This window comes from Bradyrhizobium sp. 4 (assembly GCF_023100905.1).
Lineage (GTDB): Bacteria > Pseudomonadota > Alphaproteobacteria > Rhizobiales > Xanthobacteraceae > Bradyrhizobium.
Window position 1 is genome coordinate 3,478,786 of record NZ_CP064686.1, and the last position, 57,671, is coordinate 3,536,456.

General features: G+C 64.5%; 50 protein-coding genes (2 of these 50 only partly in view). 26 read left to right on the plus strand and 24 right to left on the minus strand.

Annotated elements, in window-relative coordinates:
- The 5 genes from pdxA to lptF form a co-directional block, all read right to left on the minus strand.
- Positions 1-677 carry the 5' portion of a 4-hydroxythreonine-4-phosphate dehydrogenase PdxA gene (gene pdxA, locus IVB45_RS15980; RefSeq protein ID WP_247286399.1) on the minus strand. It extends 343 nt beyond the left edge of the window, so only the first 677 of its 1,020 coding nucleotides appear in the window; it begins with the start codon at positions 675-677; its stop codon lies beyond the left edge, outside the window.
- Entirely contained in the window at positions 677-1,603 is a 927-nt protein-coding gene (locus IVB45_RS15985) for a SurA N-terminal domain-containing protein (RefSeq protein WP_027569679.1), read from the minus strand. Before IVB45_RS15985 ends, pdxA begins: the two co-directional genes overlap by 1 nt.
- 69 nt (positions 1,604-1,672) lie before the next feature.
- The gene (locus IVB45_RS15990; RefSeq protein WP_247360603.1) at positions 1,673-4,162 is read right to left on the minus strand and encodes an LPS-assembly protein LptD; all 2,490 of its coding nucleotides are present in this window, start codon (positions 4,160-4,162) and stop codon (positions 1,673-1,675) included.
- On the minus strand, positions 4,162-5,259 hold the full coding sequence (gene lptG, locus IVB45_RS15995) for an LPS export ABC transporter permease LptG (protein ID WP_027569681.1): 1,098 nt from the start codon (positions 5,257-5,259) through the stop codon (positions 4,162-4,164). Before lptG ends, IVB45_RS15990 begins: the two co-directional genes overlap by 1 nt.
- On the minus strand, positions 5,256-6,425 hold the full coding sequence (lptF, locus tag IVB45_RS16000; protein WP_247360606.1) for an LPS export ABC transporter permease LptF: 1,170 nt from the start codon (positions 6,423-6,425) through the stop codon (positions 5,256-5,258). The genes lptG and lptF overlap by 4 nt, the downstream gene beginning before the upstream one ends.
- 339 nt (positions 6,426-6,764) lie before the next feature.
- Between lptF and IVB45_RS16005 the strand changes: the two genes are divergently transcribed.
- The 7 genes from IVB45_RS16005 to IVB45_RS16035 all read left to right on the plus strand — a co-directional run bounded on the left by IVB45_RS16005 (position 6,765) and on the right by IVB45_RS16035 (position 17,400).
- Complete coding sequence (locus IVB45_RS16005; protein ID WP_247360608.1) at positions 6,765-8,264, plus strand: leucyl aminopeptidase; 1,500 nt, start codon at positions 6,765-6,767, stop codon at positions 8,262-8,264.
- A 6-nt stretch (positions 8,265-8,270) separates the two neighbouring features.
- On the plus strand, positions 8,271-8,723 hold the full coding sequence (locus IVB45_RS16010; RefSeq protein ID WP_027517539.1) for a DNA polymerase III subunit chi: 453 nt from the start codon (positions 8,271-8,273) through the stop codon (positions 8,721-8,723).
- Between the two features lie 166 nt (positions 8,724-8,889).
- Complete coding sequence (locus IVB45_RS16015) at positions 8,890-9,381, plus strand: hypothetical protein (RefSeq protein WP_018459090.1); 492 nt, start codon at positions 8,890-8,892, stop codon at positions 9,379-9,381.
- Between the two features lie 438 nt (positions 9,382-9,819).
- Positions 9,820-12,666, plus strand: a complete 2,847-nt coding sequence (locus IVB45_RS16020; protein WP_247360611.1) for a calcium-binding protein — start codon at positions 9,820-9,822, stop codon at positions 12,664-12,666.
- 29 nt (positions 12,667-12,695) lie between these two features.
- Complete coding sequence (locus IVB45_RS16025; RefSeq protein WP_247360613.1) at positions 12,696-14,828, plus strand: type I secretion system permease/ATPase; 2,133 nt, start codon at positions 12,696-12,698, stop codon at positions 14,826-14,828.
- Positions 14,815-16,269 carry an HlyD family type I secretion periplasmic adaptor subunit gene (locus IVB45_RS16030; RefSeq protein WP_247360616.1) on the plus strand — a complete coding sequence of 485 codons (1,455 nt, stop codon included), beginning with the start codon at positions 14,815-14,817 and terminating at the stop codon, positions 16,267-16,269. The genes IVB45_RS16025 and IVB45_RS16030 overlap by 14 nt, the downstream gene beginning before the upstream one ends.
- 165 nt (positions 16,270-16,434) lie before the next feature.
- Complete coding sequence (locus IVB45_RS16035) at positions 16,435-17,400, plus strand: tripartite tricarboxylate transporter substrate-binding protein (RefSeq protein WP_247360618.1); 966 nt, start codon at positions 16,435-16,437, stop codon at positions 17,398-17,400.
- A 160-nt stretch (positions 17,401-17,560) separates the two neighbouring features.
- On the opposite strand, the gene IVB45_RS16040 is transcribed toward IVB45_RS16035, so the two are convergent.
- The 3 genes from IVB45_RS16040 to IVB45_RS16050 form a co-directional block, all read right to left on the minus strand.
- Positions 17,561-19,423 (minus strand): ABC-F family ATP-binding cassette domain-containing protein, encoded by a 1,863-nt coding sequence (locus IVB45_RS16040; protein ID WP_247360620.1) that lies wholly within the window; start codon positions 19,421-19,423, stop codon positions 17,561-17,563.
- Positions 19,424-19,494: 71 nt separating this feature from the next.
- The gene (locus tag IVB45_RS16045) at positions 19,495-19,668 is read right to left on the minus strand and encodes a hypothetical protein (RefSeq protein WP_247360622.1); all 174 of its coding nucleotides are present in this window, start codon (positions 19,666-19,668) and stop codon (positions 19,495-19,497) included.
- Positions 19,669-19,885: 217 nt separating this feature from the next.
- A complete protein-coding gene (locus tag IVB45_RS16050) occupies positions 19,886-20,137 on the minus strand; it encodes a sulfur globule protein precursor (RefSeq protein ID WP_247360624.1) in 252 nt (83 codons plus the stop codon).
- A 310-nt stretch (positions 20,138-20,447) separates the two neighbouring features.
- Between IVB45_RS16050 and ndk the strand changes: the two genes are divergently transcribed.
- Both ndk and IVB45_RS16060 read left to right on the plus strand, forming a co-directional pair.
- A complete protein-coding gene (gene ndk, locus IVB45_RS16055) occupies positions 20,448-20,870 on the plus strand; it encodes a nucleoside-diphosphate kinase (RefSeq protein ID WP_007591953.1) in 423 nt (140 codons plus the stop codon).
- Positions 20,871-20,915: 45 nt separating this feature from the next.
- On the plus strand, positions 20,916-21,776 hold the full coding sequence (locus IVB45_RS16060) for a TerC family protein (protein ID WP_027569692.1): 861 nt from the start codon (positions 20,916-20,918) through the stop codon (positions 21,774-21,776).
- A gap of 59 nt (positions 21,777-21,835) precedes the next feature.
- Here IVB45_RS16060 and ppx read toward each other — a convergent pair whose 3' ends face one another.
- From ppx to IVB45_RS16080, 4 genes are all read right to left on the minus strand, one after another.
- Entirely contained in the window at positions 21,836-23,338 is a 1,503-nt protein-coding gene (ppx, locus tag IVB45_RS16065; RefSeq protein ID WP_247360625.1) for an exopolyphosphatase, read from the minus strand.
- 15 nt (positions 23,339-23,353) lie between these two features.
- A complete protein-coding gene (locus tag IVB45_RS16070; RefSeq protein ID WP_247360703.1) occupies positions 23,354-25,546 on the minus strand; it encodes an RNA degradosome polyphosphate kinase in 2,193 nt (730 codons plus the stop codon).
- A 128-nt stretch (positions 25,547-25,674) separates the two neighbouring features.
- On the minus strand, positions 25,675-26,352 hold the full coding sequence (locus IVB45_RS16075; RefSeq protein ID WP_247286374.1) for a DnaA/Hda family protein: 678 nt from the start codon (positions 26,350-26,352) through the stop codon (positions 25,675-25,677).
- A gap of 93 nt (positions 26,353-26,445) precedes the next feature.
- Positions 26,446-26,988, minus strand: coding sequence for a CDP-alcohol phosphatidyltransferase family protein (locus tag IVB45_RS16080; protein ID WP_027569696.1), 543 nt, complete (start codon positions 26,986-26,988; stop codon positions 26,446-26,448).
- A 155-nt stretch (positions 26,989-27,143) separates the two neighbouring features.
- Between IVB45_RS16080 and purM the strand changes: the two genes are divergently transcribed.
- Together purM and purN are read left to right on the plus strand one after the other, a co-directional pair.
- Entirely contained in the window at positions 27,144-28,217 is a 1,074-nt protein-coding gene (gene purM, locus IVB45_RS16085; protein ID WP_027569697.1) for a phosphoribosylformylglycinamidine cyclo-ligase, read from the plus strand.
- Positions 28,217-28,870, plus strand: coding sequence for a phosphoribosylglycinamide formyltransferase (gene purN, locus IVB45_RS16090; protein ID WP_247360627.1), 654 nt, complete (start codon positions 28,217-28,219; stop codon positions 28,868-28,870). Before purM ends, purN begins: the two co-directional genes overlap by 1 nt.
- A 98-nt stretch (positions 28,871-28,968) precedes the next feature.
- Here the strand turns inward: purN and IVB45_RS16095 are convergent, their stop codons facing one another.
- Complete coding sequence (locus IVB45_RS16095) at positions 28,969-29,175, minus strand: cold-shock protein (protein ID WP_007591938.1); 207 nt, start codon at positions 29,173-29,175, stop codon at positions 28,969-28,971.
- Positions 29,176-29,554: 379 nt separating this feature from the next.
- Here IVB45_RS16095 and IVB45_RS16100 point away from each other — a divergent pair, with 379 nt between their 5' ends.
- Positions 29,555-30,694: an autotransporter outer membrane beta-barrel domain-containing protein gene (locus tag IVB45_RS16100; protein WP_247360629.1), complete on the plus strand. Its 1,140-nt coding sequence runs from the start codon at positions 29,555-29,557 to the stop codon at positions 30,692-30,694.
- Between the two features lie 79 nt (positions 30,695-30,773).
- Here the strand turns inward: IVB45_RS16100 and IVB45_RS16105 are convergent, their stop codons facing one another.
- Positions 30,774-31,814, minus strand: coding sequence for a LysR family transcriptional regulator (locus IVB45_RS16105; RefSeq protein ID WP_027517562.1), 1,041 nt, complete (start codon positions 31,812-31,814; stop codon positions 30,774-30,776).
- Between the two features lie 71 nt (positions 31,815-31,885).
- On the opposite strand from IVB45_RS16105, the gene IVB45_RS16110 reads away from it, so the two are divergent.
- From IVB45_RS16110 to IVB45_RS16130, 5 genes are all read left to right on the plus strand, one after another.
- Complete coding sequence (locus IVB45_RS16110; RefSeq protein WP_247286369.1) at positions 31,886-32,503, plus strand: hypothetical protein; 618 nt, start codon at positions 31,886-31,888, stop codon at positions 32,501-32,503.
- Positions 32,490-33,110, plus strand: coding sequence for a GNAT family N-acetyltransferase (locus IVB45_RS16115; protein ID WP_007591919.1), 621 nt, complete (start codon positions 32,490-32,492; stop codon positions 33,108-33,110). The genes IVB45_RS16110 and IVB45_RS16115 overlap by 14 nt, the downstream gene beginning before the upstream one ends.
- A gap of 25 nt (positions 33,111-33,135) precedes the next feature.
- Positions 33,136-33,699: an isochorismatase family protein gene (locus tag IVB45_RS16120; protein WP_247360631.1), complete on the plus strand. Its 564-nt coding sequence runs from the start codon at positions 33,136-33,138 to the stop codon at positions 33,697-33,699.
- 30 nt (positions 33,700-33,729) lie between these two features.
- On the plus strand, positions 33,730-33,900 hold the full coding sequence (locus IVB45_RS16125) for a hypothetical protein (RefSeq protein ID WP_197031195.1): 171 nt from the start codon (positions 33,730-33,732) through the stop codon (positions 33,898-33,900).
- Between the two features lie 158 nt (positions 33,901-34,058).
- Positions 34,059-35,441: an aspartate aminotransferase family protein gene (locus tag IVB45_RS16130; protein WP_027569703.1), complete on the plus strand. Its 1,383-nt coding sequence runs from the start codon at positions 34,059-34,061 to the stop codon at positions 35,439-35,441.
- A gap of 174 nt (positions 35,442-35,615) precedes the next feature.
- On the opposite strand, the gene rnd is transcribed toward IVB45_RS16130, so the two are convergent.
- Together rnd and IVB45_RS16140 are read right to left on the minus strand one after the other, a co-directional pair.
- The gene (rnd, locus tag IVB45_RS16135; RefSeq protein ID WP_007591909.1) at positions 35,616-36,767 is read right to left on the minus strand and encodes a ribonuclease D; all 1,152 of its coding nucleotides are present in this window, start codon (positions 36,765-36,767) and stop codon (positions 35,616-35,618) included.
- Between the two features lie 373 nt (positions 36,768-37,140).
- Positions 37,141-38,040, minus strand: coding sequence for a LysR family transcriptional regulator (locus IVB45_RS16140; RefSeq protein WP_247360633.1), 900 nt, complete (start codon positions 38,038-38,040; stop codon positions 37,141-37,143).
- Between the two features lie 103 nt (positions 38,041-38,143).
- Between IVB45_RS16140 and IVB45_RS16145 the strand changes: the two genes are divergently transcribed.
- Positions 38,144-39,133 (plus strand): zinc-dependent alcohol dehydrogenase family protein, encoded by a 990-nt coding sequence (locus IVB45_RS16145; protein ID WP_247360634.1) that lies wholly within the window; start codon positions 38,144-38,146, stop codon positions 39,131-39,133.
- Positions 39,134-39,219: 86 nt separating this feature from the next.
- Here the strand turns inward: IVB45_RS16145 and IVB45_RS16150 are convergent, their stop codons facing one another.
- Positions 39,220-40,695: a protein adenylyltransferase SelO gene (locus tag IVB45_RS16150; RefSeq protein ID WP_247360636.1), complete on the minus strand. Its 1,476-nt coding sequence runs from the start codon at positions 40,693-40,695 to the stop codon at positions 39,220-39,222.
- Between the two features lie 194 nt (positions 40,696-40,889).
- Here IVB45_RS16150 and aspS point away from each other — a divergent pair, with 194 nt between their 5' ends.
- Complete coding sequence (gene aspS / locus IVB45_RS16155; protein ID WP_247360638.1) at positions 40,890-42,662, plus strand: aspartate--tRNA ligase; 1,773 nt, start codon at positions 40,890-40,892, stop codon at positions 42,660-42,662.
- 143 nt (positions 42,663-42,805) lie between these two features.
- On the opposite strand, the gene IVB45_RS16160 is transcribed toward aspS, so the two are convergent.
- Positions 42,806-44,770 (minus strand): hypothetical protein, encoded by a 1,965-nt coding sequence (locus IVB45_RS16160; protein WP_247360640.1) that lies wholly within the window; start codon positions 44,768-44,770, stop codon positions 42,806-42,808.
- Positions 44,771-45,016: 246 nt separating this feature from the next.
- On the opposite strand from IVB45_RS16160, the gene IVB45_RS16165 reads away from it, so the two are divergent.
- Both IVB45_RS16165 and IVB45_RS16170 read left to right on the plus strand, forming a co-directional pair.
- The gene (locus IVB45_RS16165) at positions 45,017-47,326 is read left to right on the plus strand and encodes an NADP-dependent malic enzyme (RefSeq protein WP_027569709.1); all 2,310 of its coding nucleotides are present in this window, start codon (positions 45,017-45,019) and stop codon (positions 47,324-47,326) included.
- Positions 47,327-47,628: 302 nt separating this feature from the next.
- Positions 47,629-48,081, plus strand: a complete 453-nt coding sequence (locus IVB45_RS16170; RefSeq protein WP_027569710.1) for a DoxX family membrane protein — start codon at positions 47,629-47,631, stop codon at positions 48,079-48,081.
- Between the two features lie 11 nt (positions 48,082-48,092).
- Here the strand turns inward: IVB45_RS16170 and IVB45_RS16175 are convergent, their stop codons facing one another.
- The 4 genes from IVB45_RS16175 to IVB45_RS16190 all read right to left on the minus strand — a co-directional run bounded on the left by IVB45_RS16175 (position 48,093) and on the right by IVB45_RS16190 (position 52,092).
- On the minus strand, positions 48,093-48,644 hold the full coding sequence (locus IVB45_RS16175; RefSeq protein WP_247360641.1) for a dihydrofolate reductase: 552 nt from the start codon (positions 48,642-48,644) through the stop codon (positions 48,093-48,095).
- 7 nt (positions 48,645-48,651) lie between these two features.
- A complete protein-coding gene (locus IVB45_RS16180) occupies positions 48,652-49,677 on the minus strand; it encodes a polysaccharide deacetylase family protein (protein WP_027569712.1) in 1,026 nt (341 codons plus the stop codon).
- Between the two features lie 166 nt (positions 49,678-49,843).
- Positions 49,844-50,413, minus strand: a complete 570-nt coding sequence (locus IVB45_RS16185; protein WP_247360642.1) for a glutathione peroxidase — start codon at positions 50,411-50,413, stop codon at positions 49,844-49,846.
- Between the two features lie 92 nt (positions 50,414-50,505).
- Positions 50,506-52,092: a L,D-transpeptidase family protein gene (locus IVB45_RS16190; RefSeq protein ID WP_247360706.1), complete on the minus strand. Its 1,587-nt coding sequence runs from the start codon at positions 52,090-52,092 to the stop codon at positions 50,506-50,508.
- Between the two features lie 208 nt (positions 52,093-52,300).
- Here IVB45_RS16190 and IVB45_RS16195 point away from each other — a divergent pair, with 208 nt between their 5' ends.
- The 3 genes from IVB45_RS16195 to IVB45_RS16205 all read left to right on the plus strand — a co-directional run bounded on the left by IVB45_RS16195 (position 52,301) and on the right by IVB45_RS16205 (position 54,092).
- Complete coding sequence (locus IVB45_RS16195; protein WP_247360644.1) at positions 52,301-52,849, plus strand: CreA family protein; 549 nt, start codon at positions 52,301-52,303, stop codon at positions 52,847-52,849.
- Positions 52,850-53,530: 681 nt separating this feature from the next.
- The gene (locus tag IVB45_RS16200) at positions 53,531-53,695 is read left to right on the plus strand and encodes a hypothetical protein (protein WP_167552240.1); all 165 of its coding nucleotides are present in this window, start codon (positions 53,531-53,533) and stop codon (positions 53,693-53,695) included.
- Between the two features lie 34 nt (positions 53,696-53,729).
- Entirely contained in the window at positions 53,730-54,092 is a 363-nt protein-coding gene (locus IVB45_RS16205; RefSeq protein ID WP_027569717.1) for a hypothetical protein, read from the plus strand.
- A gap of 3 nt (positions 54,093-54,095) precedes the next feature.
- Here the strand turns inward: IVB45_RS16205 and IVB45_RS16210 are convergent, their stop codons facing one another.
- Positions 54,096-54,344, minus strand: coding sequence for a DUF6719 family protein (locus IVB45_RS16210; protein ID WP_027517580.1), 249 nt, complete (start codon positions 54,342-54,344; stop codon positions 54,096-54,098).
- A 67-nt stretch (positions 54,345-54,411) separates the two neighbouring features.
- Entirely contained in the window at positions 54,412-55,884 is a 1,473-nt protein-coding gene (locus IVB45_RS16215) for a PLP-dependent aminotransferase family protein (RefSeq protein WP_247360646.1), read from the minus strand.
- Positions 55,885-55,958: 74 nt separating this feature from the next.
- On the opposite strand from IVB45_RS16215, the gene IVB45_RS16220 reads away from it, so the two are divergent.
- Positions 55,959-56,684 carry a pyridoxamine 5'-phosphate oxidase family protein gene (locus tag IVB45_RS16220; RefSeq protein WP_027569720.1) on the plus strand — a complete coding sequence of 242 codons (726 nt, stop codon included), beginning with the start codon at positions 55,959-55,961 and terminating at the stop codon, positions 56,682-56,684.
- Positions 56,685-56,738: 54 nt separating this feature from the next.
- On the plus strand, positions 56,739-57,671 hold the 5' portion of the coding sequence (locus IVB45_RS16225) for an ArgE/DapE family deacylase (RefSeq protein WP_247360648.1). The gene runs 345 nt beyond the window's last position; the window shows 933 of its 1,278 coding nt (coding positions 1-933); the start codon lies at positions 56,739-56,741; its stop codon lies off the right edge, out of view.

Below are 57,671 nucleotides of genomic sequence, written 5' to 3' on the forward strand. Positions count from 1 at the left end.
GAGCCGTCCTCGCCGGCGTGCGGATTGAGGCCGGAGATCGCGATGCGCGGAATGGCGATGCCGAAGCGGGATTTGAGTTCGGTCGCGACGATGCGCACGGTCGAGACGATCAGCTCGCTGGTGAGCTGGGCCAGTGCGTCGCGCAAGGAGACGTGGATGGTCACGGGCACCACGGCGAGCCGCGGCGACCACAGCATCATCACCGGCTGCGGCACGCGGCCGTCTTCCGCGGCGAGCTCGGCGAGGAATTCGGTATGGCCGGGATGGCGGAAGCCGGCGCGATAGAGCACGCTCTTGGCGATCGGATTGGTGACGACGGCGCCGGCGCGACCGTCGCGGACATCAGTGACCGCCTGGCGGATCGAGGCGAGCGCGGCCGGCGCGCTCGATGCGTCGGGCTTGCCGGGCTCGGCACTCGCGGGCTCGTCGCCGGTCGCGACCACGGGCAGGGCCTCAGGGAAAGCGGCCCCGGCCTCGCCGGCGCTCACCGAAGCGATCCTGACGTCGGCGCCGAGCGCTTTGGCGCGGCGCGCGATCAGCGCCTCGTCGCCGAGCAGATAGAAGGCGGGCAGGTCCAGTTCGCGGCGCTTGAGCCAGGCTGCGATAGTGATGTCGGGGCCGATGCCGGCAGGTTCTCCCAGCGTCAGGGCGAGAGGCTTGGCAGGCTGCTGGGCCATCAGCGGTTGCGATACTCGATCATCGCCGCCTTGCGGAGGTCCTCGAGATAGGCCTTCTGGGTCTTCTCGTACTTCTCCTGATACATCTTCTCGCGGACCTCGCGCTTCTTCGGCGTGTCGATCATGGTCGGCTTGCGCGAGCACAGCACCACCATTTCGATGCCCGCTTTGGTCGTCTCGGGGGCGGTGAGGTGGCCGATCGGCGTGTCGTCGAGGACCTTGCGTAGCGCCTCGGGCAATTCAGCGGTGGTCTTGGTGACGATGTCGCGGATGGTGGCGTTCGGCGTGGAGCGGAACAACGAATTGGCTTCTTCGCAGCTTCCGACGCGCGAGCGATATTGCTCGGCTTCCTTATGCCGCGTCTCCAGGAACGCCGGCGACGATCCGCGCGGCACGATCAGCACGATCGGCTGCATCTTGTATTCGGTGCCCTCGATCTGCAGCTTGTCGCCGGTCTGGGCCTGCACGGCCTGCGCGACGTCCTTCTCACCGACCAACAGCTTTTCCTTGAAGCGGCCGCGCACCAGGCTGCTCCAGACCATCTCGGCCTTCATGCGGCTCTTCAGGGTTTCGGGGCGGACGCCCTTGACCTCGAGCGACTTGGTGAGCTGGTCCGGCGAGATGCGCATGCGCTGCGCCATGCCATCGTAGGACTGGTTGATGTCGGAGACGCCGGGATCGACCCCGTATTTCTTGCCTTCCTTCATCTTCACCCGGTCGTCGATCAGCTCGTTGATGACCTCCTGACGGGCCGGTGTCTTCTGCGTCGTCAGCTGGTCGAGCTTGGAGCGCTGGTCAATGTCGAAGTCGGTGATGGGATCGCCGTTCACCATCACGACGATGTTCTGCGCGCGCGACGGCGTGCCGGCCAAGAGCAGGGCGGTGAGGAGGAGGAAGAGGCGGAAGACAGGCAATGGGATCGTCATATTTGTCGCTCGCATGTCAGCCGCGGTGAACCTGCGATCGGGAACACGCGGCCGGCACCTTCAAACCAATCACTGGAGACCGCTGCCGGAACTGCTGGTCGTCGCTGTGTTCGCCAGCGTGCGCAGGCCGATCTGGAACATGATCGCGTGGTTCAGCACGGGCGGCGTCGCGCCTGCGGAATAGCTATACGCTGTTACATAGTTCAAGCCGAGCACAAAACAATCGTCGACGTAGCCAGCACCGAGCACATACTGGTTGATCTTGTTGGCCTCCAGGTCCCAGCGCGCCGAGCCCGTGACCACCCAGTTGGCCGCGACCTTGATCGAGCCCGACGTCAGGATGCCCTCGCGGCGGGTCAGATAGCCGAGTTCCGGCTGCGCCGCGTAATTGCCGTACAGCATGCTGACGGACCAGCGGTTGAAGTTGGCGCGGCCTTCCGCCTCGAAGCGCTGGACGTTCCAGGTCTGCTCGTCCATGCGCGAGCGAACGCTGAACGTATAGGTGCTGTTGGGCGAATAGGCGGCGCTCGCCACATAGTCGGAGCGCGGCCTTTGCAGGCCGGAATCCACGCCGGTGTTGATGGAGTCCTGGACCGCGAAGGAGTTCATGCCGAACAGCTGGTAGGACTGGCCGAACAGCGTCTTGATGGCGCCGCCCCTGTCGAACTGCGTGGTGGACTGCACGCCGACATTGGCGCGGCCGCCGCCCTCGACACGGTCGTAGCCGGAGAACTTGTCGACGCTGAACAGGTTCGAGGCGTCGAACACCATGCTCTGCGCGTCCTCGTTCGGGAACTTGCCGGCATAGGTCTCGTTCGGCCGAATGATGATCTGCGCGATCGGCTCGATGGTGGTCGAGCCCCAGGGCTGAACGTTGATGAAGGGATAGCGGTATTCGAGGCCCACGGTGGGCATCAGGCGGAACGCCTGGGTGTCGCCGACAGGAAGATAGTTCGACACGCCCGGCTGGTTGGAGACCGAGGAGTTGATCGCATCGGCGCGGAGAATGGCGAACGGCGTCCAGATTTCACCGAACGGATCGGTGAAGGATTTGCGCCACTGCGCTTCGGCCGTCAGGCGGGTGTAGGTGCCCGGGAAGCCGCGCATCAGGCACTGCGACGGCGTGCGCGCGAGCGGATCGGCCGATGCCGTCGTGCACAGGCTGTTGGTGTTGGCGAGCGTCGTGATCGGATCGAACACCGCGGTGTCACGCGACAGGTTCACGAAATTGGTCTTGTAGCTGAACTCACCGCCGAAGACCGGATAGTTCAGCACGTTCGAATAGTCGATCACGGGGTAGACGACCGGCACCTGGCTCTGGTTGCCCGAGTAGCTCAGCCAGTACATGGTGCGCGCGTCGAAGAAGCTGCGATTGCCGACGCCGGTCAGGTAAAGCTGCGAGAGCGCATCCGTCGGCAGATACAGGAACGAGCCGAGCGGATCGCGATATTGCGACAAGCGATAGTCCGAGAAGAAATAATAGTCGGACATCAGGACGCCGTCCCAACCCCAGACCCATTTGTCGTTCAGCGCAAACTGACCCTTGGTGTCGACGGCGCCGCGGAACTGCTTGTCGCCAGGCTGGCCGGCGAGCGCGCTTCGATCGAGCTGGTCGATGCCGTAGACGCGGATCTGATAGGCGCCGTCCATCAGGCGCTGGCGGAATTCGGCCTGGAACAGCACACCCTGCTTGGACGTGATGCGCGGGCTGAAGGTCGCGTCCATGTCGGGCGCGATCGCCCAGTAGAACGGAACCTCGACGCCGTAGCCGAACGGCGTATTCGACGTGAAGCCCGGCATCAGGAAACCGGTCTTGCGCTTCACGGTCGGGTCGGGCGTCGAGAAATAGGGCATATAGGCGATGGGCACGCCGAAGAATTCGAGCTGCGCCGTCTCGAAATACAGCATCTTCTCCTGCTGGTCGTGGATGATGCGCGCACCCTTGACCTGCCATAGCGGCGGCTTCTTCGGATCGTCCTTGCACGGCGCGCAGGCCGTGTAGACGCCGTTCTCGAACACCGTGTAGTTGCCGCTGGAGCGATCGGAGCGGCTCGCCGCCATGCGGGTCTGGTCGGCCGTATCGACGCGCAGCGAATCGACGAAACCGTCACGGTAGTCGTCGGACAGGTCCAGGATCTCCGCATAGGTGATCTTGCCGTCGGCATCCGTCATGCGGATGTTGCCTTCGGCATGGAGCCGCTTGGTCTTCTGGTCGTAGATGACTTTGTCGGCCTCGACGCTGGTGCCGTTGTAGAACAGCTGGACGTTACCGACCGCGGAGACGCGCGAATTGTTGTAGTCGTAGTCGACCTCGGTCGCCTGAACCAGCATCTGGTTGTCGTTGACGGCCTTCGGCGGCTTCGCACGCGGCGGCAGCGGATTGTAGGTGAAGCTCTGGGCGGAGGCCGGCGCAACGGCGGCAACGTCCACCACGCCACCGAGCGATACCACGGCAGCGACAGCAAGCAGGAACCTGCGAATGGACAAGCCACACCCGTTCGCGCGCACCACTGTGCGCCGCGTCAAACGAGACACGGGCCCTCGGTGGACGGCCGTCACTATCCGTCCTCCTGATACAGCAAGGCCAAAAAGCCGGTGAGGCCGCCCACCACCACGGGCAACCACGCCGCAGCGATCGGATGCATCAACTCAGCCTTGCTCAAATCTTCAGTCACTTTCGACAGAACGTAGAGCAGAAAGCCTGCGCCCACGCCACTCAAAACCATCTTCTGCACGCCGCCCATCCGGAAGAAGCGCAACGACACGGAAGCCGCGAGCATCACCATGGCCGCAAGCAAAAACGGCTGTGCCAGAAGCTTCTGATACTGGAGTCGGTATCCGGCTGTCGCGAAGCCCGAGCTCTCGGACGAGCGGATGTAGCTCGGTAGTTGCCAAAAGGACACAGTCTCGGGTGTGGAAAAGCTGTTGCGGACCTGCGCCTCGGTCAGCGTCGTCGGAATCTCCAGGCTGGCCTGATCGACCGGCGGCGAATCCAGCGAGAAGCGGCGGACGCCCTTGAACAGCCAACGGCCGGCCTCGAGCGTCGCCTCGCGCGCCTCGACCCGCTCCTTGAAGTGCTGCTCTGTGTCAAACCGGAACAGCGTGAGCCCTGTGAGCCGGACGCCCTGCTGCTCGCTGCGCGCTGCGTTGATGATGGTCTGGCCGTCATTGGTGACCTGATTGAGCCAGAAGCCGGAGGCGTCCTGAATGCCGCCGCCGGGTGCCGAGCCGAACAGCTCGGCTTCCATGCGCTTGGAGAGCTCGCGCAGATTTGCCGACATCGGATTGTAGGCGACGGTGGCGATCACGCCGATCAGCAGCGCGCTGCCGAGCGCCGGCGAGATGAATTGCCATGCGGAGACGCCGGCGGCGCGCGCGACCACGAGCTCGAGCCGGCGGGAGAGGGCGAGATAGCAGGTCATGGCACCGATCAGCATGCAGAACGGCGTCAGCTTCTCCAACAGCTGCGGCACGCGAAACAGCGAGGTCTCGGCCACCATGACTGCTGAGGCGGATGCGAGCCCCGAGGTCTTGCGCACCATCTCGATGTAATCGACCAGCACCAGCAACAGGAAAATGCTGGCGAACACGCCGAGCGCCGCGACCACGAAACGGCCGGCGAAATAGCGCCCGAGTGTGTTGGTGAGCATGCTCATGCGGTGGCCGGGCGTCGGAACAGCCGCGCGATGCGCGCGTTCGACCTGTTGATGGCCTCCATGAGGCGCGGCGGCGGCTCGACCACGAGGCCGCCGATGATGATCGCCAGCCCGAGGCCGATGGCACCGATGACCATCGCATATTGGACCAGCACCGCGCCCGGCGATTTCACCGCCATCACCGAGCAGGCGAAGCCGGCCATGCGCAGGCCGAACACGGCGATGATCGACGAACCGATCGAGAAATTGCGGCTCTGGCGCGTGGTGCGAGGCGCCCCCAGAAACGCGAAGGTCAGCACGGCAAAGGCGAAGGGATAGATCGGCGCCAGCAGGCTGTCATGCAGGGCCGAGCGAAACTGGCCGGGAATCTGCTTGTAGACAGGGTCGTCCTCGGACGGCGAGAGCAGCTCCCAGAGATAGCGCTCGCGGATGCCGAGGGTGACGTCGCGGCCCTGGCCCGAAAACTTCGACATGTCGAAGCCGTAGCGGCCGAACGCGACCAGCGCGGGATCGCGCTTGCCGGCCTCGAAGCGCTGGAGATTGCCGGTCTCCAGCACCAGGAACGATCCGTTGTCGTTCTTCACGACTTCGCCGTGCTCGGCGACGATCGAGACCCGCTCGTCCGGATCGCGGCGGTCGTCGATGAAGATGCCGGCGAGGATGCCGCCGGGCTGGCGTTCGCGAATCCGGATCGTCAGGTTCTTGTCGAGCTGGGCGAAGCGGCCGGGCTGCAGGATGTTGGTGAGCACGTCGGCGGTGATCTCGGCGTCCCACTGCTTGATCCGCCGCATGCCGTCGGGAGCGAGATAGGCCGCGATGAAGGCGACCAGCAGCGCCACGACGCAGGTGGCGTAGAAGAACGGATAGAACAGCCGGAACGGCGAGAAGCCGGCGGCATTCATCACGATGATCTCGGAATCGGTCGCGAGCTTGTTCAGCGTATGCGAGATCGCGATCATCAGCGCGATCGGCGAGATGATCAGGACCAGCGCGGGCACGACGAGGCTGGTGATACCGAGGAAGGTCAGGATGGTCTGACCCTGGCTCGTCATCAGGTCGATGCCGCGCAACGCTTGCGTAATCCAGATCACGCCCGTGAGGCTGACCAGGACCAGCGCAAACGACGCGAGCGTCGTGCGGAAGATATACCTATCGATTGACCCCATGCGCTACCGCACGAATCCCACCAAGTCCCCAATGCCGGCCGGAATTCCGGCTGTCCAACCAATCCCCACAAGGGGATCCCCAAGGTCGGTCAACCATCTCATCCGCCGGCCTACTCTCTCAGTACCATCCCTTTGATCCGTCAACAAAATGGCTGCCCCGTGGCACCCTCAATATATGGTTAATATTTCTTTCGTTGTGGCCCCTCGGCCACGGGGGGTGCTTGGCATCTGCCGGGCCGGTGGCCCATAGTGCGGCACGCGCAGTGAATCGCCGTTCAGCTCCGGCCCGTGGCCGGGACCGCCGATCGGTAAAAACGCAATGTTTTTGAGGAGTTAATCATGTCCGATGCCATCAAGGTCGGCTTCGTTCCATTGTCTGCCGCCGTCCGTGGCATTATGGTCGTGTTCTGCGACGACGCTCTGAAGCTCGGCCCGGCGACCGCCAAGGCGCTCGGCGGCGCCACCGAACTCGTGAAGCGGGCGGCGGCCGCCGCCGCCTTCAAGGGCAAAAGCGGTGCTGCGCTCGACATCCTTGCACCCGAGGGCGTGAAGGCCACCCGCCTGATCGTGATCGGCGCCGGCAAGGCGGCCGGCCTGAAGGCCAACGACTTCCTCAAATTCGGCGGCGTGGCGGCGAGCAAGCTTCCGGCCGGGGCGGCGGCCATGACCGTCATGGCGGAACTGCCCAATGGCGCCATGACGAGCGAGCAGGCGGTCGCGATCGCCTCGGGGCTGCGGCTGCGCACCTACAAGTTCGACCGCTACAAGACCAAGAAGAAGGAGGGCGAGGAGGGCGGCACGCGCGCCGACGTCTCGTTTGCGGTCGGCGATGTCGTCGCCGCGAAGAGGGCGTTTGCATCGGCCGCTGCGATCGTGGACGGCGTGGTCATTGCGCGCGACCTGGTCAACGAGCCGCCGAACGTGCTTTTTCCCGAGGAGTTCGCGCGCCGCGCGGGCCTGCTCCGAAAACTCGGCGTCAGGATCGAGGTGCTCGACGTCAAGGCGATGGACAAGCTCGGCATGGGCGCGCTGCTCGGCGTCGGCCAGGGCTCGGCGCGGCCGAGCCGCACCGTGATCATGCGTTGGGACGGCGGCAAGAAGGGTGAGGCGCCGGTTGCCTTCGTCGGCAAGGGCGTCTGCTTCGACACCGGCGGCATTTCGATCAAGCCGGCCGGCAGCATGGAGGACATGAAGGGCGACATGGGTGGCGCTGCCTGCGTCGTCGGCCTGATGCATGCGCTCGCGGCACGCAAGGCCAAGGTCAACGTCGTCGGCGCCATCGGCCTCGTCGAGAATATGCCGGACGGCAACGCGCAGCGCCCGGGCGACATCGTCACCTCGATGTCGGGGCAGACCATCGAGATCATCAACACTGACGCGGAAGGCCGCCTGGTGCTTGCCGACGTGCTCTGGTACGTCGCCAAGAAAACCAAACCGAAATTCATGGTGGATCTGGCGACGTTGACCGGCGCCATCGTGGTCGCGCTCGGCACCGAGCATGCCGGCATGTTCTCCAACAATGACGAGCTTGCCGAGCGGCTGCTGGCGGCCGGCATCGAGAGCGGCGAGAAGGTCTGGCGCCTGCCGCTTGGCCCCGAATACGACAAGCTGATCGATTCCCAGTTCGCCGACATGAAGAACACCGGCGGCCGCCATGGCGGCTCGATCACCGCGGCGCAGTTCCTCCAGCGCTTCGTGGACGGCACGCCCTGGGCGCATCTCGACATCGCCGGTACCGCCATGGGCGCGCCGAAGACCGACATCAACCAGAGCTGGGGAAGCGGTTATGGCGTTCGCTTGCTCGACCGTCTGGTCGCCGACCATTACGAGCGCAAATGACCCGAGATGACTGAAGTCCTTTTCTACCATCTGCAAAACATGACGGTGGAGAACGTGTTGCCGCCGCTTCTCGAGAAATCGCTCGAGCGCGGCTGGCGCGTCGTGGTGCAGTCGACGTCGCCGGAGCGCGCCGATACGCTCGACGCCCATTTGTGGACCTATCGCGACGATTCCTTCCTGCCGCACGCGACATGGCGGGTCAGCGACGCCGCCGATCAGCCGATCGTGCTGGCGGTCGAGGAGGACAATCCGAACGGTGCCAATGTCCGCTTCCTCGTCGACAACGCCGCGCTGCCGCAGGACGCGCAGGGCTATGAGCGCATGGTGCTGCTGTTCGATGGCGACGATCCGGACGCGCTTGCGTTCGCCCGCAGCGCCTGGACGGATTGCAAGGCGCGGGGATTTGATGTCACCTATTGGCAGGCTGACGAGCGGGGCCGATGGCAGAAGCGGAATTAGCCGTCGCTCGCAATTAATGATAATTTGCACTTTTCGGGTGATGATGGCTTTTGTCACCTTCGTGCCGCAAAGTGATGTTGCTACAATTGCTTAGGGCCGATCCTTCACTCGGGGAATTTAGTTTATCGTGCGACATCAAAAGCTTCCCAGCTCGCTCATAATTGCGTTGGCGGCCGTAGCCCCGCTGGTCGCGGGCTGTTCGGGCGGGACCGATCTGTTATCCAGGGATGCTCAGTGGTTCAACACGCCCAGCCGTCTGTTCATCAAAAGCATCTCGATTGAGTCGCCGCCGCTGACCCCCGACAAGCCGGTTGGGGCCGAGGATCTGGTCAGCGCCGACGGGGCTTGTGCCGGCATGGCGCCGCCGCCCGGGCCGGCCGATGCGAATGCGTCGACGACCGCGCCGGCTCCGATGGGCGGCACCGTCGCGCTCGGCCACACCGAATGCGACGTGGTGCGCGGCATTGGCGCGCCCTCGAGCGTCAACCTCTCCGGTGATGCCGCCGGCAGGCGCGTTGCGGTCGTGACCTGGACGACCGGTCCGCGTGCCGGCATCTACACCTTCACGGCCGGCCGCCTGTCCTCGATCGAGGGCACACCGGAAGCTCCGGTCATGCCGAAGGCGACCAAGCCAAAGCCGAAGAAGAAGTCGGCGTAACACGGGTCGGCCTTTTGCCCTGAAGCTGGTTGCGGCTGTCGATGCGATCAGCCGCGCACGCTCGTCCCCATCGTCAAGCGGCTTTGCATCCCTATTGCGATGGCAGAGGCGTGAATCGTGATCTCTCCCGTTCGCGCTCGCCGGCGATATTGTTCGCGAGTTTCGACATCGCGGATGCCGACCTTCGCCCAAAGTGCCTTCATTGCCTCGAGCTGCGTTCTTCCGCGCGCCTTGAAAATCACGGGGGCGTTACGCGTGATCCGTGATCAGGCGGTTCGTGATGAGCAAGCCTTCGCATCCCCTGTCGGAAACTGCCCCGAAGGAAAACTGGAGGAAATCTCCAGAATAATCACGCGCGTCTCAAGCAACGGTTCAAGAATGTCATGTGCGCGAATGCTACGCGTCGAAGGGAGGGGCTAGGTCGGAAGGATCATTTGGATGTCCATTACCTCTGTGTTTTCCCCGGTTACGGGGCAACTCACCATTTTCGGCGACAGCGCGAATAACGGCCTCGTGATAAGTCGCGACAAGTCCGGCCGCATCCTGGTCAATAACGGGCACGTGAAAACAGTTGGTGGCGAACCCACGGTCGACAACACCACCGCGATCGACATCTTCGGTCAAGGCGGTAACGACACGATCACCGTCGACGAATGCCACGGACCGATGCCCGCGGTGCACATCTTCGGCGGCGACGGCAATGACAAGATCACCGGCGGCTCGGGAGCCGACCTTCTGTTTGGTCAGGCCGGCAACGATTTGATCAAGGGCGGCGGCGGCAACGATCTGCTGTTCGGCGGAGCGGGTAACGACGTGCTGGACGGCGGCAGCGGCGACAACCAGCTGTTCGGCGAGGCCGGCGACGATCTCATGATCTGGAATCCCGGCGGCGGCACCAACCTGTTCGAGGGTGGTGAGGGCAACGATACGGCTCAGGTCAACGGAAACAACGGCGCCGAGACGTTCACGATCACGGCGAACGGCACCCGCGTGCGGCTCGACGGGGCGGGCGCGGCGCCGTTCTCGCTCGATATCGGCACGACGGAGAATCTCGTCCTCCACGGTGGCGGCGGCGACGATGCCATCACCGCGGGCAACGGGCTCGGCAGCCTGATCTCGCTGACGCTCGATGGCGGCGCTGGCAACGACAGGATCATCGGCGGTGACGGCAACGACCTCATCATCGGCGGCAGCGGCGACGATATCGTCAATGGCGGACGCGGCAACGACGTCGCCCAGCTCGGGAGTGGCGACGACACTTTCATCTGGAATCCCGGTGACGGCAGCGACACGGTCGAGGGCGGCTCGGGCAGCGACAAGCTGCTTTTCAATGGCGCCAACATCAACGAGACCATCAACATCTCGGCCAATGGCGGCCGGGTGCGCTTCACCCGCGACGTCGCCAACATCACGATGAATCTCAACAGCGTCGAGCAGATCGAATTCGATGCGCGCGGCGGCGCCGATAATATCACGGTCGGCGATCTCACCGGGACCGGCGTCAAGCAGGTGCTGGTTGATCTCGGAGCCGTTCCGGGAGGGACGCAAGGCGACGGCGCAGCTGATACGGTGACCGTCAACGGCAGCAACGGCAATCAGCACATCGAGGTCACAGCCACAGGCACAACGGTCACGGTCACGGGGCTCCCAGAGGTCGTGACAATCGCAAACGCAGAGACCAGCAACGACCGGCTGGTCGTGCAGGCGCTCGGCGGTAACGACGTGATCGATGCATCCACGCTCGGCTCGGCGATCGGGCTGACCATCGACGGTGGGGCGGGCAACGACACCATCACCGGCAGCCAGGGCGCGGACACCCTGATCGGCGGCGACGGCAACGACAAGGTCATCGGCGGCCGCGGAAATGACGTCGCGCTTCTCGGCGCAGGCGACGACATCTTCACGTGGAATCCCGGTGACGGCAGCGACACTGTCGAAGGCGGCACGGGAACCGATACGCTGTTGTTCAACGGCGCCAATGTGGCCGAGACCATGTCGATCTCGGCGAACGGAAGCCGTGCGCTACTCACCCGTGACGTCGGTGCTATCGTCATGGACCTCGCTGGCGTCGAGCACGTGCAGATCGCGGCAGCAGGCGGCGCCGACAACATCACCGTCAACGATCTGAGCGGGACAGGAATCACGCAGGTTGCCATCGACCTCAGTGCCGGCCCCGGCAGCCAGAGCGGCGATGGAGCGGCGGACCGTGTGACCGCGAACGGCACGACCGGTGACGACAACATATCGGTTGTGACCTCCGGCGGATCGATCGTGGTCAACGGCCTCGCTGCGCAGGTGACGATTGCACACGCGGACGCCGGTGATGTGCTCGGCATCAACGGCGGACAAGGCAATGACGTCATCAATGCGTCTTCCATCAAGGCGGGACAGTCGTTCAGCCTCAACATCAACGGCGGTGACGGCAACGACACCATCACCGGCAGTGCCGGCAATGACATTGTGAACGGCGGACGCGGCAACGATTTCGCCAATCTCGGTGCGGGCGACGACACCTTCGTCTGGAATCCCGGCGACGGCAGCGATACCGTCGAAGGCGGCAAGGGCACCGACACGCTGGCATTCAACGGCGCCAATATCAGCGAGAACATCAACATTTCGGCCAATGGCGGCCGCGTGCTGTTCACGCGAGATGTCGCCGCCATTGCGATGGACCTGAACGGGGTCGAGCATGTCGACTTCAATGCTCTCGGCGGTGCCGACAACATTACCGTCGGCGACCTCTCCGGCACCGGCGTCAGCCAGGTCGACCTCGATCTCGGCGCCAATGACGGCGCCGCGGATACCGTGACCATCAACGCAACCGGCGGCAACGACGTCATCACGGTGACCGAGCACGACGGCATCATCACGGTGTCGGGGCTTGGCCAGGACATCAACATCACCGATGCCGGCGTCGGCGACAGGATCGTCATCAACGGCCTCGATGGCGACGATGTCATCACGGCTTCCGGCTTGCACGGCGGCATCCAGCTCGTTGCCAATGGCGGCAACGGCGACGACGTGCTGATCGGCAGCCCCGGCAACGACACGCTGGCGGGTGGTGCCGGTGATGACGTGCTGATCGGCGGGGGCGGCCTCGACATCCTGGACGGCGGCACCGGCAACAACGTCGTCATCCAGGGCGGAGCGTTCGCGGCCGCGATGCTGCTCAACCAGGCTATGGCGGCGAGCTTCGTCCCGGCAGGTGAGGGCAATGGCGAGATGCCGCTGCCCGATCCGCACGCGGCGCAGAGCCAGGTGCTCGCACCGCCCCAGCACGCCTGAAGCTGGCGGCTGCGGCCTGGAGAACGCTCATGACGACCAACGCGGTCTCCGCCGATACGGGGCTCGATGCCTTGCTGACGCTGCTGCATCTGCAAGGCGTTGCGGCCGATCGCGAGCAGCTCAGGCACCGGCTCGGCGCGGCAAGTTTCGGCGCAGCGGATATCGTCCGCTGCGCCAGGTCTCTCGGACTTAAAGCGCGAACCTACCGAACGCAGTGGAGCCGTCTGTCGGACACCCCGCTGCCTGCGATCGCAATGCTGCGGGATGGCGGCTTCATGGTCATCGCAAAGGCCTCCGCCGACAAGGTGCTGGTGCAGTCCCCGGAGGCGCAGCGCCCGGTGCTGATGGATCGCGACGAGCTGTGCGCGATCTGGGACGGCGGCTTGATCCTGATGGTCCGGCGCGCCGGCCTGTCCGACCTCGGCCGGCAGTTCGATATCACCTGGTTCATCGGCGCGATCGGCAAATACCGGCGGCTGCTTGGCGAGGTGCTGGCGGCTTCGTTCTTCCTCCAGCTTTTTGCGCTGGTCTCGCCGCTGTTCTTCCAGGTCGTAATCGACAAGGTGCTGGTGCACCGCTCGCTGTCCACGCTCGACGTCCTCGTCATCGGCCTCGTCGTCGTCTCCCTGTTCGACACCGTACTCGGGATCCTGCGCAATTACCTGTTTGCGCACACGACCAACCGCATCGACGTCGAGCTCGGGGCGCGCCTGTTCCACCATCTGCTGGCGCTGCCGATGGCGTGGTTTCAGGCCCGGCGCGTCGGTGATTCCGTGGCGCGGGTCCGTGAGCTCGAGAACATCCGCAATTTCATCACCAGCTCGTCGCTGACGCTTCTCGTCGACCTGGTCTTCACCTCGGTGTTCCTGGCGGTGATGTTCGCCTATTCGGCGCAGATGAGCTTCATCGTGCTCGCATCGTTCCCGTTCTACATCGCGATCTCGGCCGTGGCGACGCCGCTGTTTCGCCGCAGGCTGGACGAGAAATTCCGCCGTGGCGCCGAGAACCAGGCCTTCCTGGTCGAGAGCGTCAGCGGCATCGAAACGCTGAAGGCGATGGCGGTCGAGCCGCAGATGCAGCGCCGCTGGGAAGAGCAGCTCGCCGGTTATGTCTCGGCGAGCTTCGGTGTCACTAGCCTCGGCAACACGGCAAGCCAGCTGGTGCAGCTCGTCAGTAAGGTCGTCACTGCCGCCGTTCTCTATGTCGGAGCCAGGCTGGTGATCGGTGACGCATTGACGGTCGGCGAGCTCGTGGCCTTCAACATCTTCGCGGGCCGGGTGTCGGCCCCGGTGCTGCGGCTCGCGCAGGTCTGGCAGGATTTTCATCAGGCGCGGCTGTCGATCGCGCGGCTCGGCGACATCCTCAACAGCGCGGCGGAGCCGGCGTACTCCGCCGCCCGCGCGAGCCTGCCGCCGATCCGGGGCAACATCCGCTTCGAGCACGTCTCTTTCCGCTACCGGCCCGATGGGCCGGAGATCCTGCACGATGTCTCATTCGACATTCCTGCCGGACAGACCGTCGGCATTGTCGGATCGTCCGGCTCGGGCAAAAGCACCTTCACCAAGCTGGTGCAGCGGCTCTACGTTCCGCAAGGCGGCCGCGTGCTGGTCGACGGAATGGATCTGATGACGACCGACCCGGCCGGGCTCCGTCGGCAGATCGGAATCGTGCTCCAGGACAACATGCTGTTCAACCGGTCGGTGCGCGACAACATCGCGCTGGCCGATCCAAGCCTGCCGATGGACCGCATCATCGACGCGGCGAAGCTGGCGGGCGCTCATGATTTCATTCTGGAGCTCCCCGAGGGCTACGATACGATGGTGGGCGAGCGCGGCTCGACGCTCTCGGGCGGGCAGCGCCAGCGCATCGCGATCGCCCGTGCGCTGGTAGGCAATCCCCGGATCCTGATCTTCGACGAAGCCACCAGCGCACTCGACTATGAAAGCGAGCGGATCATCCATGACAACATGAAGGAGATCGCGAAAGGCCGCACCGTCCTGATCATCGCGCACCGTTTGTCCACCGTCCGCGGCGCCGATCGCATCTTCACCCTGGAACGCGGCTGTCTGGTCGAGGACGGCACGCATGATGCGCTGATCAAGACCGGCGGCCGCTACGCCGCCCTGCATCGTCTCCAGGGAGGCATTTATGAGGTCGGCTAGCACTGTGCCGGCCGCTCGTCCGGAGCAGACCGTGATCCCGTTCCGGAATGGAAAGGGCCGGCGCGCCGAGGAAGTCGCCTTCCTGCCGGCGGCGCTGGAAATCACGGAAACACCGCCGTCGCCGATCGGCCGCGCCATCGCCCTGGTCCTGATGCTGCTTGTCTGCGCAGCGCTGGCCTGGTCGGCCTGGGGCACGATCGACATCGTGGCGTCCGCAACCGGCAAGGTCGTATCGAGCGGGCGAAGCAAAGTGGTCCAGCCGTTCGAGACCGGTGTGGTGCGCGCGATTCACGTGCAGGACGGGCAATCGGTCAAATCAGGCGACCTGCTGATCGAGCTTGATCCGACCGTGAACGCCGCAGAGCGCGATCGTCTGCACGACGATCTCATGGCCGAACGGCTCAATGTCGCGCGCCTCCGCGCGGCATTGGCGGGCGGCGAAGAGGTGTCCGCCGATCTCGTCGTACCAGAGGACGCCGATCCCATGCTGGTCGCGACGCAACGGCAGCTCCTCGCCAATCAGGTCAGCGAGAACCGGGCCAAGCTCGCGGCGCTGGCGCGTCAGGAAGCGCAGAAGGAGGCCGAACATCAGACGATTGCGGCGACGATTCACAAGCTTGATGCGTTGCTGCCGGTCACCCAGCAGCGTGTCGAGATCCGCAAGACGCTGATGGAGAAGGAGATCGGCTCGAAGCTGACTTACTATGAGACCCTCCAGCTCCAGATCGAGCAGCAGGAGGAGCTTCGCGTCCAGAGCAGCCGCTTGAAGGAGGCCGAGGCGGCCGTCGCCGCGATCCGGGAGACCCGCATCCAGGCCCTGGCGGAGTACAGGAAAAGTCTCTCCGACGAGCTTGCCAAGAGCGAACAGAAAGCCAATGGCGTCGCACGCGATCTGATCAAGGCACAGCAGAGGACGAGGCTTCAGCAACTGACGTCGCCGGTCGACGGCGTCGTGCAGCAGCTCGCGGTCCACACTGTGGGCGGCGTGGTCACGCCCGCACAGTCGCTGCTGGTGATCGTGCCGACCGATGCGCGGCTGGAGATCGAGGCGATGATCTCCAACCGCGATATCGGATTCGTCGAGGCCGGGCAGGGCGCCGCCATCAAGATCGACACTTTCAATTTCACCCGCTACGGCCTTCTCGCGGGCCAGGTCGTGAGCGTCTCGCAGGACGCCATCATCCGCGACCGGCCCCAGGAGCGCGGGAGCGACCGTGCGCTTGGGACGCAACGCGACAGCAGCGAGCCCAGCGGGCAGGAGTTGAGCTACAGCGCCCGCATCTCGCTCGATCGCAGCCAGATGCAGGTGGACGACCGCCTCGTCAATCTGTCCCCGGGGATGGCAGTGACCGTCGAGATCAGGACCGGTTCGCGCACGATCCTGAGCTACCTGCTATCGCCCCTGCAGCGCTACCGGCACGAGATCATGCGGGAGCGCTAGTTCCCGCCTGTTGCCGACGAAGCTTCGCGAGGCGCGCTGAGGGCCGATCAGGCCTTCGGCAGCTACACCATGCCGCGGGCGCTCCGCTCTCGATGAAGTCGTTTTGGTGTGGCCGCGCAGCCCGGAATGCGTACATAGGAGCAAGCAAAAAATTTGGAGGAAAGCATGCGGCTCATTGCCCTCGTATCGGCTCTGGTTCTGCCGTTTGGCGCGGCGCTCGCCCAGGACTATCCGATCAGGCCCGTCACCATGTTGGTGCCGTTCGCCGCCGGCGGACCTACGGACACCATTGCTCGCCTGACCGCGGCAGGCATGGCAAAATCGCTTGGCCAACAGGTCGTCGTCGAGAACGCGCCAGGCGCCGGTGGCACCATCGCCACGACCCGCGCCTCGCGAGCCCAGCCCGACGGATACACGCTGCTGATCCATCATGTCGGCCTCTCGACCGCCGCCACACTGTACCGCAATCTCAGCTATGACACGAAGACGGCCTTTGCGCCGATCGGGCTTGTGACCAATGCGCCGATGACCATCATCGCGCGTCCGGATTTTCCGGCCGACACGCTGAAGGAATTGGTCGCCTACGCCCAACAGCAGGGCGACAAATTGACCTATGCCAATGCCGGACTCGGAGCGGCGTCGCACCTCTGCGGCATGCTGTTCATGACGGCGATCCAGAAGCAGCTGACCGCAGTGCCCTACAAGGGCAACGGCCCCATCATGAACGATCTTCTCGGCAGGCAGATCGATCTCACCTGCGACCAGGCCACGAACACGACCGGCCCGATCATGTCGAAGCAGGTCAAGGCCTATGCGATCACCACCAGGGAGCGGCTGAAGAGCCTGCCCGATCTGCCGACGGCCGACGAGGCCGGCCTCAAAGGCTTCGAACTTGGTGTCTGGCACGGCATCTATTCCCCCAAGGGCACACCGCCGGCGGTCGTTCAGAAGCTGACCGCGGCGCTCCAGTCCGCCCTTAGGGATTCCACGCTGATCGCCCGGTTCAACGACATCAACACGGAGCCGGTCCCGCAGGAGAAGGCGACGCCGGAAGCGCTGGCCGCGATGCTCGCGAGTGAAGTCGACCGCTGGGCTCCGATGATCAAGGCAGCCGGCCAATTCGCGGATTGAGCCGTTTCTGCTCAATTCGTGCCGACATCGCTGCGTGAGCGGGTTTAAGCCACCACGGTAAAGACCAGCCCATTCAACAGCTAATCACCGGGTAGCAAAATACCGGTACTGTGCATGGGGTTGTTTTTGCGATTTTGATGTCGGCCCGGTCGTGGAGGCTTCAACCCGCCGCCTCGTCGAACTGCGTGCTCGCCTCGAGCCACTGCTCCTCGGCGCGCACCAGCGCGTCGGCCGCATTGGCGCGTGCTTTCGACAGTTGCGCGGCCTGCTTGGGGTCGCGGGTGAAGATGTCGGGCAGGGCCAGCGCAGTGTCGATCTTGCTGATGATCGCGCTGACGCGGGCGATCTCGGTTTCGGCTTCCGCGATACGTTTCTTCAGCGAGCCGCGATTGTCCGATCTCGGACGCTGCGGCTTCTCGCTCGCGGCGCTGCGCTCGCGCGGGGCGGGCTCGCCATTGCGCGCGGACAGCACCAGGCGGCGATATTCGTCGAGGTCACCGTCGTAATTGGTCACGGTGCGGTCGGCGACGATCCAGAGTTGATCAGCGCAGGACTCGATCAGATAGCGATCGTGCGAAACCATGATGACGGCGCCGGGGAATTCGTTGATGGCTTCGGCGAGCGCTGCGCGGCTGTCGATGTCGAGATGGTTGGTCGGCTCGTCCAGGATGATCATGTTGGGGCCGAAAAAGGTCGCAAGTCCCAGCAGGAGGCGCGCCTTCTCGCCGCCCGACAATTTTCCAACCTTGGTGTCGGCCGCCTTGCCGGAAAAGCCGATGGCGCCGGCGCGGGCGCGTACTTTCGCTTCGGGCGCCTCGCCCATCAGCTTGCGGACGTGGTCGTAGGTCGAGGCATCCTCGTTCAGTTCGTCGAGCTGGTGCTGCGCGAAATAGGCGATCGACAGCTTGTCCGCGCGCGTCACCTTGCCCGAGAATGGCGCGAGGCGGCCGGCGAGCAGTTTCACAAGGGTCGACTTGCCGTTGCCGTTGGAGCCGAGCAGCGCAATGCGGTCGTCATTGTCGACGCGCAAGGTGACGCGGTTCAGCACGGGCGTATTCGGATCGTAGCCGACCACGACGTTGTCGGCGGCGATGATCGGCGGCGACAGGATTTTCTCCGGCGCGGGAAAGCTGATCTCGCGTACGTCCTGGGTGACCAGCGCCGTGATCGGCTTCAGCCGCTCCAGCATTTTCACGCGTGACTGCGCCTGCCGGGCTTTGGAGGCCTTGGCCTTGAAGCGGTCGACGAAGGCCTGCAGGCGCGCGCGTTCGGCTTCCTGGCGCTTGACCGCTTTGGCATCCAGCATCTCGCGCATGGCGCGCTGCTCCTCGAAGGAGGAGTAGGTGCCTTTGTAAAGCGTGAGCTTACCGCGTTCCAGATGCAGGATCTGGTCGACCGAGCTTTCCAGCAGGTCGCGGTCATGGCTGATCACGATCACGGTGAGCGGATAATGTGCGAGATGATCCTCCAGCCACAGCGTGCCTTCGAGGTCGAGATAGTTGGTGGGCTCGTCGAGCAGCAACAGGTCGGGAGCCGCGAACAACGTTGCGGCGAGCGCAACGCGCATGCGCCAGCCGCCGGAGAATTCGGCGCAGGGGCGGAGCTGGTCGGTGGCGGAGAAGCCGAGGCCGGAAAGGATGGCGGCGGCACGGCTAGGTGCCGAATGCGCGTCGATGTCGACCAGCCGGGTCTGGATCTCGGCGATCCGGTGCGGGTCGGTCGCGCTCTCGGCCTCGGTGAGCAGCGCGTCGCGTTCGAGGTCGGCTTTGAGCACGACCGAAATCAGGCTCTCGGGGCCGTTCGGGGCTTCCTGCGCGAGGCTGCCGACGCGCCAGCGAGGCGGCAGGCTCACCGTGCCGTGCTCGGCGGCGAGCTCGCCGCGGATCACCTTGAACAGGGTCGATTTGCCGGTGCCGTTGCGACCGACCATGCCGACGCGGGATCCTGGCGTGATCTGCACGGAACTCTGGTCAATCAGAAGGCGTCCGGCGAGGCGGATGGAGAGGTCGGTGATGGCAAGCATGCGGCCTTGTCACCGCACCCGCGATCAAACGCAACCCGTTTTTCCGTGTCCACGGGCCAGTGCTCGTCAACTCAGTGCGAATCGCGGTCGCGCTGCTTCAGCTCATTGAGGAGTTGCTCGAGGTGCGTCGGTAGCCTGGCTTCGGGGCGCAGACTCTGCTGGAGCCGTTCGCCCACCGCATCGCGGATCGAGCGGCTGGTGCGCCGCTCGATTTGCTCGCTGTCGTCGGCGAAAAGGCTAACCATCGCAGGGTTCCGTGTTCTCAAAGAAGCGACACGGTATCAAGTCCTTGGCCCCCAAATGGTTTCGCCACTCGCGGCGATTGCGCGGCATTCTAGCAAAAATTGTGTGAAGCCGCGCAATGGCCCCCTCCGAATACAAAACCCCGGCGCTGGGGGACGCCGGGGTTTCGCTTGGAAGGTACCTTGGGGCTCAGGTAGCTTTGGAAAGGTGCTGTCGGGCTCAGTAGCAGCGGTTGATCATCCGCCAGCGGGGTCCCCAGGGGGTCGGGACCAGCCGGCGCACATAGCAGCCGCCATAGCCGTAGGAGACGGGGCCGCCGGCATAGAACCGCGGTCCGCCCCAGCCGTGATGCCAGCCACCGCCGCCGCCATGACCCCAGCCGCCATGCCAATGAGCGGACGCGGAGGTCGGCGCCAGCGCGGCACCAAGCGCGACCACGGCGACCGCGGCGAGCGAAAGTTTCCTCAACATGGTGATCTCCTCAAAACTGCCGGCGCGGGGCTATCGCGTCGATGGAAAGGCCGCCGAAACGGTCCGCCTCGGGCAGAGGCTTTGGTTTCGATGGACCTGAGGTTATCCGAGCGAGGCTGAACCAAACCCTGACGAGGCCTTCAGATTGGGTTCATTTGGGTGAAATCGTCGTAATCCATGTTGGAATTCGGGCACTTGGCCTGCGGCGAAGCGCCCGCGAGTCGGTTTTGGCGGTCGCTTGCCGTATCGCGAACGCGCCGATATAAGCCCGGCAACTCCGAACCACCGTTTTCTCTTCAAGGACAAGATCATGGCCATCGAACGCACCTTCTCGATCATCAAGCCCGACGCCACCGCGCGTAACCTTACCGGTGCGGTTAACGCCGTGATCGAGAAGGCGGGCCTGCGCATCGTCGCGCAGAAGCGCATCCGCATGACCAAGGAACAGGCCGAGACCTTCTATGCGGTCCACAAGGCGCGCCCCTTCTTCGGTGAGCTCGTGGACTTCATGACCTCGGGCCCCGTGGTGGTCCAGGTGCTGGAAGGCGAGGGTGCCGTCTCCAAGTATCGCGACGTGATGGGGGCGACCGATCCGTCCAAGGCGGCTGACGGCACCATCCGCAAGCTCTACGCAAAGTCGATCGGCGAGAACTCCGCGCACGGTTCGGATGCGCCGGAAACCGCCGCGATCGAGATCGCGCAGTTCTTCTCGGGCAACGAGATCGTCGGCTGATCCGTCGGCCGATAAGGTAACGAGACGCGGCGGAAAGGACGTAGTGTGAACTGGCTCTGGCAGATCTTCGATCCCGCTACGATCGGGGCATTCTTCACCCAGTTCCGCGTTGAGATGGCCGAACCGACCTTCTGGGTCGCGGTCGGCAAGATCATCTGGATCAACATCCTCTTGTCCGGCGACAATGCGCTGGTGATCGCGCTCGCCTGCCGCGGCCTCAAGCCGCGGCATCGGCTGTGGGGCATGATCCTCGGTGCCGGCGCGGCGGTGCTGCTGCGGATCATCTTCACGGGCATCGTCGCGAGCCTGATGGAGCTGCCGTACCTCAAGCTGGTCGGCGGTCTTGCGCTGATCGTGATTGCGGCAAAGCTGCTGGTGCCGGAACAGGAGGACGAGGACGGCGTCGAGTCGGCTTCGCATCTGTGGCAGGCCGTGCAGATCGTGGTCGTCGCCGACATCGTCATGAGCCTGGACAACGTCATTGCGGTGGCCGCGGCCGCCAATGGCAGTGCGCCCCTGCTGGTGCTCGGCCTTGCCATCAGCGTGCCCTTGATCGTCGCCGGTGCGGCGCTGATCATGGCGCTGCTCGCAAAGCTCCCGGTCCTGGTGTGGGCCGGCGCGGCGCTGCTCGGCTGGATCGCGGGCGAGGTGATCGCGACCGATCCCGGCATCGCGCCGAGGCTGCACACGCTGTTCGACGGTCCGTTCGGCGCCTCGCTGGACAACATGCTCGGCGCCTTGCGCATCCCGCCGCAATTCGCCCATGGCGGCGGAGGCGGCGAATATCTCTGCGCAGCTCTCGGCGTCGTCGTCGTGCTGGTCGTCGGCTCCATCTGGCGCCGACGCAGCATGAGCGCGGCCGCGCTGGAATCATCCGAGCGCCACGCCAAGGCCTCGGCGGAATAGGCTTATCTTTCGAGCATGATCTTTCCGGAAAAACGCTTCACGTTTTTCCGGATCATGCGCTAGCGCCGCACGATGGAGCCGGCGCGGTTGATCAGCCGGGCGAGCGCGCGGAAGCGGCTGCCGACGCGGTCCGCGACGAGATCGCCGAGGCGGTGCTCGAACACCAGCAACAGCTGGCGGCCCACGCTGCGGAAATGCGTCGCAGGCAACACGCCCGGGCGCGCCGCCGAGATCAGATGCGCGACGCGGAAGGCCGCGCCCAGCAGGCGGGCGCGTTCGAGCTGCGCCGGCGTCAGAAGCTCCTGCATGGCGACCGGCGGCTGGTTCTCCTCGCTGAGCCCCGCATAGCGATAGAACACGGACAACCCGACGAAGGCGCGCTCGGTGTGGGTGATCGCGCCGAAATTGCCGTTGACGACGAGGCTCAGCGTCTGCTCGCCGCGATGGTCGGGATGCACGCGCCAGCCGATGTCGGACAGCAGGCACGCGGCGTGGCGCAGACGGCGGTCCTCCTCGGTCTCGCGCAGCTTCACCACGCGCGCGAGGCGGTCGGTCCAGGCGATCAGCTCGCGCGCGTGCTTTGCCGAACGTGACAGCAGCTGGTTCAGCTCCTCGGCCGCGCAGATCAGTCCGTCCTTGTTGCGTTCGGACTCCGGCAGCTTCTCGTGCAGCAGGCCCTCGCGCACGCCGAAGGTCGAGAACACGATGGTCTTCGGCTTCGCCACCCGAATGATGTGCTCGAGCACCAGTGCGGCATAGGTGAGGAGCGGGCGCCGGGCATCGGCAACGATCTCGATGTCGGCGAGCATGCCGGCGGCCGCAAGCCGGCGGAGACGACGCGAAAAATCGAGCGCCTCGGCCGCCGAAATCGAATAGCCGTGCATCACTTGGAGCGGATAGCCGCTCTGGATGATGTGGATGCGCGCAAGCGCGCGCCAGGTGCCGCCGACGGCGTAGAAGCTGCGGCCGCTCCCTGCCTTGAGCTGTGGCACCCCGTCGAGCGCTTCGCGCACGATGCGGTCGGCGCGTTTCAGGGATTTATGCGCGAGGTCCTGCAGTGCGAGGCCGCCGAGTGGCAGCGTCACGCCGCTGCGCACGGTGTTTTTGCGCACATCGATCAGTTCGAGCGAGCCGCCGCCGAGGTCGCCGACGATGCCGTCGGGATGGTGAATGCCGGAGATCACGCCGAGCGCCGACAGCCGCGCCTCGCGCGGGCCCGACAGGATCTCGATCTTCACCGCGCAGATGCGCTCGGCTTTCGCGATGAAGTCGGCGCCGTTAGAGGCGTCGCGGCAGGCGGCGGTCGCAATCGCAAACACCCGTCCGACCTGCATCACCCGGCACAGCGCACGGAAGCGCTTGAGCGAGGTCAGCGCCTTGTCGACGGCGTCGGGCGCAAGCAAGCCGGTGCTCTGCACCTCGCGGCCGAGCCCGCACAGCGTCTTCTCGTTGAAGATCGGAATGAGGCTCCGCGTCAGTCCCTCGTAGACGACGAGACGGACCGAGTTGGAGCCGATGTCGATGACGGCGACGCTCGAGCCGCGCTTGCGCGGCCGCTTCACGTCGACGATCCCGGATCAGGATTGATGACGTTCATTACGGCGCGTGAGGCGGCGCGGCGAGGATTCCTTGAGCGACTTACCACGGCCAGACAGACTCGGATTTGTCATGAAGTAGTTGTGGACGTTGAAAGGCTCCTCGCCCTTCGCGGTCTTCATACGCGTTGAGGACCCGTCCGGCAACAATTGCCAGCTCTGTTCATTGTCCTTGAGATTCGCGACCATGATCTGTTCGAGAACCTGCTGATGCACCGTGGGATTTTGCAGCGGACACAGCACCTCGACGCGGCGGTCGAGGTTGCGCGGCATCATGTCGGCCGAGGAGATATACACAGCCGCTTTCGCGCTCGGCAGGCCTTGGCCCATGCCGAAACAGTAGATTCGGCCGTGTTCGAGGAATCGTCCGATGATCGACTTGACGCGAATGTTCTCCGACAGTCCGGGAATGCCGGGTCGCAGGCAGCAGATACCGCGCACCACGAGTTCGACCTGCACGCCGGCCTGTGAGGCCTCGTAGAGCGCGTCGATGATGTCGGGGTCGACCAGCGCGTTCATTTTCATCCAGATCGCACCAGGCCGGCCGTGCCGCGCATGCGCGGTCTCGCCCTGGATGTGCTCGATGATGCGCTTGCGCAAGGTCAGCGGCGAGACCGCCATCTTTTCCAGATCGCTCGGCGCGGCATAGCCGGTGATGAAGTTGAACACGCGCGCGGCGTCGCGGCCGATGGTCGGCTCCGAGGTGAAGTAGGAGAGGTCGGTGTAGATGCGCGCGGTCACCGGGTGGTAGTTGCCGGTGCCGGTGTGGACGTAGGTCGTGAGGCTGCCGCCCTCGCGGCGCACCACCATCGAGAGTTTCGCGTGCGTCTTCAGTTCGAGGAAGCCGTAGACGACCTGCACGCCGGCGCGTTCGAGGTCGCGCGCCCAGCGGATGTTGGCTTCCTCGTCGAAGCGGGCCTTCAGCTCGATCAGCGCGGTGACGGATTTGCCGGCTTCGGCGGCTTCCACGAGCGCACGCACGATCGGCGAGTTGCTGGAGGTGCGGTAGAGCGTCTGCTTGATGGCGACGACGTCGGGGTCGCGCGTGGCCTGCTGGAGAAACTGCACCACGACGTCGAAGGATTCGTAGGGGTGATGGACGACGAGGTCCTTCTGTCGGATCGCAGCGAAGATGTCGCCGCCTTGCTCGCGCACGCGCTCGGGATGGCGCGGCACATAAGGGGTGAATTCCAGGTCGGGCCGGTCGAGGCGGGTGAGCTGCGAGAGCTCGTTCATGGCGAGCACGCCGTCGACCAGGAACACCTCGTCGTCGGCGGTCGACAGCGCGTGCTGCACGAAGCTGCGCAGCTGTTCCGGCATCTTGGCGTCGATCTCGAGTCGGATCACGGAGCCGCGGCGACGGCGCTTCAGCGCCGTCTCGAACAGGCGGACGAGATCCTCGGCCTCTTCCTCGATTTCGAGTTCGGAGTCGCGGAGGACGCGGAATGCGCCCTGGCCGTGCAGATTGTAGCCGGGGAACAGGCGGTTGATGAACAGAGCGGTGGCCTGCTCCAGGGAGATCAGCCGGACGACCTTGCCCTCGGCCGGCAGGCGGATGAAGCGGTCGATCTTGCCGGGCATGCGGATCAACGCGTTCATCTGCTTGCCGTCGGCGGCGCGCGTGAGCTGGAGCGCGATGGTGAAGCCGAGGCTCGGAATGAACGGGAAGGGGTGGGCCGGGTCGATCGCGAGCGGCGTCAGCAGCGGGAACACGTTGCTGAGGAAGTAGTCCTCGATCCAGGTTCGTTCCGCCTTGGTGACCTCCTTGCCCTCGACCAGCACGATGCCCTCGCCGGCAAGCGTGCCGCGCAGGTCGCGCCAGATCGCCTGCTGGTCGGACGCAAGCTGCGAGACGGTCCGGTTGATGAGCGCGAGCTGCTCGGACGGGGTCAGACCGTCGGGGCTGCGCTCGGCAATGCCCTCGCGCACCTGGGCCTTGATGCCGGCGACGCGGACCATGAAGAACTCGTCGAGGTTATTCGCTGAAATCGACAGGAATCGCACCCGCTCCAGCATGGGGTGGCTGGGATTGACCGATTCCTCCAGGACGCGGCGGTTGAAGTGCAGCCAAGAGAGCTCGCGATTGATGAACCGCTCGGGGCTCGATGCGATCGCCGGCGGGCCTTCGGCTTCCGGGGCTTTTTCTTTAACTTCAACAGCTTGCGCAGAGTCCATCAGAAGTCGATCCATCCAGTTCGCCCCAATTTGCGACTTACGCGCAAAATCCGCGGGAGCATGTGTTAGAGCGATGACGTTTCGATGACATTGATGTTCCGCCGCCCGGCCGCGTCAAGCCGCCTTGGTCAGACATCCCGGAGCAGCTCGGCTGCCAGGGCCCGGGTGACGGGACGGCCAAGGCGCAGGGCCTCGGTGTCCAGCAGGTCGACAGCCCGTCGGGCGGCGGCCGAGGACCGCTCCAGGCGAGTGGCGAGGTAGCCGACCACGCTCTCGTCCACCGCGAGCTGGCGGTCGGCGCAGAATTTGACGATCAGGCCGCGGAAGAGCTGGTCGTCAGGCGGCAGCAGCGAGATAACAGGGACGGCGCGGAGCCGCGAGCGCAGGTCGGCAAGCTCGATCTCAAGAGAAGCGGGCGCCTCGCGTCCGGTGAAGAGGACGTAGGCGCCGTCCTCGCGCGCCAGATTCATCAGATGGAACAGGGCGCGCTCGTCGAATTCCCTGGCCTTGGGGTCCTCGACCACCAGCGCGCCGGTGGCGAGCGCGGCCGGGACGGCTTCGGCGGTCAGCCCATTGGCCGTGGTCGAGCGGGCGCCTGAAGCCTCGGCCCAGATCGCGGCGAGATGGCTCTTGCCGCTTCCTTCCGGGCCGGCCAGCCACATGATCCGGTTCGGCCATTCCGGCCAGGCGTCGATGAGGGCAAGACCGGCGGCATTAACGGGGCCTTCGAGGAAATTGTCCCGGCTCAGGCTCTCCGCATGCGGAAGCGAAAACGCCAATTGTCGGGGATGAACGCGGCCTGGCACGCTTGCTTTGCTCCATGCCGGCGTGCCGGCTTCGTTTGACGAGATGCGACTTCATCGAGCGGGAGTTGGCCTTTTACGGGGCCGCTTCCCAACTCACTTGGCCTCGATCGTGCTCATGTGCCGCAACCACTCAACGAGATAGAGCGACACGGAGGAGAGCGTGAAGACCGTTACGAGGCCCATCAGGATGATATCATAAGGACCGGCTTTGAAGCCGAAGGCGAGGGCGGCCAGCACCAGCGCTGCGAACGCCACCTGGGCCACAGTGTTTAGCTTGGATACCTTCGAAGGCTTCATCTCCACAGGGCGGTCGAACAGCCACGATATGATCACGGCGGCGACGATCATGATGTCGCGCGAGACCACTAGGATGACGATCCAGCGCGGAATCGCGCCCCAGATGCCCAAGGCCATGTAGATCGAGACCAGCAGCGCCTTGTCGGCGAGCGGGTCGAGCAAGGCGCCGAGCTCGCTCGTCATGTTGAAGCGCTTGGCAAGGAAGCCGTCGACCGCGTCGCTGATGCCGGCGATCAGGAAGACGGCGAACGCCACCTCCATTTGGCTCGACACGATGGCCCAGACGATGATCGGGACCAGCATGATGCGGCCCAAAGTAATGATGTTCGGTATACTCACACGGCGCTTCCCGGCACCCGGCCTGACCTCGAATTCGGCCCTTTGGAGGCTGAACCGGTTGATATCTCTACATAGTATACGGAGACGCGCCATGCGAGCCATTGCGCGTCCCCGGAATTCGACGTAACCAGCCGCAAACCCACTGGAAATCGGGCATGACCGACCGGAAAAACGGCCTCACTTACGCTGATTCAGGCGTCGATATCGACGCGGGCAACCGCCTGGTCGACCTGATCAAGCCAATGGTGCGCGCAACCGCGCGGGCCGGCGCCGACGCCGAAATCGGCGGATTCGGCGGCCTGTTCGACCTCAAGGCGGCCGGTTTCAAGGATCCCATCCTGGTGGCCGCGACCGATGGCGTTGGCACCAAGGTCAAGATCGCGATCGAGACCGGCCTGCATGGCGGGATCGGCATCGACCTCGTCGCCATGAGTGTCAACGACCTCGTGGTGCAGGGCGCCGAGCCGCTGTTCTTCCTGGACTATTTTGCCTGCGGCAAGCTCGATCCGGAGGCGACCGCATCGATCGTCGCCGGTGTCGCCGAAGGCTGCCGCGAATCCGGCTGCGCCCTGATCGGCGGCGAGACGGCCGAGATGCCCGGCCTCTACAAGGACGGCGACTACGACCTCGGCGGCTTTGCCGTCGGCGCCGCGGAGCGGGGCACGCTCTTGCCGCGCAAGGACATCGCCGCCGGCGATGCCGTGATCGGGCTCGCCTCGTCGGGTGTGCACTCCAACGGTTTCTCGCTGGTGCGGAAGATCGTGGAACAATCCGGCCTCGGCTTCGGGGCGCAGGCGCCGTTTGCGCCTGTCATGACGCTCGGCGGCGCGCTGCTGACGCCGACGCGGCTCTATGTCAAATCCTGCCTGCGCGCGATTCGCGAGACCGGCGCGGTGAAGGGGCTTGCCCACATCACCGGCGGCGGCTTCACCGACAACATTCCGCGCGTGCTGCCGAACCATCTCGGTGTCGGTATCGATCTGGCGCGCCTGCCGGTGCTGCCGGTGTTCAAATGGCTGGCAGCCCAAGCCGGCATCGCCGAGCTCGAAATGCTGCGGACCTTCAATTGCGGGATCGGCATGATCGCGATCGTCGAGCCGGACAAGGTCGACGAGGTCGTGGAGGTCTTCACTGACGCCGGTGAGACCGTCGCACAGCTCGGTACCGTGATCCCGGCTGAGGGCGAGCACCGCGTCATCTATAACGGCCACCTCGATCTGGCGCTTTGATGAAACGCCGCGTCGCCATCCTGATCTCCGGTCGCGGCTCCAACATGTCCGCGCTGATCGGGGCCGCTGCTGCTGCGGATTTCCCGGCGGAAATTTCGCTCGTCATCTCGAACAAGGCCGACGCGCAGGGGCTGGAAAGGGCCAAAGCGAGCGGCGTGAAGACGCTGGTGATCGAAAGCAAGCCGTTCGGCAAGGACCGCGCCGGCTTCGAGAAGTTGCTGCAATCAGCGCTCGATCAGCACGGCATCCAGCTGATCTGTCTCGGCGGTTTCATGCGGCTGTTCACGGCCGAATTCACCAAGGCCTGGTACGGGCGGATGCTCAACATCCATCCCTCGCTGCTGCCGTCGTTCCCCGGTCTCGACCCACACGGCCAAGCCTTGCGCGCCGGCGTCAAGCTGTCCGGCGCAACGGTGCACTTCGTGATCCCCGAGACCGACGCCGGCCCAATCGTGATGCAGGGCGCGGTTCCCGTCAGCGACCACGACACGGCGAACACGCTGTCGGAGCGTATCCTCGAAGTCGAGCACCGCATCTATCCCGCAGCGCTGAGCCTGCTCGCGACCGGCAAGGTCCGGATCGAGGGCGATGTGTGCAAGACCGCGGGCAGCGGGCCGTCGGAGAATTTTCTGGTTGCGCCGTTGGTGCGGTGAAGCGCCGTCGCACTGCGAAATACTTCGTCATCACCAACAAAAACCCCCGGCAGAGCCGGGGGCAACGTCATGATCCCTCGCGCAGACCGCGAGAGAAGTCAGGAGACCTTGAGGTTCTCCGCGGATGCCTTGCCGCGGTTCTCCACGAGGTCGTATTCAACCACCTGGTTTTCATTGAGGGTGGAGAGTCCGGCGCGCTCGACGGCGGAGATGTGGACGAAGACGTCCTTGTCACTGCCGTTCGGCTTGATGAACCCATATCCCTTGGTCGGGTTGAACCATTTGACGGTGCCCTTTTGCGGCATCCTCAGTCTCCTCCGCTAGATACAAAAACGACGCGGCCGCTTTTCGCGTGCCACGCCACAAACGGGCTTCCGGTAGTCTGTTCGAGTCTTGAGTCTCAATGTCGCGAAACGCACAGTCGAGCGGCCAATTCCGATTGTGTCCGATATTGCAACATGAAAATCGCCCGTTAGCAAGCCGCGCGCGAATTTCAAGTCCGGGCCGAGTGCCGTCATCTGCAATTTACGACCTGTGGCCGGGGAACCACAATCGAGGGCAATCGCCTTGGCGATGAGGTCTGGACCGATTGACCCTCGGGGGCAGTTCAGCACAAATCGTCACGTGCAGTGTGGCGCGTGTTGCATTTTTGCGCGCCGCCATTTTGCTTTGGGATTCATCGTCATGCGCTGCACATTGCAGCTTTCCGGGACGCGGCGGGTGATTGGCGGAGACCGGGTTCGTCGGACGGCGGCCAAAGTCGCGAGTGCCATCGTGCTTGGCTTGGTGACGACGGCTGCTCCCGTTCTCGCTCAGGTCGCCCCGCCACTGCCACCGCCACCGCCTCCCACGCCGTCGGCCACTTCCACCAATTACGACCAATCGGCCGGCAACAGCGCGCTCAATCTCGGGTCGAACTTCCTGGAGCGGCTCGGCAACCAGGCATCTGGCGGCGTCAACCGGGCGTTCCGAACCAATCCCGGCGGCGGCGGCGCATCGGCCAGCGCGGAAGATCCGCGCTACCGCACCTGGTTCGAGGGCTACGGCATCTCGGTCCGGACCGATGCGCAAGGAGACTTTGTCGGCGACAAGCGGAAGACCTTTGGCGGTGTCGCGGGCTTTGGCGCGCGGCTCGCACCGGGCGTCAATCTCGGCTTCTCCGTCGACCAGAGCCACACCGACATCGACGTTCCGCTCGCGCTCCAGTCCGCGACGCTGGACCTGACTCAACTCGGCTTCAGTGGCTCCGTCGACAAGGGCCCCTGGACCTGGGCTTTCGCGCTGGTGCACGGTTTCGGCAAGGTCCGCTCCAGCCGGGATACCGGCCTCGGCCTTGCGACCGCGGGTTATCGCGCCGCAGTCGACGGCGCGTTGACCGAGATCAGCTATTACTGGACCAAGGACCAGATGCGCATCGTGCCCAAGGGCGCACTGGAATATGTCCGCGCCACCAGCGTCGCGTTCCAGGAGGTTGGCGGCCTCGATCCCCTCAATGTCGGCTCGACGGCGCTCTCTCGCGCGCGCGTCATGATCGGAGCCGAGGTCGGACGCTACTTCATCTTCGACCAGAAGATCCTGGACCTGTCCGCCTACGGCAAGTTCGTGGACAATTTCCATCAGAACCTGGGATCGGTGCAGGTCAGCCTCGGGACCCAGAGCATCGTCGTGCCCGGGATCGGCGAGAGCCGCTACGGCATGGATGCCGGCGCCTCGGCCTCGCTCAGTCTGACCAACACGGCGCGGCTCTACGTCAACTACGACGGCAAGTTCCGCAGCGAGCTGACGTCGCACCAGGGCACGGTCGGCTTCGAATATCGGTGGTGAGGCGAAGCCTGCCCACGTCCGCCCAGAGCCGGATCTGGAAAACTGCGAAGCGGTTTTCCGAAGAGATCATGTTCAAGCTTTAAGTCGGCATCGCCGCGACATAACCCGTCAATCCAAAGCCCTCGCGCGCGGCCGTCATCATTGGCGCCAGCGCGTTCGGATGGATGAACTCGTCGCGGAAACAGGGATGGATCTTGGGATCGAAGATCTTCTTCAGCCAATCGACCACGATCTTGTGGCGCTCGGAGGCGCGGAACTCCTTGTGATAGGTGAGCCAGAGATCGGCGTGGTGGCTGACGCCGAGATCGACGGCAACGAGCGGGGCGCCGAGCGCGATCGAGACCGTCGGCAGGAACCCGATGCCGGCGCCGCGCTCCACCGCATAGAGCACGCCGACCGAGGAATTGGTCTTGATCCCGACGATGCCCTCCAGCGACTTCAGTCCGAGCACGCGGGCGTAGGCGCCGTCGTCGACCTGCGGGGCGCTCTGCTTGATGATGCGGTGGTTCTTCAGCTCGGCCAGGGTCGCGGGCACGCCGTAGAGGTTTTCGTACTCCTTGGAGACGAAGGGATAGATGTGCAGCCGGCCGAGCTTGGCGACGATCAGATCGGGATTGGTCGGCGGCTCGAGCTGGATCGCGATATCGGATTCGAGCCGCGCGACGTCGGCCTGTTCCATCGCGCAGCGCAGATCGACGGTGATCTTGCGATATGTCTTCTGGAAGTCGATCAGTCGCGGCAGGATCCAGAAATTGCCGGGGCCTTCCGTCACCGCGACGCGCACGGTGCCTGACATGTCGTTCGACGATCGCGAAGCACGCCGGAACACGTTGAAGGCATGACGCTCCATATGCGCGACGTCGGCGATCATCGCGCTGCCTTCGTCGCTGAGCGTGAGCCCGCTCTGGTCGCGCAGGAACAGCTTGCAGTCGATGCTCTCTTCGAGCCGGTCGATCCTGCGCATCAGGGTGGTGGAGGTGAGCCCGAGCTCCTCGGCGGCGTTGCGGAAACTTTTATATTTTGCGCAAGCTAAAAACAGTTTCAAATCGTCCCAGGACATATCCAGGGCTTCTTCACGGTGCTGCATCATCGCAGCACCCCGGTGCAATAACTGCTGCATACGCCAGATCCCCAGCCGCTAAGCTCTTGGTCATAGCGGGGCACGAAAGCCGCGAACGATAGAGGGGTGACATGGGTATGGAAAGGGGCTCGTTTGCCGCAAGGCATGATTTCGACGCGCTGCCGCTCAGTCCGGATGTCGACGTCCGCCGCGCCCAATTTTCCGAAATCGCCGCGCTTTCGCAGTTGGCCCACCGGCTGGTGCCGGGCGTTCGGATCGGGGCGGCGGAGCTTGCAAAATATTTCGCCTTCGATCCCGAGAGCATCCTGACTTTCAGCCGGAAGGGCAACCTCGTCGGCGGCATGGCCTTCCTGTTTCTCAACGATCGCGGGCATGATGCGCTGCTGCTCGACGAGATCTGCCTCACCGCGCCCGAGACGCGCCATCTCGCGTCCGCGAAGGAAGACGTTTCCGCCATCTACATCTGGGCGATCGCGGCGACGGGGCGCGGCGTCGCCGGTCTCGGCAAGGCCGCGGCTCATCTGAGGCAGCTAAGGTTTCGCAACGCGGATTGCTATGCGCAGCCGTCAACCGTGGCCGGACGCGACATCATGAAGGCGACAGGATTCGAGCCTGTTCCAAGCTTCCAACCCGACCTCTGGTGCTACGAGCGGCCCTGGCATCGGCAGCCGATGCGCATGCCGGGCGCGATCATTCAAGCAAGGAGTTTTGCAGATGCACGGTACTAGGATTCCTCTCGCGAAGCCCGATTCCCGCGCGATCACCATTCGCCTCGCACGCGATCTCAGCGATCTCATGCTGGTCACCTCGATCCGCTCGGCCGTCTATCTCGCCGAGCAGGATTGCCCGTTCGACGAGGAGTTCGACGGCAACGACATGGTCGCCGCGCATTTCATCGGCTATGTCGGCAACGAGCCTGCGGGCTGTCTGCGGGTGCGGTTCTTCGGCGATTTCGCCAAGGTGGAACGGCTTGCGGTGCGGCACCAATATCGGCGCTCGCGGGTCTCGTTCAAGCTGGTGCAGGCGAGCGTCGACTATGTGAAGCGCAAGGGCTTTCGCAAGATCTACGGCCAGGCGCAGGATCGGCTGGTCGATTTCTGGGCCCATTTCGGCGCCAAGCCGCTCGGCCACAATCGCAAGATCACTTTCTCCGACTTCTCCTACACGGAAATGCTGCTGGAGATCGAACCGGGCCCGGATGCCATTACGCTGGACAGCGATCCGTACGTGATCATCCGACCCGAGGGCGATTGGGACCGGCCGGGCGTGCTCGACGCCTCGGCGGGACGGGCCGTGACGTCGCCGCTGCGGGACGTCGCGCTCGCTGGCCGTTGAAACTGGTGCAGCTGCGCGCAAAAACATGCTGGTTTCCATCACCGACGATCCGCCGATCCTGGTCTGCGCGGATCTCCAGGTCGAATATCTGACCCCCGGACGTCGCCACGTCATCCTCGATGGCGACGCCGCGACAGCGCGCTGCGTGGAACTGTTGACGTTCTGGCGCGACAATCTCTGGCCGGTGATGCATCTGAAGCGCATCGCGCAGGCGGCCTGGTTCAATCCGGCATCCAAGCTGACCGATTGGATCGCGGAGGCGAAGCCGCGGCCGGGAGAAATGACGTTCGAGCATCCGCTGCCGTCGGCCTACAGTTCGGCGCGTTTTGTGGACTACATGTCCAATATCCGCAATGTCCGTTGCGTGCTCGCGGGCTTTTCCCTGGACGAAACTGTCCTGGCCACCGCTATTGACGGGTTTCACCGCAGTCATCGCTTCCAGGTGGTGGCTGACGCGGTGGCCTGCCGGCAGCCGGGGACAGGCGATGCTGCCGCCTACAAGCATGCGGTAGTGAATGTGATCGGGAATTTTGCTACAATCCAGTCCAGCGCCGAACTGATCAGAACCAGCGGCGCCGTTGCGGTGTAGGCGGCCGCGATCGACGGATGGAGTGGGACATTGTCACGGGGAGATCAGCTCGAGGAGCTGGCAAGCGACCTGTCGCGTGCCGCCGAGGCGGCGCGCCGTCTCGGTCTGCCCACGACGGTGTATCTGCTCTCGATGGCGCTGGTGGAGGTGCGGGAGGCCGCTGCCGCCGATGGCGATGGAAATGACGACGGCGCGACGTGACAGCTGCCCGATGTGCGGCTTTGTGCAACGCTGCTGAGCGCTTGCTGCCGACGAATTGACGTTGCAAGTTTTGCGCGGTGGCAATAGCCAAGGAGCTGGATCATCGAGTGATGACGCTGGCCGCGCCGGCGACGTGACGCTTTCAAGGATGCCTGCAAATGTCCATGTTGCCCAATTCCCAAGAGGCCCGGGATGTGGCCTATCAGCTCCATCCCTACACCAACGCGCGCGCCCATCAGCAGGCCGGTCCCCTGGTGATCGAACGCGGCGAGGGCCCTTACGTGTTCGACGCGTCGGGCAAGCGCTATTTCGAGGCGATGGCGGGCCTGTGGAGCGTCGGGCTCGGCTTCAACGAGAAGCGGCTGGTCGAAGCCGCGCACAAGCAGATGCAGGCGCTGCCGTTCTATCACACCTTCTCCGCCAAATCGCACGGGCCCTCGATTGATCTCGCCGAGAAGCTGGTGGCGCTGTCGCCGGTGCCGATGAGCAAGGTCTTCTTCACCAACTCCGGCTCGGAGGCCAACGACACCGTTCTGAAGTTGATTGCCTATCGCTCCAATGCGCTCGGCCAGCCACAGCGCAAGAAGGTGATCAGCCGGATGCGTGCCTATCACGGCGTCACGATTGCGTCCGCCAGCCTCACCGGGCTGCCGAACAACCACCGCTCTTTCGACTTGCCGCTCCCGAACATCCTGCACACGGGCTCGCCGCATTTCTACAAGGACGGCGCGCCCGGGGAGAGCGAGGAAGCCTTCGCGACGCGGCGGGCCGAGGAGCTCGATGCGCTGATCCAGAAGGAAGGCCCGGACACGATCGCGGCGTTCTTCGGCGAGCCGGTGATGGGCGCGGGCGGCGTCATCGTGCCGCCGGCGACCTATTGGGACAAGATCCAGAAGGTATTGAACAAGTACGACATCCTGTTGGTCGCCGACGAGGTCATCTGCGGCTTCGGCCGCACCGGCAAGATGTTCGGCTGCGAAACCTACGGCATCAAGCCCGACGCGATCGTGGTCTCCAAGCAGATAACCTCGAGCTATTTCCCGCTGTCAGCCATCATGATGAACGATCGCATGTTCGAGCCGATCGCCGATGAGAGCAACAAGATCGGCGTGCTCGGCCACGGCTTCACCGCGGGCGGCCATCCGGTCGGGTCGGCGATTGCGCTGGAGAATTTGAAAATCATCGAGGAGCGGGGCCTCGTTGCGCATGCCGCCGAGCTCGGTGGCTACATGCAAGGCAAGCTGCGTGAACTCACCAGCCATCCGCTGGTCGGCGAGGTCCGCGGTGTCGGGATGATCGCCGCGATCGAACTGGTGCTGGACAAGGCACGCAAGACCGCAGCGGCAACGCCGGGCGCCGTCGGCGGCATGGCCAGCCGCATGCTGCAGGAGCGCGGCGTGATCTCGCGCAACATGCTCGACGCCATCGCCATCTGCCCGCCGCTGATCGTCACCAAGGCCCAGATCGACGAGCTGGTTGCGGCGATTTCAGGTGTGCTGGACGACATGAAGCCGGAAGTGGCGAAGCTGACGCCGGCGTAAGGGAAGCGTTTCAACGCGAGCGGAGCGTCTCACCACACTCTCGGTGTCGTCCTGGCGAAAGCCAGGACCCATACCGCGCGATCTAGCGAGACGGGTGATAGTAGTCCCGAACGACGAGTCTTCGCCAAACTCTTGTCTGGAGTAATGGGCACGACGTTGTGGAGGGATGGCGGCCTATTCCGCCCGCTGAACCCCGATCACGCGGCCTTTCTCCACCGCCAGCGCCAGCTCACCGCGCTTCAGTTTCAGTGCGGCCTCGCCGAACAGCTCGCGGCGCCAGCCGCGTAGCGCCGGCACGTCGGCCTCGTCGTCGGCCGCGATCTCCTCGAGATCGTCGACGGTTGCAATCACCTTGCTGGCGACCGCATGGCGCTCCGCGGTCATGCGCAGCAGCACCTTCAACAGCTCGACGATCGCGGCGCCATTGTTGTTGTTGCGCGGCTTTTCCAGCTTCGGCAGCGTGGCGTGATCCCGCGCCAGCCCGCGCTCGACCGCGGCGACGATATCGGCGCCCCATTTGGATTTCTCAAAACCCTTCGGCACCGAGCGCAGGTTTGCGAGCTTCTCGATCGTATTCGGCGCGTGGGTGGCGATGTCGCTGACGGCCTCGTCGCGCAGCACGCGGCCGCGCGGCACGTCGCGGCTCTGCGCCTCCTGCTCGCGCCAGGCGGCGACCTCCATCAGGACTGCGAGGTCCTTGGGCTTGCGCACCCGCGTCTTGAGCCGTTCCCAGGCGCGCTCGGGGTGGAAGTCGTAGGTCTTGGGCGAGGTCAGGACCTCCATCTCGATCGAGACCCATTCGCTGCGCCGGCGCTTCTTGAGGTCGGCATCGAGCGCTGCGAACACGTCGCGCAGATGCGTGACGTCGGACACGGCGTAGTGCATCTGCTCCTTGGTCAGCGGCCGGCGCGACCAGTCGGTGAAGCGATGAGTCTTGTCCGGGCGGTGCCCGGTGACCTTCTCGACCAGCGCGTCGTAGGCGATGCTGTCGCCGTAGCCGAGCACCATGGCCGCGACCTGGGTGTCGAACACGGGGTGCGGGATGATGCCCGCCTGATGCCAGATGATCTCGATGTCCTGGCGGGCGGCGTGGAACACCTTCAGCACGGCCTCATTGGCCATCAGCTCGAAGAACGGCTTGAGGTCGATGCCGGCGGCCAGGGTGTCGATGACGATCGCTTCCTCGGCGCTCGCCATCTGCACCACGCACAGCAGCGGGTAATAGGTGGTCTCGCGCAGGAACTCGGTATCGACGGTAATGACGGGGTGCTTGGCCAGCCGGCTGCAGGCAGCCGCAAGGTCAGCGGTGGTGGTAATCAAATCCATGAACGGCCCATGACAAGTCCATCAGCCGTTCTGCCGAAAGCGCTGTGATGTCAAGGGGCTCGAAGCGAATTCGAGCCTTGCATTTGGGCCGGAATCGCATTTTCCGACGAAAATCCTATTCGTAGCGGACCCGCCGGGAGGGTTTGCGCGCGCAGGGCAGCGCCACCACAACCACGCACATGGCGACCAGCGCCAGCCCCAGGAACTCGAAAACCAACAGATCCACGGCAATATCCCCCAGCAACATTGCTAAACTTGTCCGGGGGGAATTGAGGGTCTGTTAATTCTCGTGGTTACCGGCGGCGGGCTGGGCCGGATGGTGGACGCGGGGTTAACGGGGGCACCATGCGATGCAGCGCCGCGGCATCCGGCGTCACGTCATGAGCTTCGGCAGGACGGCCGCCAAGGCGTCCACGGCGGCGCGAACTTTCGGCGGCATCCGGGGCGAGCGGGGCCAGAGCGCGTGGCAGTCGTAGAGAAATCCCGGCTGACCGCTCAACAGATTGATGAGCGTACCGGCGCGTAGGCGTTCGCGGACCAGCCAGTATGGCAGCCAGGCCAGTCCCATCCCCTGTGTAGCGGCGTCCGCAATCGCGTCGAGATCGTCGAGCCTGAGCCTTCCCGCCGGCATGATTTCGCTCGGAGGCTGGCCTTCGCGGGGAAACAGCCACGGCCGGACGCGTCCGGAGCGGCGATAGATGATCGCTTGGTGTGCGGCGAGATCGTCGAGCGATTTCGGCTTGCCGTTGGCGCGCAGATAGGAGCGCGAACCGCACACCACCATGCGCTGGCTTGCGATGCGCCGCGTCATCAGGCCGGATTGATCGTTTAGATCGCCGGTCCGGATCGCAAGATCATAGCGGGCCTCGATGATGTCAGCGATCGGGTCGCCGAACGAGAGATCGAGCTCCAGATGGGGATATCGTCGCGCGAGCTTCATCAGCAAGGGGGCGATGCAGTGCCGGCCCAGCAGGGCGGGCATGGTCACGCGAAGCCGGCCACGCGGCTCGGACAATTCGTCGGAAGCGACGGCATCGGCGGCCTCGGCTTCGGCGAGCACAGTGCGGCAGCGCTCGTAATAGGCTTGGCCTGTCTCGGTCAGGCTCTGGCGCCGTGTGGTGCGGTTGAGGAGGCGGACGTCCAAGCGTTGTTCGAGGAAGCGAACGTGCTTGCCGACCATTGGCCCCGACATTTCGAGCGCATCGGCGGCAGCGGCGAACGAACCCACGTCAACCGCCTTGACGAAGACGGCCATGCTGGTCAGGCGGTCCATGATTGCAAACTCCTGGTTTCGACTGTTTTGCCGTTTGATCGCTTTATGCGCTGCCGCGCGGTTGGCATAGCTCCATTCAATTCAATTGTTTTGGAGTGTGTTCATGGCGCGCGTCGTTCGCTTCCACAGACATGATGGCCCCGAGGTGCTGCGCATCGAGACCGTTGACGTCGCGCCGCCAGGAAGGTGCGAGGTGCAGATCAGGGTCAAGGCCCTCGGGCTCAATCGCGCGGAAGCGCTCTTGCGAGCGGGGACCTATATCGAGACCGCGACCTTTCCGTCCGGCCTTGGTCTCGAGGCCGCCGGCATCGTCGAGGCGATCGGCGAAGGCGTGAGCGGCTTCTCGCCGGGGGAGGTCGTCAGCATCGTGCCGCCCGTGTCGATGGTGCGATGGCCGGCCTATGGCGAGCTCGTCACGTTTCCGGCGGAGTTCGTTGTGAAGCACCCGCCCGAGCTCGGCTTCGACGCGGCGGCCGCGGTATGGATGCAATATCTGACGGCGTTCGGTGCTCTGGTCGATATTGCTGGGCTAAAGCGAGGGGAGGCAGTCGTTATTACGGCGGCGTCGAGCAGTGTCGGGCTTGCAGCGATTCAGATCGCGAACCGGATTGGTGCGATGCCGATTGCAGTGACGCGAACCTCGATCAAGCGGCAAGCCTTGCGCGATGCTGGCGCCGCCGACGTCATCGCCTCGGTGGAAGAGGACATCGGGTCGCGCCTGGAGGACATTGTCGGCTCAAACGGCGTCCGCGTGGTGTTCGACGCGGTCGGCGGTCCCATATTTGAGCCGCTCACCGCCGCGATGTCGCCGGGTGGCGTTCTCATCGAATATGGCGGCCTGAGCCCCGAGCCGACGCCATTTCCGCTGGTCAACGTCCTGACCAAGAGCCTGACGCTGCGCGGCTATCTCGTGCACGAGATCATCCGCGACCCCACGCGGCTTGCGAAGGCGAAGGCGTTCATCCTCGATGGGCTTTCGGGTGGTGCCTTGCGTCCGATCATCGCCAAAACGTTTCGCTTTGACGAGATCGTCGAGGCGCACCGTTTTCTGGAGTCAAACATGCAGGTCGGAAAAATCGTGGTGTCGATCTGAGCGAACGATCGTCCTGGACAAACGATTTCCGCACCCGCATCACGGATTACGCCTTCGGCTCCTCCACCCTGCGCACCGAGCCTGCCTCACGTCCCGCAGAACGTCTGCAGCACCCGCTGGTCCGGCAGCGGGGGATCGGCGTAGGCGGCGTAGTCCGGCTGGTCATCGAACGGCTTTGCCAGCACCTTCACCAATTCCTCGAAAGGCGCGTAGTTGTCATCGTTGACCGCGGCCTGGATCACGGCCTCGATGCGGTGGTTGCGCGGGATGAAGATCGGGTTGACGGCGTGCATGGCTGCTTGCCGTTCGGCTGCGCTCTGCGGCTCCAGCGCCGTGCGCTCGTGCCAGCGCCTGGCCCACTCGTCGAACGCCGCGGGGTCCATGAATTGCGCGCGTGCATCGTCGGCAGCAGGATCGCCAGCGGCGTCACCGAGTTTGCGGAAGGTGAGGGTGAAGTCGGCCTGGTTCTTGGCCATGGCGTCGAGCAGGTCCTGGATCAGCGCATCGTCGCCGTCGCGCTCCGTGAACAGGCCGATCTTCTTGCGCAGGCCCGCCTGATAGGCGTCGCTGAACGTCTCGGAGAAGGCGCCGAGAATGTCCTGGGCATCGGCGACCGCCTTCTCCTGCTCCTCGCCGAACAACGGCAACAGGCATTCGGCCAGCCGGGTCAGATTCCACAGCGCAATGCGCGGCTGGTTGGCATAGGCGTAGCGGCCCATCTCGTCGATCGAGGAAAACACCTGCGCCGGATTGTAGGCATCCATGAAAGCGCAGGGGCCATAATCGATGGTCTCGCCCGAGATCGAGCTGTTGTCGGTGTTCATCACGCCATGGATGAAACCGACCAGCAGCCAGCGTGCGACGAGATCGGCCTGGCGCGCGACGACGCCACCGAGCAGCGCGTGATAGGGCCGCTCGGCGCCGAGCAGCTCCGGATAGTGCCTCGCGATGACATGGTCGGCGAGCCGGCGAATGGCATCGGTGTCGCGGCGAACGGCGAAGAACTGGAAGGTCCCGACGCGGATGTGGCTCGAGGCGACGCGGGTCAGCACCGCGCCTGGCAGCGCGGTCTCGCGGATGACGTGCTCGCCGGTGACGACGGCAGCGAGTGAGCGCGTGGTCGGAATGCCGAGCGCGAACATCGCTTCGCTGACGATGTATTCGCGCAGCACCGGCCCGAGCGCGGCACGGCCGTCGCCGCGGCGGGAGAACGGAGTGGGACCCGAGCCCTTGAGCTGGATGTCGCGGCGGATGCCGTCCTTGTCGATGACCTCGCCGAGCAGCACCGCCCTTCCGTCGCCCAGCTGCGGTACGAATTGCCCGAACTGGTGGCCGGCATAGGCCATGGCGATCGGATCGGCACCGGCGGGAACCGTCTTGCCCGCCAGGATTTCGGCGCCCTCAGGGGTCTCCAGCACATCTGGATCGAGCCCGAGCTGGACTGCCAGCGGCCTGTTCAGCTTGATGAGCCGGGGCGCCGCCACCGGCGTCGGTGCGACACGGGCGAAAAAGCTGTCCGGCAGCGCCGAATAGGAGTTCTGGAACGGGAAATGGACTGTCATGGCCTCAAGATAGGCGTGGAACGCCGGATGGCAAAGGCTTGAGCCCGGATTGGGCAAAAAGGGGCACTTCCAGCCGAAAACAGGGCGTTCCCTTGGTTGCCGCTTGGGGCCTCGTCGGGTAAACCCTGCCGCAACTTCGGACCGGTCGTTTCAGGCCGTCCGATTCGATCCTCAGACATCATTTTGGGACGACCATGCATCGCTACCGGTCACATACATGCGGCGCGCTCCGCGAGAGCAACATCGGCGAGACGGTCCGCCTTTCAGGCTGGGTCCATCGCGTTCGCGACCATGGCGGCGTGCTGTTCATCGACCTGCGCGACCATTACGGCCTGACCCAGTGCGTGGTCGATCCGGACTCGCCGGCGTTCTCGCAGGCCGAGAAGCTGCGCTCGGAATTCGTGGTCAAGATGGACGGCAAGGTCCGTCGCCGCCCCGAAGGCACCGACAATGACGATTTGCCGACCGGCAAGATCGAGATCTATGTCACCGAGATCGAGGTACTGGGCCCGGCCGGCGACCTGCCGCTGCCGGTGTTCGGCGACCAGGAATATCCCGAGGACATTAGGCTCAAGTACCGCTTCCTCGACCTGCGTCGTGAGAAGCTGCACCAGAACATCATGACGCGCGTCGACATCACCAAGTCGATGCGTCGGCGCATGGAGGGGCAGGGCTTCTTCGAGTTCAACACCCCGATCCTGACCGCATCCTCGCCGGAAGGCGCGCGCGACTTCCTGGTGCCCTCGCGCATCCATCCCGGCAAGTTCTACGCGCTGCCGCAGGCGCCGCAGCAGTACAAGCAGCTGTTGATGATGTCGGGCTTCGATCGCTACTTCCAGATCGCGCCCTGCTTCCGCGACGAGGACCCGCGCGCGGATCGTCTGCCGGGCGAGTTCTACCAGCTCGACGTCGAGATGAGCTTTGTCACGCAGGAAGACGTCTTCGCCGCGATGGAGCCCGTCATCACTGGCGTGTTCGAGGAGTTTGCCAAGGGCAAGCCGGTGACCAAGGGCTGGCGCCGGATTCCGTTCGCGGAAGCCTTGCGCAAATACGGCTCCGACAAGCCGGACCTGCGCAACCCGATCGAGATGCAGGATGTGTCCGAACACTTCCGCGGCTCCGGCTTCAAGGTGTTCGCGCGGATGTTGGAGGACCCCAAGAACCAGGTGTGGGCGATCCCGGCGCCGGGCGGCGGCTCTCGCGCCTTCTGCGACCGCATGAATTCATGGGCGCAGGGCGAGGGCCAGCCCGGCCTCGGCTACATCATGTGGCGCGAGGGCGGCGAAGGTGCCGGTCCGCTTGCCAACAACATCGGTGCTGAGCGCACCGCCGCGATCCGCGCCCAGATCGGCGTGAAGGAAGGCGATGCCGCGTTCTTCGTCGCCGGCGATCCCGACAAGTTCTGGAAGTTTTCAGGATTAGCCCGCAACAAGGTCGGAGAGGAGCTGAACCTCACCGACAAGGAGCGGTTCGAGCTGGCCTGGATCGTCGACTTCCCGATGTACGAGTACAATGAGGAAGACAAGAAGGTCGACTTCTCGCACAACCCATTCTCGATGCCACAGGGCGGTCTCGATGCCTTGAAGGGCCAGGACCCGCTGACCATCAAGGCGTTCCAGTACGACATTACCTGCAACGGCTACGAGATCGCCTCGGGCGGTATCCGCAACCACGTGCCGCAAGCGATGGTGAAGGCGTTCGAGATCGCCGGCTATGGCGAGCAGGAAGTCGTCGATCGCTTCGGCGGCATGTACCGTGCCTTCCAGTACGGCGCCCCGCCGCATGGCGGCATGGCCGCCGGCGTCGACCGCATCGTCATGCTCTTGTGCGGCACCAACAATCTGCGCGAGATCTCGCTGTTCCCGATGAACCAGCAGGCCATGGACCTCCTGATGGGCGCGCCGTCGGAGCCCAGCCCCAAGCAGCTCCGCGAGCTGCATGTGAAGGTGAATCTGCCGCAGAAGTGAGGCTGTCTCCACGGCGTCATTGCGAGTAGCGAAGCAATCCAGAATCTTTCCGCGGAGGGACTCTGGATTGCTTCGCTTCGCTCGCAATGACGGGGAGGGATTTTCGCCGGTCCAATTGCCGTCCCCGCGCGCAGCGTCGTTCCCTACAGCCCCGTCGACGCCTCGATCCTGAACTGGGCAAGCGCGCTCGGTGGGTCGGTTTGCAAGAGCTGCATCAATTGCATCAGCGGTGCCTTGGCGCGCGGGGACAGCTTGATGGAAAGCGTCTGGCCCGGCGTCTCGACGAAGCGGGCGATCGCGTCCACGGCCGCGTTCGCATCCGGATTGGCGGAAGCAACTTGCTCGCGTTTAGCCGTGATGCTCTCGACGAGCGCTTGGCGTGCGGTATCGCGGCTTACATTCTGCATGCGCGCGAACTGCGCCGCGACGAGATCGACGACACCGCTATCGCGCAATGAGAATTCGAGTGTGCCCGCCTCGATGCGTGCCGCCTGGCCCATGAGCTGAGCGGGATCGGTCGAAAACACCTCACGCGGCACGTTGCCGAGCGCAATACGCAATTGCGCGCCTGCGATCCCGCCGATGTCGAGCGTCGCCGGCGTCAGAACGAAGCTGTTGGACTGTTCGGTCCAGGCAGCGCCGAGATCGAGGTCGACCGCGAGCTTGTCGATCCCGCTGGCAATCAATGGAAGCTGCTTCGGGTCGGATGGATCGGTGGGCGTGACAAATTTGGCAACCACATGCGCCTTGGTCGGGATTGAGCCGACCAGCTGCCCCCAGTCCAGGCTCAGTGTGTCGATCATGACCAGCTTCTTGGTGGTCTTGAACGGCGCCGTCACGCCCTTGATCTCTGCGCCTGCGAGCACGCCGAACAGCCCGAGCATCTGATCCGGCGAGGGCGCCCGCCCGGGAGTGGCGAGGCTTGCTGCCCAGCGCATCAAATTCGCCGTGCTGAAGGATTTCAGCGCGAAGCGCTCCATCTTGAACTGTCCCTGCGGAGACGGCGTGTCGACGCCTTCGACCGCGAACTCGCCGTCGCGATATCGGATGGCATTAACCGTGGCCGTTCCTTGCGGCGTGCCGACCGACATCTTGCCGATTTCGGCCTTACCGATGCGAAGACCCTCATAGACTCCGGCGAGCTTCTCCAGCAGCTCGCGTGCCTGTGCCGGCGTCGGCGGGGTCGATTGATCCCGCGGCAGCGCGGCAAATATCTCGGCCAGCCGGAATTTCGACGGCTGCACGGCGATGTCTTCCATGGTGAAGTCGTCGATATCCACTCGCATCCCCTGTGCCGATTTGAGCGCATAGGAACCTGTCGAGACCTGCCGGTAGACCCGGCGATAGCTGTCGTCGCTGGCCGTCTGCGGATCGAGCGCGGCGAGGATCGCGCTTGAATCGAAATCGTTGACGATGATGTTCGACAATTCGCCCGTCAGCTTGTCCGGCTTGCCGGGCTGCTTCACGTCGACCGAGATCACGGCGCGGTCCGACTTCATCGCGTCGATCTTGCCGTGCTTCAGGTTCTGGATCGCCAGTCCGGAATAGGTGACCTCGCCGCTGCCGGCGGCGCCGGAATCGAAGCTGATCGTGAGGGTCGGGGCCGTGAGCGACGATGCAGCGACACTCGCATATTGGCCGAGCACGTAGCGGTACAGGTCGACCAGCGAGCCGTCCGCCGGCACCTGATCCGCGTGAACAGGACCGGCATAGTCGCGCATGACCAATTGCGGGATCTTGTACGCGACCTTGAGCTTGGCAGCGCCGATCTGGTCCAGCGTAACCTCGAGCCCGGTGATGTTGATATCGTCGGCCGAGAACCTTGTCTCGTCGATCTGGCGAACGCCCGTGCCCTTGATAGCGGCGATCCTGATCTGCGCCTGCGGTGCCTTGCCGGGCGTAACTGCGATGTCCTCGATCGTGAGGGTGCGCGTGGGCAGATCGAAGGCGATCTTGCCGTAGCTGGCCTTGCCGCCTTGCTTGCGGATTTGCTCGAACGCGGCCTCCACCTCGGCGGTGGTGCGATGCTGGACGTAGAGATTGAAGCCGAACCATCCGCCCGCGACCACCACGGCCACGACGATCAGGCCGATCAGGATTCGCTTCATTCTCAGCTCCAGTTGCTCGCGTTGCAGGACGCAACTTGCCATATTCGCAAAGCAATGCGGGGTCCAGGGAAAGTGAGCGCTATCAGATATTTGACCGGGCGCCCTGTTGATGGAGCCGCAATCGGATGTTGCCACCGGGGCGCCCGGCGTGCTTCATCCCGTTTCCATGACCCGGAAAATACCACCCGAAGGCGGGCCGGTCAGGACAACGTAGTTTGAGGCCGGTAACGCGAGGCGAAACACCGCATGTCGTCTTATTCCGATGATCTCCACCAGGCGGCGCTGGCCTATCACCGTCTGCCGCGCCCCGGGAAGCTCGAGATTCAGGCGAGCAAGCCGCTCGCCAACCAGCGCGACCTCGCGCTGGCCTATTCGCCCGGCGTCGCCGCCGCCTGCCTGGAGATCGCCAAGAACCCGGCGGAAGCGGCGACGCTGACGATCCGCTCCAATCTGGTCGCCGTGGTTTCGAACGGCACCGCCGTGCTCGGCCTCGGCAATATCGGTCCGCTGGCCTCGAAGCCGGTGATGGAGGGCAAGGCGGTCCTGTTCAAGAAATTCGCCGGCATTGACGTGTTCGACATCGAAATCGCGGCCGACACCATCGAGCGCGTGGTCGAGACCGTGGCCGCGCTCGAGCCGACCTTCGGCGGCATCAATCTCGAGGACATCCGCGGACCGGAATGCTTCGAGATCGAGGCGCAGCTCAAGGAGCGCATGAAGATCCCGGTCTTCCACGACGACCAGCACGGCACCGCGATCATCGTTGCCGCCGCCGTCACCAACGCCCTGCGACTCAACGGCAAGAAGCTCTCCGACGTGAAGATCGTAGCATCGGGGGCAGGGGCCGCGGCGATCGCGACCCTGAACCTGCTGGTGTCTATGGGGGCGCAGCGCAAGAACATCTGGGTCTGCGACATCGACGGCCTAGTGCATGAGGGCCGCAACACCACGATGGACCGCTGGAAGGCGGTCTATGCGCAGAAGACCGACAAGCGCACGCTCGCCGACGTCATCGGCGGCGCCGACATCTTCATCGGCCTGTCCGCACCGGGCGTGCTCAAGCCCGAGATGGCCAAGGCGATGGGCGACAAGCCGCTCATCATGGCGCTCGCGAATCCGACGCCGGAGATCATGCCGGAGGAGGCGCGCAAGGTGCGCCCCGACGCCATGATCTGCACCGGCCGCTCCGATTTTCCGAACCAGGTCAACAACGTCCTCTGCTTCCCCTTCATCTTCCGTGGCGCGCTCGACGTCGGCGCCAGCGCCATCAACGAGGAGATGAAGCTCGCCGCCGTCGAGGCCATCGCGCAGCTCGCGCGCGAGGCGCCGTCCGATGCGGTCGCGCAAGGCTTTGATACCGGCGAGACGCAAGGGTTTGGCCCGGGCTCGCTGATCCCGTCTCCGTTTGATCCGCGGTTGATTTTGCGAATCTCGCCGGCGGTCGCCAAGGCTGCGATGGATTCCGGCGTCGCGACCCGGCCCATCACCAATTTCGACGAGTACACCGCGCTGCTCGAGCGCTTCGCTTTCCGCTCCGGCCTCGTCATGAAGCCGATGTTCGCGAAGGCCAAGACCCAACCGGTGCGCGTGATCTACGCCGAAGGCGAGGACGAGCGCGTGCTGCGCGCCACCCAGGTGGTGCTGGAGGAGAAGCTGGCGACGCCGATCCTGGTCGGACGTCCGTCGGTGGTCGAGGCCCGCATCGAGCGCTTCGGCCTGTCGATCAAGGCCGGCAGGGACTTCGATCTCGTCAATCCCGAGGACGATCCGCGCTACCGCTCCTACGTGCAGTCCTATGTCGAGGTCGCCGGCCGCCGCGGCGTGACGCCCGATGCGGCGCGCACGGTGGTGCGCACCAACAACACCGTCATCGCGGCGCTCGCAGTGGTGCGCGGAGAGGCGGACGCCATGCTTTGCGGCGTCGAGGGCCGCTACATGAGCCATCTGCGCCATGTCCGCGAGATCGTCGGGTTCACACCGGGGATCAGCGACTATGCGGCGCTGGCGCTGCTGATCACCAGCAAGGGCGCCTTCTTCATCGCCGACACCCAGGTGCGGCCCAATCCGAGCGCCGAAGAGCTCGCCGAGATCGCCTCGCTCGCGGCGGTCCACGTCCAGCGCTTCAACATCAAGCCGAAGATCGCCTTCGTCTCGCATTCGGATTTCGGCAGCTACGACACGGAATCCTCGCGCAAGATGCGCAGGGCGACCCAGCTCCTGAAGGAGAAGCATCCGGAGCTCGAGGCCGACGGCGAGATGCAGGGCGACACCGCGCTCTCGGCCGCGGCGCGCAAAATGGTGCTGCCGCACTCCAACCTCGAGGGCGAGGCCAACATCATGATCATGCCAAGCCTCGACACCGCCAACGTCGCCTATCAGATGATCAAGTCGCTGGCGGACGCGCTGCCCGTCGGTCCGATCCTGATCGGGCCGGCGCGTCCAGCCCACATCCTCACCCCGTCCGTGACGGCGCGAGGCATCCTCAACATGACCGCAGTGGCTGTGGTGGAAGCGCAGGAGCGCGCGTCGCGGCAGCAGCCGACGTTGTTTACGTAGGGGCGGGGCTCTTCACCTCGCCCCGCTTGTGGGGAGAGGTCGAATTCGCGCGCAGCTCGAATTCGGGCGAGGGGGGACTCTCCGCGAGTCCAACTTTCACCGTCCCGGCCGAGGCTCCCCCTCACCCCAACCCTCTCCCCGCAAGCGGGCGAGGGAGCGCACCTGCCGCGCGTCGGCAATTCAATGCTTTCAAAACGACTTTCGCCATTTCCCCGTTTGTAAACCGGCGAATGACTCTCCATAATCCTTCAGTGCTTTCGCGAAAATTCCGGTTTCAAAAAGCCTGAGCAAAGAGGCCGATCATGCCAGCGTTCGTGACTTTCGGGCGGATTCTGTTCGCCGTGCTGTTCATCTACACGGGCGCGGCAAGACTGTTTGCCATGCAGGCGACCGTTGATTTCATCGCCGCCAAGGTCGTGGTGCCCGACATGATCGCGCCTTACGCCAAGCAGGTCGAGACGGCGACGGCCATGACGACGCCGCAACTGCTGGCGATCGCGGTCGGTGTCCTCGAGATCATCGCTGGGGTGATGATCGCGCTGAATTTCGGCGCGCGGTTCTTCGCGATGCTGATGATCATCTATGTCGCGGTCGCGACCTTCCTGTTCTACGACTTCTGGAACCAGGTGCCGCCTGACAACGGCAAGATGCTGGTGGACGCGCTCAAGAACCTGTCGATCATCGGCGCGCTGTTCATGATCATGGGCTACGGCCGCGCCACGCGTCCGGCGGAGGCGGCCTACGGGGACGTATAAAAGTTAAACCGCTACGTCCTGCGCCACGGCGTGACGGTCACCCCGTGCGCGGCGTCGAGCAGATACGGCGCGCCCGGTTTCATCCCTTGTGAGGCCAGCACCTGCTGAGGCGTCCGCGCCGGTACTTCCACAAAACAGCCTTCGCCGCCGGGCAGCCGCAGATGCTGGGCTTCCGACAGCCAGAACGTGTCGTAGCGGTTCATGAACATGTCGAACACGACGGGGCCGCCGATGATTGCGACCGTGCCGGAGGCGACATCGGCAAACGCACAGGCGTCTTCGAAGCTGACGTGATCCGGATTCCACAAGGTCGCGTTCGGCATTTCGGGATCGACGGTCAGAGCCTTGATCTTGCGGGTCAGGATCAGGCGCTTGCGCTTGGGTGAATTCGGCTGCTGCTCGTGCGAGTGACGGCCGTGCACGATCAGCGCAGCGCGATCGAGCGCCTGCTCGAAGAACAGCTTGTCGCCTTCGAATTTCAGGCTGTCGGGCATGACATGCGCCGCGTCGGCGAGCATGCCGTCCGCGGAGACGATGACGTAGCCTTCGATGCGAAAGGACAAGGCGCGGCTATTCGGAAACCGTCGTCACGACGCTGTTGACCGGCCGGGTGCTCACCGTCGGCAGCTTGACGTCCTTGAGCAGCTCCTGGTCGTATTCCGGCAGCGTAGAGGCCGGGAACTTGGCGCGCATCGCTACCACCTTGTAGCCGCCGGCCTTCAGGCGCTTGAGCAATTCGGGCAGGGCCTCCGCGGTGTGCTTCTGGAAGTCGTGCATCAGGATGATGCCCTTGCCCTTGCTGTCCAGCTTCTTCATGACGGTCTCGACCACCTTCTCGGGCTTCGAGGCCTTGAAGTCGAAGGAGTCGATGTCGCAGGAGAAGATCGCCGTGTTGCGATTGCCGAGATAGGTGACCATCTCCGGCGGATGCTGGAGCGCCGGGAAGCGGAAGAATGGTGAGGGCGAAATGCCGCCGAGCGCCCATTTCACCGCGGAAAGACCCTTCTCGATCTCTTCCTTGCGCTGCGCTTCCGTGAGCTTCTTGTTGTTGAGATTGGCGTGCGACCAGGTGTGGGTGCCCACGGTGTGGCCGGCCGCGTAGACCTGCTTGAGGATCTCCGGCTCGTACGTCGCGTGCTTGCCGATCGAGAAGAAGATGCCGGTGGTGCACTCGTCGGCGAGCGCCTTCAGCACCGCAGGCGTGTTCTTGGGCCAGGGGCCGTCGTCGAAGGTCAGCACGACCTCCTTGTCGCGCAGGAAATCGAGCTCCTTGAAATGCTCGAAGCCGAAGCCGGGACCGCCCGTGGTGTCGATCTCGACGGTGCGGGCGACGCCCAAGGCGCCCGGCGTGTTGCAAGCCGCGCGCGCGGGCTGCGGCGCCTGTTTAGGCGCGGGAGGATTGACGAAGCCCGCCGGCGCGGCGGCTGCTGCAGGAGCGGGTGCCGGAGCCGCAGCGGGCGCAGCCGCAGCCGGTGTTGCCGCCGGTGGGGCTTGCGTCGCGGCAGCGGGCTTTGCAGCCGGGGTCTGCGACCATGCCGCGCTCGTCATCGCCAGAGACATCGCGCTTGCCAAAATCAGTCCTGCCGCCACACGCATGGTGTTGTCCTCGAGATTGATCCCGTTGTTCCGCCGCGGCTTTTCGCCTCCGGCAAAACCATCCTGCCCCTAACGATCCTAGCCTAGATGGTGGGCCCTCGCCATTGCAACGGCTGTTTGGCGCCCCACCGCAATTGTGCCCAACCGGGTTGCGGGACATGCGCCGTCAAGCGTCGGCCAGCGCCTTGGCGATCGCCGTCTTGATCCGCGTGTCGGCCGGCTCGACCGTGGATGCAAAGACGTCGGCGATATAGCCGTCCCGGCCGATCAGATATTTGTGGAAGTTCCAGCGTGGAACATCCTTGGGGCGCGCCTCTGCGGCCCATTTGTAGAACGGATGCGCCTTCGCACCGATCACGACGGCCTTTGCCGTAATCGGAAAGGTAACGCCGTATTGGTGATGGGCCGTCTCCGAGATCTCGCTGGTGCCGCCGGGCTCCTGTCCGCCGAAGTCGTTGGAGGGTACGCCAATGACGGTGAGGCCGCGTTCGCGAAACTCGCCCCAGATGTCTTGCAGGCCGGCATATTGCGGCGTGTAACCGCAGAGCGAAGCGGTGTTGACCACCAGCAGCGCCTTGCCGGTGAAGGTCGCAAGGCGGATGTCGTCGCCTGACAATGCCGGGAAAGAGAAGGCATAGGCGGAGATTCGGCTCATGCCGCCATCCGCCAGTGCACGCGTCACCGGCGCCAGCGTGCCTGCAAAGGCGGCGATGAGCATCGTCCTGCGGTTCATCATAACGGCGTCCCCCGAAATGATCCGAGGCACATGTTACCCCGCCGCTGCGAGCGGCCTCGTCAACACCGCGTTATCTGCCGCGATAAAGCCCGCTAGTACAGGCGGACGATGAAATCGGTGCCTTCGCCAGTCTCGCCCTGGTTGATGCCTTGGTCGGAGACGATGATCGAGCCGCCTGACGTCAGCATTTCGTTGATCTTCGTGATCGTGTCGGCCGGGACCGAGATGCGGTCGAGGGCTTCGGCCGGGCTGTCCGGCGTGACCACAGGCTTGGCAGCGACGGGAATCACGGCTGCGCCACGCTGGTGGCCTGTCATGCGGCGATCATCCTCGCGCGCGGCAGAGCGGACGGACACCGGCAAGGACACCACCGACCAATGCAGTGCATTGGAATCGGCCTTGTCGACTTCGGCGGTAAAGACATGCGTGCCGAGCGGTCGATCGCTCGCGGCGATCGTGACAGGCACCTCGAACAGCGGCGCAAAGTTCTGCCGCACGTAGAGCTTGGAATCCTTGCGGCTGATGAAGACCGCGATCTGGCCCGCGCGCTTGGGCGCTTCAGGTTTCGCCACGGGCGCCGGATCGGCAACGCGGGTTTCGTCCTTCTTGACGTCGGGCGTGGCCGCCTGCGCTGGAGCCACGGCCGGTGCATCGGGCGTCTTCGCGGGTTCGGCGGTTTCGGACTTCGGCGTCTCCGCGGCCTCGACAGGCTTCGCTTCAGTGTTCGCGGGCTGCGCGGCATCTCCGGCCTGGGGCTTGGCCGCGTCCGCCGCCTCAGCGGTCTTGGTCTCGGGCTTTGCGGTGGTCTCGGTCTGGTCGGCCGAGGCCTCCTCGCGGACCGGGGCAGATCCGGTGGTCACGTCCGACAACACGGTGTGGCCGACCGACGAGCGCAGCTCGAGCACGCCGTCCGCGCTGGCAGTCTTCGTTTCAACCGGCTTTGCTTCGGTGGCCCCGGTATTGGCCGCGCCCCTGTCGGCCTTCTCGGCGGCATTGGTCTGCGGCTCCAGGCTGGCCGCGGGTTGCGGCGGAACGCGCATCGAGGCAAGCAGCGGATGTGAGAAGTTCTGCGGTGACATCTGCCCGGGCGAAACGATCACGCGCGCGCCCATCCTGGTCCAGTTCCACATCTTCACAGCGAACGCCATCGGCATGCGGATGCAGCCGTGCGAGGCCGGATAGCCCGGCAGCACACCGGCATGCATGGCAACGCCCGACCACGTGATCCGCTGCATGTACGGCATCGGCGCGCCGCTATAGATGTTGGAATGGTGGAATTTGTGCTTCTGGATGACGCTGAACACACCCATCGGCGTCGAATGGCCCTTCATGCCCGTCGACACCGGGGATTCCGCGAACACGCCCTTGGTGTCGTAGACCGTGACCTTCTGCCGGTCGATCGAGACGACGATGACGAGAGGACCCTGCGGTTTCGTGCCGGCTTCTTTTTCGGCAACGAGGTCTTTCTTGCCGGCCGCACCACGCTTCTGCGGCTTCTGGCGCGGGACTTCGGGATGGCGCTCCTGGCGCCCGTAGGACCCGTCGGAATAATCCGTCCAGTAATAAAACGCTGCGTCCGCCTGGCTCGCCGTGCCGATCGCACCCGCCGCCGTCAAAATGGCGACCTGCCAAAATCGCGTCGGCTTGGCAGAAAAACCAGACCCGTTCACGCTGTTCATCATCGAATCCATAATCCAAATCAGATGTTAGTCTCTCAGAGGGGATACGCGTTCACCAGCGCGGCGGTTCTGCGATCAGCTACTTTTGTCCAAAGCGTAGCAAAAAAGCCTCACGGAGCGGTAAACGGCGGCCGTATCGGCCTGCCGATCGTCTTCCTGATCGGTCGCCTCATACCTACATTGCTGGGACTTGTTACTGGAGAACTTCATGTCATCTCGTTTCCCCGGTCTTTCCAGCATCCGCTTGAAAGGCCTCGCTTTATTTCTCCTGGCGCTGACCGTGCCTGCGGCGTCCGCATCCGCCGCGGACGAGCCGGATCTGATCTTCCGCCGCTCGACCGTGTTCAAATGGATGAGCCCGAACGACAAGCTTGCGACCTATGGTCTCGACGATCCTGAAGTCGAGGGCGTGGCCTGTCATTTCACGGTGCCGGAGAAGGGCGGCTTCAAGGGCTGGCTGGGCCTTGCCGAGGAGGTCTCGGACATTTCGCTCGCCTGCCGTCAGGTCGGCCCGATCAAGTTCAAGAACAAGATGGAGCAGGGCGACGACATGTTCCGCCAGCGCCGCTCGCTGTTCTTCAAGAAGATGCAGATCGTGCGCGGCTGTGACGCCAAGCGCAACGTGCTGGTCTACATGGTCTATTCGGACAGGCTGATCGAGGGCTCGCCGAAGAACTCGACCTCGACCGTCCCGGTCATGCCGTGGGGACCGGCGGACGCAAACGTCCAGAAGTGCGGAGAGTTCTTCACTCAGTGACGCTCTTGCGTTCATTCAGTGACGCGCTTGCGTTCACCAATGACGCGTTTGCGTTCACGCGATGATGTCAGCGCGGCTGGCGCGCGGTTTTGCAAGATGCGAGCCGGTCAGCCGCACGAATGATTGCGGTGTGGCCTCAAACCCGCGGCTCGATTGCAGCGCCATTTCGCCAGGCGAATTGGCGCTGCTGCGAACAGACCGTTGCTCCCGGCGGTCCGTTCGTTGGTCCGCATCGCGCGTCGTTGCGCGATTCTGCGCCGTCATGATGGCCGTTCCTCACATGAACGCGCTCGGCGATTTCCGGGCGTCTCGGTCTCGATAGCTTGGGTCGCCGTCGAAGCGCCCCCGGTTCGACGGGGCCCAGCCTTCGTTCGGCTTCTCTTCAGCAGAAAAACGTAAAACGCATGTGAAGGGTGTGAGGCGGGATCATGACGGCGCCAGCATTCCGGCGCGCAGCCGAGCGCGCACGGAACCTGCCAAGCCACCTCGGGCGGCCGCACGACCCATCTGAAAAGATTGAGATTTTCCGTCGAATATGTCGTCGCTCCGAACGGGACGAAACAATTCTCACGGAGATGAAACCATTTTCCGGCTTTGGCGCATCACGCGCGAAACCGCCCATGGTTATCAACCTCACAACGACGACGGCGCACGCCGGCCAGAGAATTCGGAGACAAGTCCATGCGCACGCTCAGCCTCATCCTTGCTTTCGGTTTCGTGCTCGCCGGCTCCTCGTTCGCGGGCTCGCCGGACGGCAATGTCCCAGGCATCGGTACTTTCCAGTACAGCGGCTCGCCGATCATGACCCCGGCGCCGCAGCCGATCGTGGTTGCCGCGCGCTTCTGATCGTCACAATAAAAATCAGCCGATAAAGGCCATCATGATTGTTCGTACCTTCGCTGCGGCGTTCATATTCCTTCTCACGATCAGTGCCGTTCAGGCGCAGGTGCGCTCTCCCTCCAGATTACCCGATCCCCGTACCGAGTTCGTGAGGCAATGCGCGCCGCGCATGCTCGGGCGATGGGAGCATCCGGAAGAGGTCTGCGGCTGCCTGCACGATCATGCTGCCGCCGTCGTCGAGGATCGCGATCTCCGCGAGGCCCTGCTGCGCGGCATCAGCGAGACCGGGGTGCCGACGATCGAGACCGACTGGGTGCCGGCCGCAAAGCAGACCGAAATCGGCCCGACCTTCACCAAGATCGCGAAGCCGACCCTGCAATGTATGTTCGATCCGGCGAAGTAGCGCTCATCGCTTTGATTTCGGACCAAACCGCGACACGCAGGTGCTCGTCCGTGCGACGCCCTTGTCGGTCATCTTGGCGCCGCGCACTTCCTTGACCTGTCCGGCGGGGCAGGTTCCGTCGTCCACTTGCACGCGCTGGCCGAGCTTGAGATCGACGATGTCCTGCTCGCGTCCGACCGTGCCTGCGCGCGCGGTCGCGGCGAGTGCGATGAAGATCAGGAGCGAGAGGCAAGTCGCGCGGCGTAGCAGCATGGTGTGAGCTCCCGGCATCGATGCCGCAATGTAGGGAGCGGCAGCCGATTCTCATAGTGAGCGTTCGTCATGCCCGCCGGGCCGGCTTGCGTCTCGCACGCAAGGCCGCTCCCGATTCCCGCGCGAGCCGCTCGGCGGATGCGACGAGCTTCGGAACCGCGTGGCCGGAAAATCCCAGCACGAAACCGGGAAGAGGACGCGCGCGTGAATAGGTGTCGGCCAACAGCCAGCCTTCGGCGCCGGCGGCCTGCTTGGCGTCTGCCGCCACAGCCAGATCGACCGAGGGATCGAACCGGGCGACAAGATGCAGACCCTGTGATGGGACCGGCACCGACAGCACGCCCTCGGATTCGGCTTCGAGCGTCCCGGCCAGCGCGTCGCGCGCCTCGCGGTAAAGCTTGCGCACGCGCTTCAGGTTCGCCGCGAACGCGCCGGAATTGAGCATGTCGGCCACCGCGCCCTCCATCAGCGTGCCGGGAAAGCGGTCGAGCGCGGCCCGCGCGGCGGTGACATCCGCAATCAAGCGCTCGGGCAGGGCGCAATAGCCGATGCGCAGGCCCGGAAACAAGGTCTTGGCGAACGTGCCCATGTAGATCACACGCTGGAGGTGATCGATGCCGGCTAGCGACATCAGCGGCGCGCCGTCGTAACGGAATTCGCTGTCGTAATCGTCTTCCAGCACGAAGGCGCCGGCCTGCCTGGCCCAGTCCAGCAGCTCGAGCCGTCGCGGCATCGACATCTGCACACCCAGCGGAAACTGGTGCGACGGGGTCACATAGGCTGCGCGCGCGGACGGCGCCGCTGCGCGGCCTTTGGCGACACGCATGCCGTGCGCGTCGACGGGAACGGACACGGCACGATAGCCGCAATGCGCGATGGTTTTCCGCGCAGCGGGGTAGCCGGGGTCTTCGCACCAGACCTGGTCGTTGGGCTTCAGGATCGCGCTCAGCACGATGCGCAGCGCGTGCAGCGTGCCCGACGTCAGCATAATCTGATCGGGATCGCAGCGCAGGCCCCGCGCCGACAACAGATGATCGGCGATCGCCGCACGCAGCTCGCGGCTGCCACGGGGATCGCCATAGTGCAGATGCTCCGCGCCGAAGGAGCGCATGCGACGGCCTACAAAAGCCCGGAAACGCTGCACGGCGCGCGCGTCGATATGGGTGCAGCCGAGCGAAAACGCGCCTTGCCCGGGCGTTTCGACGCTGATCTTCGGCCGCTTCGGCTCGGCCGCGCGCGCGGGGATGCGCGCGGCGACGAAGGTGCCGGAGCCGACTGTTGCGTCGGCAAAGCCGTCGGCAATCAGCCGCTCATAGGCGGTGACGACGGCATTGCGCCGAAAGCCAGTCTGTTTGGCCAGCGTGCGCGACGGCGGCAGCGGCTCGCCGGGTTTCACCAGACCGCCGACGATCATCTCGCACAGCGCCTGATACAGCCGGTGCGCCGACGAGGCGCCAGCCGTGATGTGCGGGCCTGCGAGGTCGAGCGGCAGCTCGGCTTTGGCCGGCGAGGAGACGGAATTGGTCGGGATTTTTCGCATGGAATTGGCACTATCGCAGACCAAATCCGTGGCTACAACTGCGCTGGAAGTGATTCAATCCGACAGGAGCGGCCGTGAGCCAGACCGAGAACCAAAATTCCTATCCGACATCCGCGCGCAACCAGGTGAAGCGCCGTCACGACCGCGGCTTCTACGATCACGACACCGTTCATCGCATCCTGGATTCCTCGATGCTCTGCCACGTCTCCTACGCCATCGACGGCCAACCCTATTGCACGCCGACCTTCTTCTGGCGCGAAGGAACGAAGCTGTATTGGCACGGCTCGAGCGCCAGCCGCATGCTGCGCAACCAGACCCGGGGCGAGCGCGTGTGCCTGACGGTCGCACATCTCGACAGCCTCGTGCTGGCGCGCTGCGGGTTCAATCACTCGGCCGATTACCGCGCCGTAATGGCATTCGGCACCGCCTATCTCGTCACCGATCCCGAGGAGAAAGAACGCGCGGTTGTCGCGATGGTCGACCGCTTCTTCCCGGATCGCACCGCGAGCCTGCGGGCGAGCAACACGCAGGAGATCAAGGCGACCTCCTTTATCGCGATGGAGATCGAGGAGGCCTCCGCGAAAGTCCGCGCCAAGGGTGTCGCCGACGATGACGAGGACTATGAATTGCCGATCTATGCCGAGCGCATCCCGGTGCGCACCGTGCTCGGCGCGCCGGAGCCTTGCCCGCGGCTGCTTGAGGGCGTGCGCCGACCGGCGACACTGAATGGCTATTCGGAGGGCCGGCTGCTCGAAGATGCATTGCGGGATGCCTATTTTGCAGAGTACCCGAACGGCTGAAATCGGCTAGCTTGCGCTCCATCGCTGATCTCAATGCCCGATTGGAGTTGCCTGATGAATGCCGAAACGCAGCAGAGGATTCTTGACGCCGTCGATGCCGGCTTCGAAGCCCAGCTCGCGACCACACGCGATTTCGTCGCGATCCCCTCGACCCGCGGTGCGGAGGGACCGTGCCAGGACATGATCGGCGACCTCCTGCGCGTGCGCGGCTACGAGGTCGACGACTGGCACATCAATGTCGACGACCTCAAAGATCTGCGCGGCTTCGGGCCCATCGAGCACGATTTTTCGAAGGCGCGCACTGTGGTCGGCACGTACCGGCCCAAAACCGAGGCGGGCAAATCGCTGATCCTCCAGGGCCATTGCGACGTCGTACCGGCCGGCCCGCTGGAACTGTGGGACACCCCGCCGTTCTCGCCCGTCATCAAGGACGGCAAGATGTTCGGTCGCGGTGCCTGCGACATGAAGTCGGGCACCATCGCAGCGCTCTCCGCGCTCGATGCGATCAAGGCCGCGGGCCTCAGGCCGACGGCGCGGATTCACTTCCAGTCCGTGATCGAGGCGGAGAGCACCGGCGTCGGCGCGCTCTCGACGCTTCAGCGCGGCTATCGCGCGGATGCTTGCTTCATTCCTGAGCCGACCGGCGGCAAGATGGTGCGCTCGCAGGTCGGCGTGATCTGGTTCCGCCTGCGCGTGAAGGGCCATCCGACCCACGTCGCCTTCGCCGGCTCCGGCGCGAACGCAATCATGGCGGCCTATCATTTGATCCAGGCGCTGCAAAAACTCGAGATCGAGTGGAACGAGCGGGCGAAAGCCGATCGTCACTTCAAGACGCTGAACCATCCCATCAATTTCAACCCCGGCATCATCAAGGGCGGCGACTGGGCCTCCAGCGTGCCGGCCTGGTGCGACGTCGATTGCCGGATTGCCGTGTTGCCGGGCTGGTCGATCGCCGATCACCAGAAGGAGATCATGGCTTGCGTTGCG

What these genes read in the sequence shown, in the direction of transcription:
- IVB45_RS15985 (WP_027569679.1), bottom strand. Translation starts at nt 1,603, where the DNA reads ATGACGATCCCATTGCCTGTCTTCCGCCTCTTCCTCCTCCTCACCGCC.
- lptG (WP_027569681.1), bottom strand. Translation starts at nt 5,259, where the DNA reads ATGAGCATGCTCACCAACACACTCGGGCGCTATTTCGCCGGCCGTTTC.
- lptF (WP_247360606.1), bottom strand. Translation starts at nt 6,425, where the DNA reads ATGGGGTCAATCGATAGGTATATCTTCCGCACGACGCTCGCGTCGTTT.
- IVB45_RS16005 (WP_247360608.1), top strand. Translation starts at nt 6,765, where the DNA reads ATGTCCGATGCCATCAAGGTCGGCTTCGTTCCATTGTCTGCCGCCGTC.
- IVB45_RS16010 (WP_027517539.1), top strand. Translation starts at nt 8,271, where the DNA reads ATGACTGAAGTCCTTTTCTACCATCTGCAAAACATGACGGTGGAGAAC.
- IVB45_RS16020 (WP_247360611.1), top strand. Translation starts at nt 9,820, where the DNA reads ATGTCCATTACCTCTGTGTTTTCCCCGGTTACGGGGCAACTCACCATT.
- IVB45_RS16025 (WP_247360613.1), top strand. Translation starts at nt 12,696, where the DNA reads ATGACGACCAACGCGGTCTCCGCCGATACGGGGCTCGATGCCTTGCTG.
- IVB45_RS16030 (WP_247360616.1), top strand. Translation starts at nt 14,815, where the DNA reads ATGAGGTCGGCTAGCACTGTGCCGGCCGCTCGTCCGGAGCAGACCGTG.
- IVB45_RS16035 (WP_247360618.1), top strand. Translation starts at nt 16,435, where the DNA reads ATGCGGCTCATTGCCCTCGTATCGGCTCTGGTTCTGCCGTTTGGCGCG.
- IVB45_RS16040 (WP_247360620.1), bottom strand. Translation starts at nt 19,423, where the DNA reads ATGCTTGCCATCACCGACCTCTCCATCCGCCTCGCCGGACGCCTTCTG.
- IVB45_RS16045 (WP_247360622.1), bottom strand. Translation starts at nt 19,668, where the DNA reads ATGGTTAGCCTTTTCGCCGACGACAGCGAGCAAATCGAGCGGCGCACC.
- IVB45_RS16050 (WP_247360624.1), bottom strand. Translation starts at nt 20,137, where the DNA reads ATGTTGAGGAAACTTTCGCTCGCCGCGGTCGCCGTGGTCGCGCTTGGT.
- ndk (WP_007591953.1), top strand. Translation starts at nt 20,448, where the DNA reads ATGGCCATCGAACGCACCTTCTCGATCATCAAGCCCGACGCCACCGCG.
- IVB45_RS16070 (WP_247360703.1), bottom strand. Translation starts at nt 25,546, where the DNA reads ATGGACTCTGCGCAAGCTGTTGAAGTTAAAGAAAAAGCCCCGGAAGCC.
- purM (WP_027569697.1), top strand. Translation starts at nt 27,144, where the DNA reads ATGACCGACCGGAAAAACGGCCTCACTTACGCTGATTCAGGCGTCGAT.
- purN (WP_247360627.1), top strand. Translation starts at nt 28,217, where the DNA reads ATGAAACGCCGCGTCGCCATCCTGATCTCCGGTCGCGGCTCCAACATG.
- IVB45_RS16095 (WP_007591938.1), bottom strand. Translation starts at nt 29,175, where the DNA reads ATGCCGCAAAAGGGCACCGTCAAATGGTTCAACCCGACCAAGGGATAT.
- IVB45_RS16100 (WP_247360629.1), top strand. Translation starts at nt 29,555, where the DNA reads ATGCGCTGCACATTGCAGCTTTCCGGGACGCGGCGGGTGATTGGCGGA.
- IVB45_RS16105 (WP_027517562.1), bottom strand. Translation starts at nt 31,814, where the DNA reads ATGCAGCAGTTATTGCACCGGGGTGCTGCGATGATGCAGCACCGTGAA.
- IVB45_RS16110 (WP_247286369.1), top strand. Translation starts at nt 31,886, where the DNA reads ATGGGTATGGAAAGGGGCTCGTTTGCCGCAAGGCATGATTTCGACGCG.
- IVB45_RS16115 (WP_007591919.1), top strand. Translation starts at nt 32,490, where the DNA reads ATGCACGGTACTAGGATTCCTCTCGCGAAGCCCGATTCCCGCGCGATC.
- IVB45_RS16120 (WP_247360631.1), top strand. Translation starts at nt 33,136, where the DNA reads ATGCTGGTTTCCATCACCGACGATCCGCCGATCCTGGTCTGCGCGGAT.
- IVB45_RS16130 (WP_027569703.1), top strand. Translation starts at nt 34,059, where the DNA reads ATGTCCATGTTGCCCAATTCCCAAGAGGCCCGGGATGTGGCCTATCAG.
- rnd (WP_007591909.1), bottom strand. Translation starts at nt 36,767, where the DNA reads ATGGATTTGATTACCACCACCGCTGACCTTGCGGCTGCCTGCAGCCGG.
- IVB45_RS16140 (WP_247360633.1), bottom strand. Translation starts at nt 38,040, where the DNA reads ATGGACCGCCTGACCAGCATGGCCGTCTTCGTCAAGGCGGTTGACGTG.
- IVB45_RS16145 (WP_247360634.1), top strand. Translation starts at nt 38,144, where the DNA reads ATGGCGCGCGTCGTTCGCTTCCACAGACATGATGGCCCCGAGGTGCTG.
- IVB45_RS16150 (WP_247360636.1), bottom strand. Translation starts at nt 40,695, where the DNA reads ATGACAGTCCATTTCCCGTTCCAGAACTCCTATTCGGCGCTGCCGGAC.
- aspS (WP_247360638.1), top strand. Translation starts at nt 40,890, where the DNA reads ATGCATCGCTACCGGTCACATACATGCGGCGCGCTCCGCGAGAGCAAC.
- IVB45_RS16160 (WP_247360640.1), bottom strand. Translation starts at nt 44,770, where the DNA reads ATGAAGCGAATCCTGATCGGCCTGATCGTCGTGGCCGTGGTGGTCGCG.
- IVB45_RS16165 (WP_027569709.1), top strand. Translation starts at nt 45,017, where the DNA reads ATGTCGTCTTATTCCGATGATCTCCACCAGGCGGCGCTGGCCTATCAC.
- IVB45_RS16170 (WP_027569710.1), top strand. Translation starts at nt 47,629, where the DNA reads ATGCCAGCGTTCGTGACTTTCGGGCGGATTCTGTTCGCCGTGCTGTTC.
- IVB45_RS16180 (WP_027569712.1), bottom strand. Translation starts at nt 49,677, where the DNA reads ATGCGTGTGGCGGCAGGACTGATTTTGGCAAGCGCGATGTCTCTGGCG.
- IVB45_RS16185 (WP_247360642.1), bottom strand. Translation starts at nt 50,413, where the DNA reads ATGATGAACCGCAGGACGATGCTCATCGCCGCCTTTGCAGGCACGCTG.
- IVB45_RS16190 (WP_247360706.1), bottom strand. Translation starts at nt 52,092, where the DNA reads ATGAACAGCGTGAACGGGTCTGGTTTTTCTGCCAAGCCGACGCGATTT.
- IVB45_RS16195 (WP_247360644.1), top strand. Translation starts at nt 52,301, where the DNA reads ATGTCATCTCGTTTCCCCGGTCTTTCCAGCATCCGCTTGAAAGGCCTC.
- IVB45_RS16200 (WP_167552240.1), top strand. Translation starts at nt 53,531, where the DNA reads ATGCGCACGCTCAGCCTCATCCTTGCTTTCGGTTTCGTGCTCGCCGGC.
- IVB45_RS16205 (WP_027569717.1), top strand. Translation starts at nt 53,730, where the DNA reads ATGATTGTTCGTACCTTCGCTGCGGCGTTCATATTCCTTCTCACGATC.
- IVB45_RS16210 (WP_027517580.1), bottom strand. Translation starts at nt 54,344, where the DNA reads ATGCTGCTACGCCGCGCGACTTGCCTCTCGCTCCTGATCTTCATCGCA.
- IVB45_RS16215 (WP_247360646.1), bottom strand. Translation starts at nt 55,884, where the DNA reads ATGCGAAAAATCCCGACCAATTCCGTCTCCTCGCCGGCCAAAGCCGAG.